Genomic DNA, 57,671 nt, shown 5'->3' on the forward strand with positions numbered 1-57,671 from the left:
CATCGTCGGCGCCGTAGTCGCGAATCGCCCCTTCCTGACCTGCGCGCAGGCCGTCCCAGAGCTCGCGCTCGGGGTTGCGCTCGCGGCAGAACAGCACGTACTCGCCGTGCTCGCGCCCGGGAATCAGGGCGATCACCGCCTCGGGCTCGGGGAAGCCGCTCAGGTACTGGAAATCGCTGTCCTGGCGATAGACGTGCTCGACGTCGCGGTTGCGAATCGCCACCGCTGCCGCCGGCAGGATGGCGATGCTGTTGGGGACCATCTGCGCCATCAGCGCCTTGCGCCGACGGGCGTACTCCGCCTTGGGTATGTGGCTCATGGGCAAACGACCCCCGGAACGATCAATGCAGCGATGGCTTGGGCGCTGGCGCGACGAGTGCGGCCAGCTCTGTGTACAGCAGCAGCGGGGCGACGCGCAGGTACTCCATGACTTCCATGTAGTCGTTCTCGCCGTCCTCGGATTCTTCCAGTGCTTCCTGGACCTGGGAAATGGCCACCAGGTCCTGCAGAACGTCCTTGGCATCGGTGGACAGGTCCTTGCCGCCGGCGTTCAGGCCGAAGCCGGCAATGAAGCCCTGGCACCACTGGCCCAGGGCAGTGGCCCGTTCGGTCAGCGAGGTTTCATCGCCCGGCAGCAGCAGGACGATGGCGACGTCTTCGCCGGTGAGTTCGGCCTTGACCATCTCCTGCAGGCCGATCAGGGCCGCGCGGACGTTGTCTTGCGGTTCGCTCTCCAGCGCAGCGGCGGCGTCGGCCAGCCAGGCCTCGGCATCGAAGCCGGCACCGGCGCAACTGCGGCCGATCAGCAGACCATGCAACTCGGCCGGAGAGACAGGATGACCGTTGCTCGACAGCAACGAGGCGAAGGCGGTGTAAGGCGATTGGGTATTGGGCATGGGCGGCTAGGCGCCAGACGGCGCATATGACTAGAATGAAGGCCTTGTATCCTAGCACCGGCAGGCGCGCCAAGACCATCTGCGCCGCCCGCCCCGGCTCGGGCAGACGCAAGATCGCCAGGCGATCGACGAAGGAGCGGATCGAGTGCAACCCACGCAAGACAATGACCTGCAGGCGCTGATGAGCCGTTTCGAGCTGCTGATTGCACGCGTCGAGCAACTAAAACGGCAAAATGCACTCCTAGTAGCGCAGGAACGGTCCTGGCGCGAAGAGCGCGCCCACCTCATCGAAAAGAACGAGATCGCCCGGCACAAGATCGAGTCGATGATCTTGCGTCTGAAGGCCCTGGAGCAAGACTCATGAGTTCAAGCAATAGCGTCACCGTGCACATCCTGGACAAGGAGTACTCGATCATCTGCCCGCCGGAAGAGCGCAGCAATCTGGTCGGCGCGGCGCGCTACCTGGACGGCAAGATGCGCGAGATCCGCAGCAGCGGCAAGGTGATCGGCGCCGATCGCATCGCGGTCATGGCCGCCCTGAACATCACCCACGAATTGCTGCACCGCCAGGAGCGTCCCGAGGGCGCCAGCGCGGGCACCACCCGCGAGCAGGTGCGTGACCTGCTCGAGCGGGTCGATCAGGCGCTGTCCGACGACCCGGTTAGCAAAAAGGATTGAGATAGGTATACTGGCGCCACTCCCTGGTGGATGCGCCAGTCGGTTATGTCCCTGAGCCGATACGCACAACCACGGGGCTTGCACGTGGGGCCGGTGTGCATGTCCGCTCGACGGAAAGCCTTAAAGCCTCCTGCAATCTCCACCTTGAACTTTCGGGTTCAAGGGCTACACCGATAGCGGTCTTATCGGGGAGCCTGAATATTCGATGCCCGCCCCTTTGGCGGGCATTTTCGCTTAGGCCGCCTGCCACGGCCCGCTTCCGGGATCGCCTGTGCCATGACCGACACCGCGCCGCTCACCCGTCCACAACTGCGTCGCGTGTTGCGCAACGCCCGCCGTGCACTCACCCCGGCTCAGCAGCGCCAGGCCGCCCTGGGCCTGTACCGCCAGTTGGCGCAGCATCCGCTGTTTCGACGTGCCCGGCACATCGCCCTGTATTTGCCCAACGACGGTGAGATCGACCCGCGCCTGTTGCTGCGTGAAGCGCAGCGCCGTGGCAAGCGCACTTACTTGCCGGTCCTGCACGCCTGGCCGCGCACGCGCATGGTGTTCCAGCGTTTCGAACGCGGCGAGCCGCTGCGGCGCAACCGTTTCCGAATTGCCGAGCCGGTGATCGAGCGCAAGCGTCAGCGGCCGGTGTGGGCGCTGGACCTGATTCTGCTGCCACTGGTGGGCTTCGACGAGGCCGGCGGACGCCTGGGGATGGGCGGAGGCTTCTACGATCGCAGCCTGGCCTATCAAGGCCGGCGCCAATACTGGAAGAAACCGCTGCTGTTGGGTCTGGCCCATGAATGCCAGAAGGTGGAGCGCCTGGCTCAGGCCAGTTGGGATGTACCGTTGCGCGGAACCGTCTCGGACCGCAACTGGTACCTGGCGCCGGCTTGAACGCCGCGCGCCGCAGCGATCAGCGTGACTGTTGAGGGGTGGACACGGCCGACGTCTGATATGACGCGTCGAGCTTGCGCTCCCACAAACCCTGCGCATAACCGGTGGTGACCACGCCTAGACCGAAGATGAAGGCCAGGATCCACAGTAGGTCCGGTTTGCGTTTGTTCATGATTGCCCCCTCGGCAAACTGTTCAGGCTCGACGACTTTCTCGGCATCGCCGGAGCCCCTAGCGTTAAAATCGGCGCATTTTCCGCCAACGTGACGCAACACGCAAACGTTGACGCCAACCGGCTGTCGGTTAGATGCAACATCTTATTTCAAAACTTGTCAGGAGCAGCGCCCATGGCCTATTGGCTGATGAAATCCGAACCCGACGAGCTGTCCAGTGCCGATTTGTCGCGCCTGGGCCAGGCGCGCTGGGACGGCGTGCGCAACTATCAGGCGCGCAATTTCCTGCGCGCCATGAGCGTCGGCGACGCGTTCTTCTTCTATCACTCCAGTTGCCCGCAGCCCGGCATCGCCGGCATCGCCCGGATCAGCGCAGGCGCCTACCCGGATCCCACCGCGCTGGACCCACAGAGCCCCTACTTCGACGCCAAGGCCAGCGCCGACAAGAACCCCTGGAGCGCAGTCGACGTCGAGCCGGTACGCACCTTCGATCAGGTACTGGAATTGACGCAGCTCAAGCAGCAGACGGCACTCGCCGAACTGCCGCTGGTTCAGAAGGGTAGCCGGCTGTCGGTGATGCCGGTGACGACGGAACAATGGCAGGCGATTTGCTCGCTGGTGCGGTGATTACACGACAGCTAGCCAGCGTCACTGCACGATCAGGTTATTGAAGAGCAAGTCTTCGACAATCGGCTTGCCTTCCTCGGCCTGCATCACCTGCTGCACCTGCTTGAGCGCCTCCTGACGCAACGCCTCCTTGGCCTCGACGCTACTCATGTTGTCCACACCCTGCTGGGTGAACAACGCCACCAACTGGTTGCGGATCAGCGGCTCATGGTGCTTGACCGCCGCCACGGCGGCATCGCCGGTGACGCGCAGGGCCACGTCGGCCTTGAATACCCGCAGCTTGGGCCCGCCATCGAGCGCATAGTTGCCGACGAAGGGCGGGCTCAGGCTGATGTAGGCCACCTTCGGCTCCCCTTCCTTGGCTTCTTCGGCCAGGGCCGCGACCGGCAGCAGCAGCGCCAGCACCATCAAGATCCACGCTTTCACGACTTCGCTCCTCGACACAATGGGCGCCAGCTTACCCAGCACCGCGTACAAACCCAAGCCCGGGCTTATGCCGGCCTATCAGAACAGGCCATGCTCGTTGACCCACCCCTTTGCCCTCCTACACTTATCGGCCAACACCCGCAAAGGAATAGCCCGATGAAAGCTGTGTTGTGCAAAACCCTGGGGCCGGCAGGCGACCTGGTGCTCGAAGAGGTCGCCAGCCCGGTGCCCAAGCCCAACGAGCTGCTGCTCGACGTGCACGCCGCCGGGGTCAACTTTCCCGACACGCTGATCATCCAGGGCAAGTATCAGTTTCAGCCACCACTGCCCTTCTCGCCCGGCGGCGAAGCGGCCGGTGTGGTGGCGGCGGTCGGCGAGAAGGCGGGCACGTTCAAGGTCGGCCAACGGGCCATGGCGCTGACCGGCTGGGGCGCCTTCGCCGAACAGGTTGCGGTGCCGCACTACAACGCCTTGCCGATTCCCGACGACATGGACTTCACTACCGCCGCCGCCTTCAGCATGACCTACGGCACCTCCATGCACGCCCTCAGCCAGCGCGGCCAGCTCAAGGCCGGAGAGACCCTGTTGGTGCTCGGCGCCTCGGGTGGTGTGGGCCTGGCGGCCGTGGAGATCGGCAAGGCCCTGGGCGCGCGAGTGATCGCCGCCGCCAGCAGTGCCGAGAAGCTGGCCGTCGCCCAGGCTGCCGGCGCCGACGAACTGATCGACTACAGCCAGGCCAGTCTGAAAGACGAAGTCAAACGCCTGACCGGCGGCCAGGGCGCAGACGTGATCTACGACCCGGTCGGCGGCGAGCTGTTCGACCAGGCGGTACGCAGCCTGGCCTGGAACGGCCGACTGTTGGTGGTGGGTTTCGCCAGCGGCAGCATCCCGCAACTGGCCGCCAACCTGGTACTGCTCAAGGGCGCGGCGGTGCTCGGCGTGTTCTGGGGCGCCTTCGCCCAGCGCCAGCCCCAGGACAACGCCGACAACTTCAGGCGTCTGTTCGTCTGGTACAGCGAAGGCAAGCTCAAGCCGCGCGTGTCACAGACCTATCCGCTGGCGCAGGCCGGGCATGCCATCGATTGCCTGGCCCAGCGCCAAGCGGTCGGCAAGTTGGTGGTGATCGCCCGGTGACGGGCCGGGCCTCGCAGCAGGTTCGATCAAAAAAGGAATGACCCTCGCACTTTTTTTCGCTTGTAGAGAAAGTGCATTCCTCGCTTTCATGTCAGGGTCTCTACCACCTTCAGGAACCCCGCGATGCCCGCCCACCATTTCGTCAGCCCCGACAGCATTCGCACGCAGTTCTCCGCAGCCATGTCGCGCCTGTACAAAGAAGAGGTGCCGCTGTACGGCACGCTGCTGGAGCTGGTGAGCGAGGTCAACCAGCAGATCCTGGCCGAACAGCCCGAAGTGGCCCAGGCCCTGCGCTGGACCGGCGAAATCGAGCGTCTGGACCAGGAGCGCCATGGCGCGATCCGGGTCGGCACGGCCGAGGAACTGGCGACCATCGCCCGACTGTTCGCGGTCATGGGCATGCGACCGGTCGGCTATTACGACCTGAGCCCGGCGGGCGTGCCGGTGCACTCCACCGCCTTCCGCGCGGTGCACGAGCAATCGCTGCACATCAGCCCGTTCCGGGTCTTCACCTCGCTGCTGCGCCTGGAGCTGATCGACGATCTCAGCCTGCGCGAGCTGGCCCGCGACATCCTGGCCAAACGCAGCATCTTCACCCCGCGCGCACTCGAACTGATCGCCCAGCACGAGCGCGACGGCGGCCTGAGCGCCGCCGATGCCGAGACCTTCGTCGAGCAAGCCCTGCACACGTTCCGCTGGCATCCGCAGGCGACGGTCAGCGCCGAGCAGTACCAGCAGTTGCACCAGCAGCACCGCCTGATCGCCGATGTGGTGGCCTTCAAAGGCCCGCACATCAACCACCTGACGCCGCGCACCCTGGACATCGACGCCATCCAGGTGGGCATGCCGGCCAAAGGCATCGCGCCCAAGGCCGTGGTCGAAGGCCCACCCACTCGACGCCATCCGATCCTGCTGCGCCAGACCAGCTTCAAAGCGCTGCAGGAAACGGTCGCCTTCAGCGATGCCCAAGGCAGTCACACCGCACGCTTCGGCGAGATCGAACAGCGCGGCGCGGCGCTCACGGCCAAGGGCCGCAGGCTCTACGACCGCCTGCTCGACGCCACCCGCGCGGCCCTGGGCGGCGTGCCCGCCGAGGCCAATGCCGAGCGCTATCGAACGCTGCTGGCCAGCCACTTCGCCGAGTTCCCCGATGACTTGGCGCAGATGCGCGAACAGGGCCTGGCCTATTTCCGCTACTTCGCCACCGAAAAAGGCTTGGCCGAACGTACCCGCCAGGATCGCCCTGACACGCTGCAAGGCCTGATCGATGCCGGGCACGTGCATTTCGAAGCGCTGGTCTACGAAGACTTCCTGCCGGTCAGCGCCGCCGGGATCTTCCAGTCGAACCTGGGCGACGACGCACAGGCCCACTACGGCAGCAACGCCAACCGCGAGGCCTTCGAGGCCGCGCTGGGCCTTGCGGTGCTGGACGAGTTGGCCCTGTATGCGCAGGCCGAACAGCGTTCGCTGCAGGCCTGCGCCCAGGCCCTGGGCGTGACCCTGGCCTAGCCGCCCTTACCCGGCGACGCGAAAGCGGTCCACTTCCTGGCGCAACTGCTCGGCCAGCCCTTCCAGCTCCCGGGCCGTCGCCGCCAGCTCGTTGGCCACGTCATGCTGCTCACTGTTCGCCTGGGCGATGCTCTGCAGGTTGCGGCTGAGCAGGTTGGCGGTGCTGCTCTGCTCCTGGGTTGCCGTGCTGATCACGGTGAACTGCTCGCCCGCCGCACGGCTCTGCTCGTCGATGCGGGCCAGCGCCTGGGCCACCTTGTCGTTGCGCTCCAGGCCATCCTGCATCAACCGATTGCCCTGCTCCAGGGTGCTGATCGCCTGACCCGTCTGCTGCTGGATGCTGGCGATCATGGTGGAAATTTCCTCGGTGGCCTGGCGGGTCCGCGCCGCCAAGCCACGTACCTCATCGGCCACCACGGCGAAGCCGCGGCCTTGCTCGCCAGCGCGCGCCGCTTCGATGGCGGCGTTGAGCGCCAGCAAGTTGGTCTGCTCGGCGATCGCGGTGATCACCCCGACGATGCCGCCGATTTCCTGCGAACGCGCACCCAGGCTGTCCATCACCGTCGCCGTGCCGCCCAGCGCTTCGGCGATCTGTCGCAGCGAGGCGGACGCCTGGTCCATGGCCGAACGCCCGATACGGGTCTGCTGGGCGTTGTCCTGGGCCATGCGCTCGGTGCCCGCCATGTTCTCGGCAATGTTCATCGACGTGGCGCTGAATTCCTCCACGGCACCCGCCATGCTGGTGATCTCGCCGGACTGCTGTTCCATGCCCTCGCACGCCCCGGACGACAACCCGGCCAACGACTGCGAGCGGGCACTGACCTGTTCGGAGGCGCTGCGAATGTGCGTGACCATGGTCGCCAGGGCGTCGGCCATCTGGTTGAAGCTGCGCGCCAACTGACCGATCTCGTCCTCGCTGGTCAGCGTCAGCCTCGCACTGAGGTCGCCTGCGCCCAACGCCTGGGCCTGGCGCACCAGGTCGTCCAGCGGACGCAGCTTGCGCCGCAGCAGCCACAAGGTGGCGAGCACCGCCAGCAGCATGGCCAGCAGACTGCCAATCGCCAGGCGCAAACCGACACTCCAGGTCACTTCGCGGATTTCCGCCTCGGGCATGCTCGCCACCACGGTCCACGGGCCTTCGGCGAACGGCTGCACCACGCTGAAGAAACGCTGGTCACCGCTGTTCCAGAACTGCGCGTGCGCCCCCAGGCCCTTGATGGCCGTCGCCGCAGCCTGGGTATCGGCCACCCCCGCCGGCGGCACCAGCCACTGACCTTGGTTGTCGAGCAGCGCCAGCGAACCGGTCTGGCCTATGCGGAAGCGCTTGAGGTTGGTGAACTGGGCGTTTTGCGCATCGGTGTAGTCGAAGCCGACGAACAGCACGGCGATCACCCGACCGCTGGTGTCGCTGACCGGCACGTAGCGGGTCATGTAGTTGCGCTCGAACAGCACGGCGCGGCCCACGTACATCTGCCCGGCCAGCAGCCGCGCATAGGCCGGGTGCGCGCGGTCGAGCTGGGTGCCGATGGCGCGGCTGCCGTCCTGCTTCTTGAGGTTGGTGGCGATGCGCACGAAGTCATCGCCACTGCGCACGAACAGCGTGGCGATACCGGCGGTCATCTGCTGGAATTCATCGACGATGCTCAGGTCGTTGTTGAGCAGGTGGTCGCCCAGGTACAGCGCTGGGGTGGCGACACCGGCGACCTGCACGCTCTGGCCGTCCTGAATCCTCAGGCCAGAGGCGAAGCGGCGTTCGAACAGCCCGCTCAGGCGCTGGGTGTTGTCCTTGAGCGAGCCGTGGAAGGTGTCGAGCTGATCGGCGAGCAGCCGCGCTTCGCTACCCAAGTGCTGCTGGCGGGTGGCGAGGTTGGCGTCGTCGAGCGAGCGCAGGGCGAACAGGGTACTGCCGGTGATCACCAATGCCAGCACGATGGCGAGGGCGATACCGAGTTGCGAGGCGATCCGGGCACGGGGTCGAGGCATGGCGAAGCTCCTGGCAAGGGGCCGGGATCGTCCTGATCACGCTGACCACCCGCTTTTATTATCGACGGGAACGGGCGTCCTCTTCCGGGACGCTGGTGCCAATGGATCGGCGTCGCCCATGAATACTTGAGTGTCGGACGCGGGAATACGCAAACGTTTTGCGTCGGGTTTTTTCGGCGAATTGCGGCGAATAGCGCACAGCGGTTCACCGGTCAAGCCGGCGCCTTCACGGCGCAGGCGCTGCTTTCCAGCCACCGCCCAACGCCAGGAACACGCTGACCTGCCCCATCGCTACCTGACTGTTGGCCGCGGCCAACTGGCCACGCACATCGGTGTACGCGCGGGTGGCCTGCAAATCGGCCAGGAACGACTCGCGCCCGGCTTGGTAACGGCGGTGAGTCTGGTCGGCGGCGTCCTTGGCCGAGCGTTCGGCATCGGCCAGCGCGTCGCGTCGTTCGAGCAAGGCGCTGTATTGCGCCAGCCGCGTCCGGGTTTCGCGCAGGGCGTCGAGCACCACACCGTCGAAGTGCGCCAGCGCGGCCTGGGTCGACGCCTCGGCCTCGCGGATGCGCGCACGCGTACCGTTGGTGGGCAGCGTCCAACTGATCTGCGGGCCGAAGCCCCAGCGATTGGTGGAAGGCTCGCCCAGGTTGTCGATGATGCCGAGGGTGCCGATCTGCGCGCCGAAGCTGATGTTCGGGTACAACGCGCCGGTCGCCACACCGATGTTCGCCGTGGCTGCTGCCAACTGCCGCTCGGCCTGGCGCACGTCGGGCCGACGCTTGAGCAGTGCGGCGCCGTCGCCCACCGGAATCAGTTGCGCCAGGTGAGGCAGTTCGGCGCACTCGGCGGTGCCTGCGGGCAACTGGCCGACCGGCACGGCCAGCAGTGCCGCCAGGGTATACAGGCCCGCTTCGCGCTCGGCCTGGAAGCGCGGCAACTCGGCGCGCAACGATTTGAATTGGGTCTGCGAACGGGTGACCAGGGTCTCGTCGCCGCGCCCGGCATCGCGCAGACGCTGGTTGAGTTGCACGCCCTGCTGTTGCAGGTCCAGCGATTGCCGGGCGATGTGGTATTCCTCATTGGCCGAGCACACCTGGGTGTAGGCCTTGACCACGTCGGCCACTACCGTGATGCGCGCGGTGTCGGCGGCGGCCTGGACGGCATCGGCATTGGCCTTGGCCGCCTCGGTGCCACGCTTGAGCGTGCCCCACAGGTCGAACTGGTACGAGGCGCTGATGATCGCTTCGCCGATATTGGCCACCGGCACTTTATTCGGCTGCAGAAAGGCTTCGCCAGACTCTTGCAGGCGCTGGGCACCGGCTTTGGCACCCGCGCCAAAACCGCCCTGCGACTCAGCCACTTCCACCTGGGCACGGGCCTTGGCGATGTTCGCCGCCGCCACGCGCAATTGACTGTTGGCCGCCAACGCCTGGCGCACCAGCGCGTTGAGCCGTGGATCCTGATACAACTGCCACCAATCGTCCGGCACCGGCGCCGACACCACGCTGCTGGCATCCTCGCGCAACGGACCGTTCAGGTCGCTGCGCTGCACGGCGGCGTCGGCGGGCACGTGGTAGTCGGGGCCGACCGTGGTGCAAGCACCCAGTGCCAGCGCCAGGGCCGTGAGCATCAGGCGTTTCATGGCCGCTGCCCTTCGACGATCGAGACCGTCGCGGTGCGCCCGGCGATCAGGCGAAAGTCTGCGGGCACCTCGTCGAAGGCGATGCGCACCGGAATCCGCTGGGCCAGGCGCACCCAACTGAACGCGGGATTGACGTTGGGCAGCAGGTTGGCGCCGCTGACCCGGTCACGGTCTTCGATGCCCGCCGACAGGCTTTGCACATGCCCGCGCAGGCGCGTGTCATCCCCCATGACACGGATGTCCACGGCGTCACCGACGTTGATGCCACCGAGCTTGGTTTCCTCGAAGTAGCCGTCGACGTGGTACGAGGTGCTGTCGACCACCGACAGCACGGCTCGGCCTGCGGTGACGAACTCGTGGGCGCGCGGGGCGCGGTCGTTGAGGTAACCGTCCACCGGGCTGCGCACCACCGAGCGCTCGAGGTTGAGCTTGGCGATGTCCACCGCCACCTGCGCCTCGCTCACCGCCGAGCGGGCACGGGCTTCACGCGACTGGCTCTCTTCGAGCTGCTCGGCGGCCACCAGGTTGCCCAGCTTGCGGTTGCGTCGGGTTTCGCGGGCGGCCTGGGCCAGGGTTTCCTGGCGCTCGGCCAGGCTCGCCTGGGCCTGGCGCAAGGCCAGCGAGAAACGGTCCTGGTCGATGGTGAACAACACGTCGCCGCGCTTGACCACCTGGTTGTCGCGCACGCTCACCTGCTGGATCAACCCGGACACGTCCGGGGCGATCTGGATCACGTCGGCACGGATGTGCCCATCGCGGGTCCAGGGCGCGAACATGTAGTACACGACCATCTGCCAGACCAGCACGGCCGCCAGGGTCACCACCAGCAAAGTCAGGACCACGCGGCCCAAGGTCAACAACGGTTTTTTCATGGCAGCATCAGGCTTCGACAAAAGTGATCCACCGCGCCCAGCAGCACGGCGTAGAGAGCAACGTTGAACAGCGCCCGGTGCCAGACCAGGCGGTAGAAATGCAAGCGCACCAGCACCGCGTGCAGGCCCAGGAACACCACATAGGTGCCCAGCATCATCACCAGCAGCGTAGGCAGGAAGACTCCGCTGATATCCACTTCGCCAATCACAGCGGTGCTCCATCGATGGCAGGGGGCAGTTGCGCTTGCGCGTCCGGTTCGAGCATCACCTCGACACCCGGCAGCAGCGACAGGCGCAAACCGGAGAGGGCATGCAGCAGATGGACCCGGGGCTCGCCGCGCTCGTTCAGTCGATCCTGGGCCAAGGCCAGACGCGCCCGCTCCATGTGCCGCAGCAGCGCCGCCGACGCGTGCAGGCGTTCGCCGCTGCGCAGGCACGCGGCGTAGTGGGCGCCGACTTCCTCGATCACCGTGCGCAGGCGCGCGCGGGCGTCGTCGCCGGCACGCGGCAAGTACGCCAGCAGGTCCAGCAGGTTCAACCCCACGCGCAGATCACGCAGCGCCGTGCCGGTGTCCTGGCCGGTCTGCAACAGGCGCGGCAGGTGCTGCATCAGGCGGTCGAGCATCTGCACACCGACCTTGCGCTGTTCGGCCAGGGTCGCCGGCTCGGTCATCTCGACGATGTCGCGCCAGGCGAAGCGGGTCATGCGCTTGGCGGCCAGTTCCACGCCGAACGGGCGCATCACCAAGGTCCAGATGAAGGCGAACAGCAGCCCCACGGGGCCGGCCAGGTTGGAATTGACGAAGGTGAAGAAGTCGGCGTCGTAGGCGCCCTGGATACTGATGAAGTTCGAGGTGTTGACGATGGTCAGCAAGGTGCCCAGGTAGAAGGCCGGCTGCACGGTCAGGGTGCCGATGACGATGAACGGCACGGCGAACGCCAGCACCAGCATGGCGAAATCATGCAGGTTGGGCAGCACCAGGAACAGGTACAGGCTGGAGAGAATCACCGAGATCAACGTCCAGAAGAAGAACCGGTAGATCTGCGGCGCCGGGTCGTCCATCGCGGCGAAAAAGCTGCATGCGACGGCGGCGAGGATTACCGCGCTGGCGCCGTCGGCCCAGCCCAGGCCGATCCACAGGCCACAGGCGACGACGATGGCGACCACGGTGGAGAGCACCGAGTAGAGCATCAGGCCGCGGTCGAAGAACGGCGTCAGACGGCCCAGGCGCCAGTGCCGGTACACCGCCCGCCAGGGCCGCGCGTCATCGTCGCGCAGGGCGTGCTGCAGGGTGCAGCAGTCCTGCCAGAGGTCGATCCATTCACTCAGCCGGTAGAGCGCGTTCGACAGCAGCAAGGCCTGGCGCTGATCGAGCGCCTCGGCGTCGGGCTGCAGGTGCTCGATCTGCACGTGCAGGGCGCTCCAGCGCCCGATCGAGGGATCGTCGGCGGTGCTTTCGAGCCAGGCGCGGGCGTCGGCCAGCAACGCTTCGAGCTGTGCGTACTGCACGGGGGCGCGGCCCTGCAAGGCCACCAGGGCATCGTCAAGGGCGTCGATCACCGGCAGCAGATGGATCATCCGCCCGCGCAGTTCGCGGGCGTTCTTCAGCGTGTGCGGTCCCGCGCCCTCGTGGCCGAGCTGACCGATCATCAGCTCCAGGCTGTTGAAGGTGGCCACCATCGAGCTGCGCAGGGCGCCAACCTGTTCGGCAGCGGCGTCGCGGCTCAGGTACAGGTCGCTGTAGCGGATGGCCTCGGCGAACCACTTGCCCGTGGCGCCGACCACCACCGGTGCCAGGCGCCGGGGCCAGAAAATCGCGCCCACCACGGCCGCACAGACGATGCCCAGGCAAATCTCCTGGGCGCGTGAGGCCGCCACGTCGAACACCGCCAGCGGGTTGTCGACCACCGCCAGGGCGATCATCGGCAAGGTGTAGCCGGCCAGCATGAACATGTAGTTGTTCGCTGTGCGCAGGTTCAGCGACAAGTACAGCAAGGTGCCAGTCCACAGGGCGATGGCGATGCTCAGCAGCAGCGGCGACTGCACCAGCGGCGGCACCAGCAGGACCGCGCCAGCGGCGCCGAGCAGGGTGCCGACGGCGCGGTACAGGGCTTTGGAGCTGGTCGGCCCGACGAACGGGCTGGAGACGATGTACACCGTGGCCATCGCCCAGTAGGGACGCGGCAGTTGCATCAGCAGGGCGATGTACAGGGCGATCATCGACGCGGCGAAGGTGCGCACGCCGTAGAACCAGTCGCGCGCCGGCGGCACCGAACTGAAGAAGTGCTTCATGACGCGCTGCCCGAGCCGGCGGTTTCGAATGCGCGGATCACCCGCAGGGTCGCCTCCAGATCGTCGGCCGGCAGGCCGTGCAGCACGTCGCGGCGCTGGCGGACCAGTTCGGCTTCGATGGATTCGGCCAACGTGCGACCTTCAGCGGTCAGGCTCAGGGCCTTGGCGCGTCGGTCCAGGGGATCTTCGCTGCGACAGACCAGCCCGGCCTTGCACAATTGATCGAGCAGGCGCACCAGCGACGGACTTTCCAGCCCAGCGGCCTGTGCCACCGCCACCTGATGCACGCCATCGCCCAGGCGCACGATCATCAGCAGCGGCACCGCGCAGGCCTCGGAAATGCCGTAGCCGGTCAGCGCGGCGTGGCAGATGCGCCGCCAGTGGCGGGCAGCAACCACCAGGCCGCTGCTGACTTTCAAGTGCAGTGCGTCGAGTGTCATCAGGGGAAACCGAGGGTAATCATAGTTTGCTAACTATCAATATACGCCCGCCCCTCCCCCCGTCGTCAACCGGAGGCGATGAACAGCGTGTTCAGGTCTGCACCTGATCCTCCAGCTTCATGGTCAAGGCCAGGGTGCTGCCCAGCCCGATCGCCTGGTCGCGCCAGGCCAGGTAGCGTGAGGCGTCGCGCCGGCTGAAGTGCACGGCCAACTCCTCGGCAGCCTGCATCACCCCGGCGCCGGCCGCCAGCTCCAGCCAGTACAGCCCGGCCTTGATGTCCGCCGGCACATGCAAACCATGCAACTGCCGGTAGCCCACCTCGAACCGGCAACGCGCCTCGCCACGCTGAGCACCGCGCAGGAACCAGCCGTAGGCTTGCACCGGGTCCACCTGCCACGGCTGGTCGGTCTCGCACACCTCTTCTTCATAAAGATCGCCCAGCGCTGCGGCCGCATGCGACAGGCCGCGCTCGAAGGCATGCCGGTAGTACTCGGCGGCATTGGCGTAACACACCGCCACGCCCTTGCCGAAGTAATGCTGCTGGCCGAGGTTGAACCAGGCCGCCGCATTGCCCTGCAACGCCGCCATGCGCAGCAGATGGCTGGCCAGTGCGGTGTCCGCGCGCCAGTAGCGGCCATTGAGCCAGATCCAGCCCAGGTCGTTGAGCACCGCCGCGTTGCCTTGCAGCGCCTGATGCCGCAGGTCGCTGTAGATCGCCTGCATATCCACCGCCTCGTCCAGACGACTGACCAAGGCCGAGCGCTCGCCCAGCAATGCCCATTGGGTGGGCAGCCCCACCCCGGTAAACGCACGCAGGTGCCGACGTGGGATGGCGGGCACCGGTACCACATGCTCGGGCAGAAGGCGGGCAAGCAGCGAATGGATATTGCTGGCAGCAGACATGTTCATCCTCATTGAACGGCCCACAGTTCCGACCTCGACTGTGATGAGGCGATTCTGCGCGACGATACGACAAAACCTGTCGCGAACGATCTGCGCGCACGCAACAAATAGCGGGTTTGTTGATCTCAGCGCAAAGTAGCGAATTGCCATCCCGCACCGCGCCCGCCATGCTATTTGTCGCAAGCCTAGACAAGGACGTTAACCTTTGCCGTTCGCCACAACCCGCGCCACCCTTAGTCGCCAGTGGGCCTTGCTGCGCCAGTTGCCCAGCCGCTCGCCCGGGGTCACCAGTGCCGAACTGGTGTGGCGCCTGCGCGACGTGGGCTTCACGGTCAGCAAGCGCACCGTGGAACGTGACCTCAATGAGTTGTCACTGATCTTCCCGCTCGAGCGCAACGACAAGAGCATCCCGTTCGGCTGGCACTGGTCAGCCAGCGCAGGCGAGCTGCGCGGCCATTTCGACCTGCTGGACTATCTGCGTGACGATCCGCTCAAGGCCGCGCCTGGCCAAGGCCTGGCGCTGCAAGCCTGGGTCAGCGACGCCTTGGCGCGACGGCTGCGCGAAACGCCGCTGGGTGCGGACATGCACTTGACCGCGCTGGAGCAGGGTCACCGCCTGCGCGCGACGGTCAGCGACGACGCGCCGCTGCGCTGGTGGCTGCTGGGCCAGGGTGACGATCTGATGGTGGAACTGCCCCAGGCGCTGCGCGAGGAAATCGGCCGTATCCTCGCCAGCGCGGCAGCACGCTACCGCGACTGAAACGCGCTGCCGTCAGCGCTGCATGCCCCAGCGGCGCACGGTCAGCCGCTCCAGCGTGTTGAACACCAGCCCCTCCACCAGCAGGCCGATCAGGATCACCACCGCCAGCCCGGCGAACACCTTGTCGGTGTACAGCTCGTTGCGGTTCTGGAAGATGTACCAGCCCAGGCCGCCCTTGCCGCTGCTGGCGCCGAACACCAGCTCGGCCGCGATCAGCGTACGCCAGGCGAAAGCCCAACCGATCTTCAGCCCCGACAGAATCGACGGCAGCGCCGCCGGCACCAGGATATGCAGCACCAGGCGCAGCCCGCGCAGGCCATAGTTGCGCCCCGCCATGCGCAGGGTCTCGGACACGCCCAGAAAGCCGGCATAGGTGTTCAGCGCCAGGGCCCACAGCACCGAGTGCACCAGCACGAAGATCAGGCTGTTGTCGCCCAGCCCGAACCACAGCAGCGCCAGCGGTAGCAGAGCAATGGCCGGCAATGGGTTGAACATCGAGGTCAGGGTGCCGAGCAGGTCGCGACCGAACTGGGTCGAGACCGCCAGGCTGGTCAACCCGAACGCCAGCACGATCCCCAGCACGTAGCCCTTGAGCAGCACCACCAGCGACACCGCGACCTTGGCCGGCAACTCGCCACTGGCCAGGCCATCCCACAAGGCCGCTGCGGTTTGCCCGAAGGTGGGCAGCAGCAGGTCATTGTCGGTGTAGCGCGCCACCGCTTCCCAGATCACCGCCAGCAACAGCAGAATCAGGCCCTTGCGTATCCAGGCTTGCTGCCACAGGCGCTGGGCCAGCGGTAGCTCACGGTGCAGCGATAGCCCTGGCAGCGGTTGCAGCGCCACTTCGTACTCCTGCCGTGCAGACGTCGTGCTCATATCCAGCTCCTGTCAGTAGGCGATGCGGATGTCGTTGAAGCCCAGCGGCGCAGCAGGCTCGGGCTCGCCGGCCTGGTCGAACAGCAGGCGGTGGATGCGCCGGGCGCTGGCCTGGAAGTCGCTGCCGCCCAGGCTGCCAAGATGGTACTGGTGGCTGTGCACCTCGGCCCGCACCCGCCCTGGATGCGGCGACAGCAGCGAGATGCGGTTGCCCACCACCAGCGCCTCTTCGATGGAGTGGGTGACGAACAGCAAGGTGAAGCGCACCTCCTCCCACAGCAGCAAGAGTTCCTCCTGCATCTTGCGGCGGGTCAGTGCATCCAGGGCGGCGAATGGCTCGTCCATCAGCAGGATCTGCGGCTGCGTGGCCAGCGCCCGGGCAATCGCCACGCGTGCCTTCATGCCGCCAGACAGCGTATGCGGGTAGGCATCGGCGAACGCCGCCAGACCGACTTTCTCCAGGTAATGCAACGCGCGATCATGGGCTTCGCCGCGCTTTAGCTGCCCAGAGACCAACAGGGGGAACATCACGTTCTGCTTCACCGTCTTCCAGGGCGGCAGTTGGTCGAACTCCTGAAACACGACGATGCGGTCTGGCCCAGGCCCTTTGACGGGCTGGCCGTTGAGCAGAATGTGGCCTTCGCGCGGCTCGATGAAGCCGGCCACAGCCTTGAGCAGGGTGGACTTGCCGCACCCGGAAGGGCCGAGCAGCACGAATCGATCAGTGCGATCGACCTCGAAACTGACTTGGTGGGTGGCCCGCACCACGCGCTGGGCGGTGCGGTACTCCAGACTCAGGTTATCCACCGCGAGCAACGTCGGGCTGTCGACAGGGCGCAGGTTGCTGGCCGCGTGGCCTGGCAAAGGGGCGGTCATGATCGGTCAGCTCCCTTGCAACGGCCGCTCATCCTGGAAGAAGTAGTCCTTCCACGACGCGGGCTTGTGCTTGAGGGCGCCGACCCGATAGAGAAACTCGGCCAGCGGGTAGGTGTTCTTCGGCGTGATGGTGAATTCGTAGCGCGGGTTGTCGATCAGCTTGATCAGCGCGTCGCGGTCGATCTTGGCTTTGGTCACGCGCAGGTAGGTGTCGGCAGCAGCCGCTTTGTCGCGCTGGGCGAAGTCGGCGGCCTCGGCCAGCGCATCGACGAAGGCTTTGTAGGTCTTGGGGTTGTCCTGGCGGAATTTCTCGGTGGCAAACAGCAGCGTCGGTGAGTTGGGGCCGAGCAGGTCGTAGCTATCGAGCACCACGTGCACGTTGGGATTGGCCAACTCCTGGTCCTGGAACGGCGGGTTGGAGAAATGTCCGTTGAGTTCGGTGCCGCCGGCCAACAGTGCAGCGGCGGCATCCGGGTGCGGCACCGCGAGGGTGTACTTGTCCAGGCGGTTGTATTCCTTGTCGCCCCATTGCTTGGCGGCGGCGTATTGCAGGAAGCGCGACTGCACCGAGACGCCCACCGCCGGCACGGCAATGCGATCCTTGGCGGAGAAGTCGGCGATGGTCTTCACCTCAGGGTTGCTGCTGACCAGGTAGTAAGGGAAGTTGCCCAGCGAGGCCACCGCCTTGACGTTCTGCCGCCCGTAGGTACGGTCCCAGACGGTCAGCAGCGGGCCGACGCCGGCACCGGCGATGTCCACCGAGCCGGACAGCAGCGCGTCGTTGATCGCCGCGCCACCAGACAACTGCGCCCAGTCGACCTGGATATCGATGCCTTGGGCCTTGCCGTGCTTCTCGATCAGTTGCTGGTCGCGGACCACATTGAGCAGCAGGTAGACGATGCCGAACTGCTCGGCGATGCGAATCTTGCCTTCGGCCTGGGCCAGGCTGGGAACCGCAAGACCGCCGATGACCAGGCTGACGCCCAGGCCGATAGTGGCCGCCAGGCGGCCGATGGAGGTGCGCATGATGAAGATCCTCGACAGTCAGAACGGGGCGTCGCCCTGGATGGTGGTGCGGTACAGCTTGCGCCGCAGGTGAGCAGGACAGCCGGTGGCCAGGTGAATCAGCGAGCGGTTGTCCCAGAACACCAGGTCATGGGGCTGCCAGCGATGGCGATACAGGTTGTGCTCCAGCACGCTGAGGGCGTAGAGCTGCTGCAGCACATCGCGACTTTCGTCCTCTGGCAACCCGACGATGCGGGTGGTGAAGCCTTCGCTGACGAACAACGCTTTGCGGCCATTTTCCGGGTGGGTCCGCACGATCGGATGAACCACCTCGTTGACCTGGGCCAACTGCTCGGCCGTCAGGGTTGGGCGCCAATTGCCTTCGAACTTGGTTTCCGCGTAACGCGCGGTGTAGGAGTGGGCAGCGCTGCGGCCCTGCACCACATCGCGCAGCGCCTGGGGAACGGCGTCCCAGGCCTTGTGCATGTCGGCGAACAGGGTGTCGCCGCCCTCGCTGGGCAGTTCCTGGGCGTGCAGCATCGAGCCCAAGCTCGGCAGTTCCTTGTAGGAGAGATCGGAATGCCAGAACTTGCCGGCATCGCCCAGGCCGATGTTGCGACCGTCCTCGACGATGTTGGAGACGATGAGAATCTCGGGATGGCCCTGCAGCAAAAACTGTTTGAGCACGTGGATCTGCAGCTCACCGAAACGGCGGCTGAACGCGATCTGCTGGTCGGGACTGATGCGCTGCTCGCGAAACACCAGCACGTGATGATCCAGGTGGGCGCGGTGAATACGCTGGAAGTCGTCGGCATTGACGGGGCGGGACAGATCCAGTCCAACGATTTCCGCACCGACGGCGCCGCTGAAAGGACGAATTTCGAAGGCTTGCGGCGGTGCGCTGTGGATGGTCGACACAGCGTTCAAGGCGGCTGACATTGTTCACTCCCACGCAGTGCGCGACGTCGAAGGGCGCGCATCGATTCATGACCGCACGGGTTTACCGTGTGGGTTCGAGTCGTGCGGCGCGCCGATTGGTCGGCAGGTACGCAGTGGGACGACTATAAAGTCATAAGAATGAAAATTTAAATATCTTTAAAGAATATGCATACAACCATGATTGCGTGCCATTGCCGGGACGGCTCTGCGGTCCAATCGCGACGCAAGGCCGCTCCCAGATTCCATGTAGCCCCCATGTTTCAAGGTTTATACGGCCGTGGTAGGAGCGGCCTTGTGTCGCGATTGGGCTGCATAGCAGCCCCATCCATTCTTGGCCGAAACCCAGATAGAGGGGGCTGCGGCGCAGTCTGGCCGCGATACCAAGCCCTCACCGCTCGCGCAGCGCCTCGGTACGCGCCTTGATGATCGGCTTGAGCAGGTAGCTCATGATGGTCTTCTTGCCGGTGAGGATATCCACCGTGGCGACCATGCCCGGGATGATCAGCAGCGGTTTCTCGTCCGTGCCCAAATGGCTTTTATCGGTACGCAGCCGGATCAGGTAGTAGGTGGTCTTCTTGTCTTCGTCGGTGATGGTGTCGGCACCGATCTGCTCCAGCTTGGCCTTCAGACCACCATAGATGGTGTAGTCATAGGCGCTGAACTTCACCGTGGCTTCCTGGCCCGGATGCAGGAAGGCAATGTCCTTGGGCAGGATCTTGGCTTCGATCACCAGCGTGTCGTCCAACGGCACGATCTCGATGATGTCGCTGCCCGGCTGGATCACGCCGCCGATGGTGTTGACCAGCAACTGCTTGACGATACCGCGTACCGGCGAAGTGACCATGGTGCGGTTGACCCGGTCGTCCAGCGCCTTGCTGGTGGCAGTGGCCTTGTTCAGCTCGGTGCGCGCCTCGTTCAACTGTGTCAGCGCCTCGCTGCGGAACTTGCCGCGGGTTTCTTCGATCTTGCTCTGCACTTCCTTGATCGCCGCTTCGGCGCGGGGAATGGCCAGCGCAGTGGAGTCCATCTGGCCGCGCGTTTCCACCTCGGAACGGCGCAGACGCAGCATCTCCACCTGAGAAATCGCGCCCCGGGCCACCAGCGGCTCGGACATGGAGATTTCCTGACGCAGCAACTGCAAGCTGTTGGCGTACTGGGCACGTTTGGAATTGAACTCGCGCAGCTCCTGCTGCTTCTGCACCAACTGCTGGTCCAGACCACCGATCTCATCCTGCAATTGCTGGCGACGGCTCTGATACAACGAAAGCTCGTCGGCCGCCTGGTTAGGTGCAGCCTTGCGCAGTTCTTCGTCGATCTGCAGCGGTGTGCCCTCCACCTCCGCGCTCAGGCGTTGCACGCGCAGCGCCATGGCCAGGCGCGAGGCCTCGGTTTCGCCGACGTTGGAGGCGAAGCGCGTTTCATCCAGGCGCAGCAGCGGCTGGCCGACCTCGACGATTTCGCCCTCCTTCGCATAGATCTGCGCGACGATGCCGCCCTCCAGGTTCTGCACTTTCTGCACCTTGGACGACGGAATGGCCTTGCCCTCCCCGCGCGTCACTTCATCGATGGGGGCGAAGCAGGCCCAGACGATCAGGAACAGGAAGAAGGCGATCACACCCCAGATAGTCAAACGCACCACGCGCGGGGCATCTTCGATCAACGCCTTGGGCACTTCAGGCAGAGGCTGGCCGGCCATCGACTCCGAGCCTTTGAAATAGCGCCGCATCTGATCCTTGAAACGTGCGAAATTCAGCTTATGCAACACTGATCTGCCCCTTCTTCAGCGCTTCCATGACAGCCACTTTCGGGCCATCGGCGACGATTTGTCCGCGGTCGATGACGATCAACCGATCCACCAGCGACAGCAGCGATGCACGGTGAGTCACCAGCAGCACGGTCTTGCCTTCGATGACAGCCGCCAGGCGCTGCTTGAGGCGCTCCTCGCCGGTGTTGTCCATGGCACTGGTGGGTTCGTCGAGCAGCAGGATTTGCGGGTTGAGCAGCAGCGCGCGGGCCAAGGCAACGTTCTGCCGCTGGCCGCCGGACAGGTTCTGCCCGCGCTCGCCGACCTGCAGTTCGTAGCCGTCCGGGTGCAAGCGGGCGAATTCGTGCACGCCGGCCAGTTCGGCCGCTTGCAGGATCAGTTCGTCCTCGATGTAACGTGCGCCGCTGACCAGGTTGTCGCGCAAGGTGCCCGCCAGCAGCTGGATGTCCTGGGGCACGTAGCCGATGTTGTGGCGCAGCTCGCTGACGTCGATCTGGCGGATATCGACGCCATCGACCAGCAGCGAACCGTTATCGGCCTCATAAAGCCCGACGATCAGCTTGGCCAGCGAACTCTTGCCCGAGCCGCTGCGACCGATGATGCCGATCTTCTCGCCGGGACGAATGACCAGGTTGATGCCCTTGAGCGCCTGGTTCTGCTGGTTCGGGTAAGTGAACTCCAGCCCGCGGAACTCTACCGCGCCTTGCAGCACCTGACGGCTCAGCGGACGCTCTTCGAAATTGCGTTCCTGGGGCAGGCCCATCATCTGGTCGGTGGCGACCATGGTCACCTTGGCCTGCTGGTAACGCGCCAGCAAACCGTTGAGCTGACCCAGTGGACCGAGTGCGCGACCGCTGAGCATGTAGCAGGCCACCAGCCCACCCATGCTCAGGTTGCCGTCGATGATCAGATAGACGCCGACGCAGATCATCGCCACACCGGCCAGTTGCTGGATCAGCAGGGTGATGTTCATCGCCAGGCCAGACAGCACCTTGACCCGCAGCTCCAGGCGGCTGAGGGTGCCGAGGGTTTGCTCCCACATGTACTGGCGTTCGCTTTCGGCGTTGTTGACCTTCACCGCGTCCAGGCCGGCGAGGGTCTCGATCAGGCTGGACTGGCGCTCGGAGGCCAGCGCCATGGTTCGCTCCATGGTCGACATCAACGGCTTCTGCAAGGCATAGCCGATGCCCAGCGCCAGCGGGAAAGCCAGCACCGGAATCCACACCAGGTGCCCGCCGATGATGGCGATCACCATGAGGATCAGCAGGGTGAACGGCAGGTCGATCAGGCTGGTGAGGGTCAGCGAGGCGAGGAAATCACGCAGGCCTTGGAACTCGTGGATGTTCTGGGCGAAGCTGCCGACCCGCGCGGGCCGGTACTTCATCGACATGCCGACGATGCGCTCGAACAAGGTGGCGGAGATGATCAAGTCGGTCTTCTTGCCGGCCAGGTCCAGGCACAAGCTGCGCAGCCCCTTGAGAATGAGGTCGAAGACGTAGGCACCGGCGATGCCCACTGCCAGCACCCACAGGGTCGAGGTGGCCTGGTTGGGCACCACGCGGTCGTACACGTTCATCACGAACAGCGGCGCCGCCAGGGCGATCAGGTTGATCACCAGGCTCGCGGCGATGGCGTCGATGTACAGCCACTTGCTGCGCAGCAGCGTGTCGCGGAACCAGGAACGGGTGCGTGGAATGAGGTTGCCGTGGTTGACGTCGAACTTGTGCTGCGGCTGGGCGAAGAACACCTTGCCGCTGTAGTCGCCGGTCAAAGCCTCGCGGGTGACCAGCACTTCGCCACCGTCGCTCTCGCTGAGCAGCAGGCGCGCGCTGTCTTCATTCTCCCAGCCCAGCAGCACGGCGCTGCGGCCATCCTTGAGCAGGAGCATGGCAGGCATGGCGATGGTGGGGATCTGCTCGAGCTTGCGTTGCAGCAGGCGCCCTTGCAGGCCCGCCCGCGCAGCCGCACGCGGAAGCAGTTCCGGGCTCAAGCGCTGTGCTGGCAACGGCAGGCCAGTGGTGAGCATCGCCCGGCTGGCAGGCTTTTGGTGCAACACGCACAGGGTCAGCAGGCTGTCCAGCAGCGGATCGTCGTGCTGACTGCGTGGATCGTGGTTGAGCTGTACTCGACTGACTTCAGATTCCACGCGGCGCTCTCTTCATCCTTGCAGTGGTTGGGGCGGGTGCGCCTGCCAGTCAGGTCTGGCCGTCTCACCCTGGGCTTGAGGTCGTGCTGCAGGCAGCGGGCATGGGGCTTTGACCCCCTGTCCTTCGGCAGCCGACCAATGGTCGCCTTGATTCGGTACTGAGTAAACAACTGCTTACATGTCACCTGCACCAGACGACAGTGCACAGTGAAGGTTTCATTACGCGGTGTCGCAGATTGAGCAAGGTCGCTACCAGCGGCGGCTGACTCGCGTGCAGTGCACGGTTCTTGCGAGGAATGCGCTCCAATGCGCTCCAGGGCATTTTCACAACTCACTCTGCAAAGCCTAACTGCTCATGACGCTGGCGCAAGGCCATATGGCAAAAAACCAACGCCCGAATCACGGCGCGTGTCGTGACGCCGGGAAGCTCCGGTTCCGCATAGGCAACAGACCGTCTATCGACTCTGGGCGTTTGACGCCAGCACCGCGCCCAATCCTCATGATTCCTGTCCAGAGACGGTTATTTGACTCAGCACGATGATGTCTTATAGCCACCCAATCCTATTCAAAATCGGACTGCGAAGCCCTCCTTGCAGTGCACGCCAGATCCCCGCTGTACACCGCGCGCAAAGGACTGCGAGCGTCTGCGCAGAAACTGATTTCGCGACTATTCTCCTGACGAACGGTAAGCGCCAAATTAATGATGGTCGGCAAGGTTTGTGCTTAATGACCAAAGCCTGCACCTCAAGTGACACATTGATGAAACTCACGACACGCAGTGTGGGTCATTTCCCAGTCGCAGACTTGCCCCAAGTCACTGCCAACAGGCGCGTAGCTCAGGAGAATAGCGGTCTCGACGGAACGTTTAGAAAAAACGCGAGCTGTTAGGTAATTAATACAAAAGGAAGATTGGTGTCGGACTAAATATCAATGTGACATTACTTTGCCGATTGTTTAGGATGACAAGACAAGGGTCAATACTTTGGCATAAACTTAATAGCCAAAAGTTATCGACAGAAAGTTGACGCATAAAAGCGTCAAATCTATTTCGTAACATTCCAGCGGAAGCAGGTTCGCACGCCGGCCGGAAGCCAACTGAGACACACCCCGGAGAGTTCCATGAGCACTGTCGTTGCCATCGTCAAAAGCATTGTTGGCCAAGTCATCGCAGTATCCCCGGAAGGCATCAAGCGCGTGCTGATCGAGGGCGACCGCCTGTTCGCAGGCGAAGAAGTCCTCACCGGCCCGGGCGGCGCCGTGACCCTGGAACTGGCCGACGGGCGAATGCTCGACCTGGGCCGCGACAGTCAATGGAGTGCGGATACACCCGCCAGCAGCGCTGACCTGGGACAGGTCACTGCCCAGGCCGCGCCATCGGTTGAAGAGCTGCAGCAGGCCATTGCCGCGGGTGCCGACCCGACCACCGATCTGGAAGCACCCGCCGCAGGCCCGACGGCCGCAGGTGGCGGCTCGGTAGGTGGCGGACACAGCTTCGTTCTGTTGGAAGAAACGGCAGGTGTGGTGGATCCGACCATCGGTTTCCCTACCGATCCGCTCAACTTCGCCGCCGCGCTGAACACGCAACAGGTCGGTGGCCTGAATGCCAATAACGCCACCACGACCAATACGGTGCCCGTGGCCACCGGCCTCACCCTGACCGCCACCCCCTCGATCAGCGAGGCGGGTGGCGTCATCGTCTACACCGCCAACGTCGGCCAGGCGCCCCAGAGCGACCTGACCGTGACCCTTTCCAATGGCGCGGTGGTCGTGATTCAGGCCGGTCAAACCAGCGGTTCGGTAAACGTCAACATTCCAGCCAACGACACGCCGTACATCGATGGCGGGCAGATCTCTACCACCATTACCAGCACCTCGGGCGGCACTGGGTTGATCGTCACGCCAAGTGACACGCCCGCAGTGACCCAGATCACTGACACCATCGACACCACCACTGCCACGCTGACCGCCACCCCAAGCGTGACCGAAGGCGGCGTCATCACCTACACCGTCAGCCTGACTAATCCGGCTCAGACGCCGGTCACCGTCACCCTGTCCAACGGCCAGACCATCACCGTTGAAGCAGGCAAGTCCAGCGGCTCGATCGATTTCCAGACGCCAGCCAACGACGTCTACAACAACGGCAGCACCGTCAACACCACGATCACCAGTGCGACCGGCGGCAACTTCGAGAATCTGGTACCGAATCCAACGCCAGCGCAGACCGTTATCAACGATTCGATCGACACCACCACTGCCACGCTGACCGCCACCCCAAGCGTCACCGAAGGCGGCGTTATCACTTACACCGTCAGCCTGACTAATCCGGCTCAGACCCCGGTCACCGTCACCCTGTCCAACGGCCAGACCATCACCGTTGAAGCAGGTAAATCCAGCGGCTCGATCGATTTCCAGACGCCGCCCAACGATGTTTATGTCAACGGCAGCACGGTCAACACCACGATCACCAGTGCGACCGGCGGCAACTTCGAAAATCTGGTACCGAATCCGACGCCGGCACAGACCGTTATCAACGATTCGGTCGACACCACCACTGCCACGCTGACCGCCACCCCAAGCGTCACCGAAGGCGGCGTCATCACCTACACCGTCAGCCTGACCAATCCAGCGCAGACGCCGGTCACCGTGACCTTGTCCAACGGCCAGACCATCACCGTTGAAGCAGGTAAGTCCAGCAGCTCGATCGATTTCCAGACGCCAGCCAACGACGTCTACAACAACGGCAGTACCGTCAACACCACGATCACCAGCGCTACCGGCGGCAACTTCGAGAATCTGGTACCGAACCCAACGCCGGCACAGACCGTTATCAACGATTCGATCGACACCACCACTGCCACGCTGACCGCCACCCCAAGCGTGACCGAAGGCGGCGTCATCACCTACACCGTCAGCCTGACTAATCCGGCTCAGACACCGGTCACCGTGACCCTGTCCAACGGCCAGACCATCACCGTTGAAGCAGGTAAATCCAGCGGCTCGATTGATTTCCAGACGCCTGCGAATGACGTCTACAACAACGGCAGCACCGTTAACACGACTATCACCAGCGCTACCGGCGGCAACTTCGAGAATCTGGTACCGAACCCAACGCCGGCACAGACCGTTATCAACGATTCGATCGACACTACCACTGCCACGCTGACCGCGACCCCAAGCGTCACCGAAGGCGGTGTGATTACCTACACCGTCAGCCTGACTAATCCGGCTCAGACGCCGGTGACTGTGACCTTGTCCAACGGCCAGACCATCACCGTTGAAGCAGGTAAGTCCAGCGGCTCGATCGATTTCCAGACGCCTGCGAATGACGTCTACAACAACGGCAGCACCGTCAACACCACGATCACCAGCGCTACCGGCGGCAACTTCGAGAATCTGGTACCGAACCCGACGCCGGCACAGACCGTTATCAATGACTCGATCGACACTACCACTGCCACGCTGACTGCGACCCCAAGCGTCACCGAAGGCGGTGTGATTACCTACACCGTCAGCCTGACTAATCCGGCTCAGACGCCGGTGACTGTGACCTTGTCCAACGGCCAGACCATCACCGTTGAAGCAGGTAAATCCAGCGGCTCGATTGATTTCCAGACGCCAGCCAACGACGTCTACAACAACGGCAGCACCGTCAACACGACGATCACCAGCGCTACCGGCGGCAACTTCGAAAATCTGGTACCGAATCCGACGCCGGCACAGACCGTTATCAACGATTCGATCGACACCACCACTGCCACGCTGACCGCCACCCCAAGCGTGACCGAAGGCGGCGTCATCACCTACACCGTCAGCCTGACCAATCCAGCGCAGACGCCGGTCACCGTGACCTTGTCCAACGGCCAGACCATCACCGTTGAAGCAGGCAAATCCAGCGGCTCGATCGATTTCCAGACGCCGCCCAACGATGTTTATGTCAACGGCAGCACGGTCAACACCACGATCACCAGTGCGACCGGCGGCAATTTCGAGAACCTGGTCACCAATCCGACCCCTGCACAAACTGTGGTCAGTGACAGCATCGATACCGTGACCGTCAACATCGCCAGCAACGGCAATGTGACCGAGGCCCAGCAACCGACCTTCACCGTATCCGTCAGTCAACAACTGGATCGCGATCTGACCGTCACCCTCAGCAACGGTGACAAAGTGGTAATCGCTGCTGGCCAGACCCAAGCGACCTACAGCCTGCCAGCCCAAGGCGATGACGTTTTCAAGGATCCAGGTTCCGTGACCGTGGGCGTCACCGATGCCAGCGTGCCAGGCAAGACCTTCGAGAATCTGCAGCTCGGCGGCGCGGCTACCGTGCAGATCACCGATACCGTGAGCGAAGTCGTTGCGACGCTCACTGCGGACAAGGCTACCGTCGCCGAAGGTGGGCAGGTTACTTACACCGTCACGCTGACCAATGCCCAAGGCTTGGATGTCACCGGTCATCAGGGCCTGACGTTCACGCTCACGGATGGCACCAAAGTGACCATTCCGGCAGGCAGCGCCTCTGCATCGGCCACTATTCAAGCTGCTGACGATGTTTACGTCGGTGGTCAGCCTTCAATCGTTAACAAACTGGAATCGGTCACCGGTGCAGATAACTTCGAGAAGTTGACCCTCGGCGACAACTCGATCACCACTACTGTTACCGATGAGCCAGGCACGGGTACTCCAGGTGCTGGCAACGAAGGTGACAAGGTTTCCGTCACCATTGTTAGCAATGGCGATGTGAATGAGGCTCAGCAGCCAAGCTTCACCGTGAAAGTCAGCCAAGTGCTGGATCGTCCGCTGACTGTCACCCTGAGCAATGGCGATAAAGTCACCATCGCTGCGGGCCAGACCGAAGTTGAATACAAGGCGCCGGCTCAGGGCGAGGACGTCTTCAAAGATGCCGGCTCGCTGACTGTTGGCATCACCGACGCCAGCGTTGCAGGCAAAACCTTCGAGAACTTGGAACTCGGCGGCAGCGCTACCGTACAAATCGCCGATACCATCAGCGAAGTCGTTGCCACACTGACCGCCGACAAATCGACCGTGGCCGAAGGCGGCACCGTTACCTACACCGTCACCCTAAGCAATGCTCAAGGTCTGTCGGTCACAGGTCACCAAGGCCTGGTCTTCACCCTCTCGGATGGCACCAAAGTCAACGTGGCCGCTGGCAGCGCCACCGGCACGGCGACCATCCAAGCTCCAGATGATGTGTACGTGGGTGGCCAGCCATCCATCGTTAACAAACTGGAATCGGTCACCGGTGCGGATAACTTTGAGAAGTTGACCCTCGGCGACAACTCGATCACCACTACTGTCACCGATGAACCTGGCACTGGTACTCCAGGTGCCGGCAACGAGGGTGACAAGGTTGCCGTCACCATCGTCAGCAATGGCGATGTGAACGAAGCTCAGCAGCCAAGCTTCACCGTGAAGGTCAGCCAAGTCCTTGATCGTCCGCTGACTGTCACCCTGAGCAATGGCGATAAAGTCACCATCGCTGCAGGCCAGACCGAAGTTGAATACAAGGCGCCGGCTCAGGGCGAGGACGTCTTCAAAGATGCCGGCTCGCTGACTGTTGGTATCACCGATGCCAGTGTTGCAGGCAAGACCTTCGAGAACCTGGAGCTCGGCGGCGGCGCTACTGTACAAATCGCCGATACGATCAGCGAAGTGGTCGCGACCCTCACCGCCGACAAGACCACCGTCGCTGAAGGCGGCCAAGTCACTTACACCGTCACTCTCAGCAACGCCCAAGGTCTGTCGGTTACCGGTCACCAAGGCCTCACCTTCACCCTGAGCGACGGCACTAAAGTCACCGTTCCGGCTGGCAGCGCAACCGGCACCTCAACCATCCAGGCTCCAGATGATGTGTACGTGGGTGGTCAACCATCCATCGTTAACAAGCTGGAATCGGTCACTGGTGCGGATAACTTCGAGAAGCTGACTCTGGGCGATAGCTCGGTTACCACTACCGTCACCGATGAACCTGGCACTGGTACTCCAGGTGCCGGCAACGAGGGCGATAAGGTTTCTGTCACCATCGTTAGCAATGGCGATGTGAACGAAGCTCAGCAGCCAAGCTTCACCGTTAAAGTGAATCAGCCACTGGATCGTCCGCTGACTGTCACCCTGAGCAACGGCGACAAAGTCACCATCGCTGCAGGTCAGACCGAGGTTGAGTACAAGGCTCCGGCTCAAGGCGAAGACGTCTTCAAAGACGCCGGCTCGCTGACTGTTGGTATCACCGATGCCAGTGTTGCAGGCAAGACCTTCGAGAACCTGGAGCTCGGCGGCAGCGCTACTGTACAAATCGCCGATACGATCAGCGAAGTGGTCGCGACCCTCACCGCCGACAAATCCACTGTGGCTGAGGGCGGCCAAGTCACTTACACCGTCACACTGAGCAACGCCCAAGGCCTGTCGGTCACAGCTCACCAAGGGCTGGTCTTCACCCTCTCGGATGGCACCAAAGTCAACGTGGCCGCTGGCAGCGCAACCGGCACTTCAACCATCCAGGCTCCAGATGATGTGTACGTGGGTGGTCAACCATCCATCGTTAACAAGCTGGAATCGGTCACTGGTGCGGATAACTTCGAGAAGCTGACTCTGGGCGATAACTCGGTTACCACTACCGTCACCGATGAACCTGGCACTGGTACTCCAGGTGCCGGCAACGAGGGTGACAAGGTTTCCGTCACCATCGTCAGCAATGGCGATGTGAACGAAGCTCAGCAGCCAAGCTTCACCGTAAAAGTCAGCCAAGTGCTGGATCGTCCGCTGACTGTCACCCTGAGCAACGGCGACAAAGTCACCATCGCTGCAGGCCAGACCGAAGTTGAATACAAGGCTCCGGCTCAAGGCGAAGACGTCTTCAAAGACGCCGGCTCGCTGACTGTTGGCATCACCGATGCCAGCGTCGCTGGCAAGACCTTTGAGAACCTCGAGCTGGGTGGTTCGGCCACTGTCCAGATCGCCGATACCATCAGCGAAGTGGTAGCAACGCTGACTGCCGACAAGTCCACTGTGGCTGAAGGCGGCACTGTCACCTACACCGTCACTCTCAGCAACGCCCAAGGTCTGTCGGTTACCGGTCACCAAGGCCTCACCTTCACCCTGAGCGACGGCACTAAAGTCACCGTTCCGGCTGGCAGCGCAACCGGCACTTCAACCATCCAGGCTCCAGATGATGTGTACGTGGGTGGTCAACCATCCATCGTTAACAAGCTGGAATCGGTCACTGGTGCGGATAACTTCGAGAAGCTGACTCTGGGCGATAACTCGGTTACCACTACCGTCACCGATGAACCTGGCACTGGTAGTCCAGGTGCTGGCAACGAGGGTGACAAGGTTGCCGTCACTATCGTTAGCAATGGCGATGTGAACGAGGCTCAGCAGCCGTCGTTCACCGTTAAAGTGAATCAGCCACTGGATCGTCCGCTGACTGTCACCCTGAGCAACGGCGACAAAGTCACCATCGCTGCAGGCCAGACCGAAGTTGAATACAAGGCTCCGGCTCAAGGCGAAGACGTCTTCAAAGACGCCGGCTCGCTGACTGTTGGCATCACCGATGCCAGCGTCGCTGGCAAGACCTTTGAGAACCTCGAGCTGGGTGGTTCGGCCACTGTCCAGATCGCCGATACCATCAGCGAAGTGGTAGCAACGCTGACTGCCGACAAGTCCACTGTGGCTGAAGGCGGCACCGTCACCTACACCGTCACCCTGAGCAACGCTCAAGGCCTTTCTGTGACGGGCCACCAAGGCCTCACCTTCACCCTGAGCGACGGTACTAAAGTTACTGTGCCTGCTGGCAGCGCCACTGGCACTGCGACCATCCAAGCTCCAGATGATGTGTACGTGGGTGGTCAACCATCCATCGTCAACAAACTGGAATCGGTCACCGGTGCGGATAACTTCGAGAAGTTGACCCTCGGCGACAACTCGATCACCACTACTGTTACCGATGAGCCAGGCACGGGTACTCCAGGTGCTGGCAACGAAGGTGACAAGGTTTCCGTCACCATTGTTAGCAATGGCGATGTGAATGAGGCTCAGCAGCCAAGCTTCACCGTGAAAGTCAGCCAAGTGCTGGATCGTCCGCTGACTGTCACCCTGAGCAATGGCGATAAAGTCACCATCGCTGCGGGCCAGACCGAAGTTGAATACAAGGCTCCGGCTCAAGGTGAAGACGTCTTCAAAGACGCCGGCTCGCTGACTGTCGGTATCACCGACGCCAGTGTTGCTGGCAAAACGTTCGAGAACCTGGAACTCGGCGGCAGCGCTACCGTACAAATCGCCGACACGATCAGCGAAGTAGTCGCGACTCTTACCGCTGACAAGACCACAGTCGCTGAGGGCGGCCAAGTCACTTACACCGTTACACTGAGCAACGCCCAAGGTCTGTCGGTTTCCGGCCATCAGGGCCTGACCTTCACCCTGAGCGACGGTACTAAAGTTACTGTGCCTGCTGGCAGCGCCACTGGCACCGCGACCATCACTGCCAACGACGACGTCTACGTGGGTGGCCAACCATCCATCGTTAACAAGCTGGAGTCGGTCACCGGTGCGGATAACTTCGAGAAGTTGACCCTCGGCGACAACTCGATCACCACTACTGTCACCGATGAACCAGGCACCGGTACTCCAGGTGCTGGCAACGAGGGCGACAAGGTTTCCGTCACCATCGTTAGCAATGGCGATGTGAACGAAGCTCAGCAGCCAAGCTTCACCGTAAAAGTCAGCCAAGTGCTGGATCGTCCGCTGACTGTCACCCTGAGCAACGGCGACAAAGTCACCATCGCTGCAGGCCAGACCGAAGTTGAATACAAGGCTCCGGCTCAGGGCGAGGACGTCTTCAAAGACGCAGGCTCGCTGACTGTTGGTATCACCGATGCGAGCGTTGCTGGCAAAACCTTCGAGAACTTGGAACTCGGCGGCAGCGCTACCGTACAAATCGCTGACACGATCAGCGAAGTGGTAGCAACGCTGACTGCCGACAAGTCCACTGTCGCTGAGGGCGGCCAAGTCACCTACACCGTTACCCTGAGCAATGCTCAAGGTCTGTCGGTGACTGGTCACCAGGGTCTGGTGTTCACCCTGAGCGACGGCACTAAAGTCAACGTCGCCGCTGGCAGCTCGACTGGCACCGCTGTTATCACTGCCAAAGACGACGTCTACGTTGGCGGCCAGGCTCCGATCGTCAACAAGATCGAATCCGTCACTGGTGGCGATAACTTCGAAAAACTGACGCTGGGTCAGGGCGAAGTTAGGACTGAAGTTACCGATGAGCCAGGTACCGGTACTCCAGGTGCTGGTAACGAAGGCGATAAGGTATCGGTCACCATCGTCAGCAATGGCGACGTGAACGAAGCTCAGCAGCCAAGCTTCACCGTGAAAGTCAGCCAAGTGCTTGATCGTCCGCTCACCGTCACCCTGAGCAATGGCGATAAAGTCACCATCGCTGCAGGCCAGACTGAAGTTGAATACAAGGCTCCAGCTCAGGGCGAGGACGTTTTCAAAGACGCGGGTTCGCTCACCGTCGGCATCACCGATGTCAGTGTTGCTGGCAAGACCTTCGAGAATCTTGAGCTGGGTGGTTCGGCAACTGTTCAGATTGCTGACACCATCAGCGAAGTGGTTGCGACCCTCACCGCAGACAAATCCACTGTCGCTGAAGGTGGCCAAGTCACCTACACCGTAACCCTGAGCAACGCTCAAGGCCTGTCGGTCGCTGGTCACCAGGGCCTCACCTTCACCCTGAGCGACGGTACTAAAGTTACTGTGCCTGCTGGCAGCGCCACCGGCACGGCGACCATCACTGCCAACGACGACGTCTATGTCGGCGGCCAAGCGCCGATCGTCAACAAGATCGAGTCCGTCACTGGCGGCGATAACTTCGAAAAACTGACGCTGGGTCAGGGCGAAGTTAGAACCGAAGTTACTGATGAGCCAGGTACCGGTACTCCAGGTGCTGGCAACGAAGGCGACAAGGTTTCCGTCACCATCGTTAGCAATGGCGACGTGAATGAGGCTCAACAGCCGTCGTTCACCGTTAAAGTGAATCAGCCACTGGATCGTCCGCTGACTGTCACCCTGAGCAATGGCGACAAAGTCACCATCGCTGCAGGCCAGACCGAAGTTGAGTACAAGGCTCCAGCTCAAGGCGAGGACGTCTTCAAAGATGCGGGTTCTCTGACTGTCGGCATTACCGATGCCAGCGTTGCTGGCAAGACCTTCGAGAACTTGGAACTCGGCGGCAGCGCTACCGTACAAATCGCTGACACGATCAGCGAAGTGGTCGCGACTCTTACGGCTGACAAATCCACCGTCGCTGAAGGCGGTCAAGTCACCTACACCGTAACCCTGAGCAACGCTCAAGGCCTGTCGGTTACCGGCCACCAAGGCCTCACCTTCACCCTGAGCGACGGCACCAAAGTAACCGTCCCGGCTGGCAGCGCCACGGGCACTTCCACCATCCAGGCTCCAGATGATGTGTACGTGGGTGGTCAGCCATCCATCGTCAACAAACTGGAATCGGTGACCGGTGCGGATAACTTCGAGAAGCTGACTCTCGGCGATAACTCGGTCACCACTACTGTCACCGATGAACCTGGCACCGGTACTCCAGGTGCTGGCAACGAAGGTGACAAGGTTTCCGTCACCATCGTCAGCAATGGCGATGTGAATGAAGCTCAGCAGCCGTCGTTCACCGTCAAAGTGAATCAGGCGCTGGATCGTCCACTGACTGTCACCCTGAGCAACGGCGACAAGGTGACCATCGCGGCCGGTCAAACCCAGGTCGAGTACAAAGCTCCGGCTCAAGGCGAGGACGTCTTTAAAGATGCCGGTTCGCTGACTGTTGGCATCACCGATGCCAGCGTTGCAGGCAAAACCTTCGAGAACCTTGAGCTGGGTGGTTCGGCAACTGTCCAGATCGCCGATACCATCAGCGAAGTGGTTGCAACCCTCACCGCAGACAAATCCACTGTCGCTGAAGGTGGCCAAGTCACTTACACCGTAACCCTGACCAATGCTCAAGGCCTGTCGGTCACCGGCCACCAAGGCCTGGTGTTCACCTTGAGCGACGGCACCAAAGTCAACGTCGCCGCTGGTAGCTCGACTGGCACCGCGGTCATCACCGCCAAAGACGACGTCTACGTCGGCGGCCAAGCTCCGATCGTCAACAAGATCGAATCCGTCACTGGCGGCGACAACTTCGAGAAGCTGACCCTCGGCAGCAACTCCGTGACCACCACCGTCACCGACGAGCCAGGTTCGGGTACTCCAGGTTCGGGTAACCAAGGCGACAAAGTCTCGGTCACTATCGTCAGCAATGGCGACGTGAACGAGGCTCAGCAGCCGTCGTTCACCGTCAAAGTGAATCAGGCGCTGGATCGTCCTCTGACTGTCACTCTGAGCAACGGCGACAAGGTCACCATCGCTGCCGGCCAAACCCAGGTCGAGTACAAAGCTCCCGCTCAAGGCGAAGACGTCTTCAAGGATGCCGGTTCACTCACCGTCGGTATCAACAGCGCCACCGTCGAAGGCAAGACCTTCGAAAATCTGGAGCTGGGTGCACCTGCCACCGTACAAATCAGCGACACCATCAGCGAAGTCGTTGCCACACTGACTGCCGACAAGACGACCGTGGCTGAAGGCGGCACCGTTACCTACACCGTAACCCTGAGCAATGCTCAAGGTCTGTCGGTGACTGGTCACCAGGGTCTGGTCTTCACGTTGAGCGACGGCACCAAAGTTAACGTGGCTGCGGGCAGCTCGACTGGCACCGCGGTCATCACCGCCAAAGATGACGTCTATGTCGGCGGCCAAGCTCCGATCGTCAATAAGATCGAGTCTGTCTCTGGCGGCGACAACTTCGAAAAACTGACCCTCGGCAGCAACTCCGTGACCACCACGGTCACCGACGAGCCAGGTTCGGGTACTCCAGGTTCGGGTAACCAAGGCGACAAAGTCTCGGTCACTATCGTCAGCAATGGCGACGTGAACGAGGCTCAGCAGCCGTCGTTCACCGTCAAAGTGAATCAGGCGCTGGATCGTCCTCTGACTGTCACTCTGAGCAACGGCGACAAGGTCACCATCGCTGCCGGTCAAACCCAGGTCGAGTACAAAGCTCCCGCTCAAGGCGATGACGTCTTCAAGGATGCCGGTTCACTAACTGTTGGCATCACCGATGCCAGCGTTGCTGGCAAGACCTTTGAGAACCTCGAGCTCGGTGGTTCGGCAACCGTCCAGATCGCCGACACCATCAGCGAAGTGGTCGCGACCCTCACCGCTGATAAGTCCACTGTGGCTGAAGGCGGCCAAGTCACCTACACCGTCACCTTGAGCAACGCCCAAGGCCTGTCGGTGACTGGTCACCAGGGTCTGGTCTTCACGTTGAGCGACGGCACCAAAGTCAACGTCGCCGCTGGTAGCTCGACTGGCACCGCGGTCATCACCGCCAAAGACGACGTCTACGTCGGCGGCCAAGCTCCGATCGTCAACAAGATCGAATCCGTCACTGGCGGCGACAACTTCGAGAAGCTGACCCTCGGCAGCAACTCCGTGACCACAACCGTCACCGACGAGCCAGGTTCGGGTACTCCAGGTTCGGGTAACCAAGGCGACAAAGTCTCGGTCACTATCGTCAGCAATGGCGACGTGAACGAAGCACAGCAGCCGTCGTTCACTGTGAAGGTCAGCCAAGTGCTCGACCGTCCTCTGACCGTCACTCTGAGCAACGGCGACAAGGTGACCATCGCGGCCGGTCAAACCCAGGTCGAGTACAAAGCTCCCGCTCAAGGCGAAGACGTCTTCAAGGATGCCGGTTCACTCACCGTCGGTATCAACAGCGCCACCGTCGAAGGCAAGACCTTCGAAAACCTGGAGCTGGGTGCACCTGCCACCGTACAAATCAGCGACACCATCAGCGAAGTCGTTGCCACACTGACTGCCGACAAGACGACCGTGGCCGAAGGCGGCACCGTTACCTACACCGTCACCCTGAGCAATGCGCAGGGCCTGTCGGTCACAGGTCACCAAGGCCTGGTGTTCACCCTGAGCGACGGCACCAAGGTCAACATCGCTGCAGGTAGCGCCACCGGCACCGCGACCATCACTGCGAAAGACGACGTCTACGTCGGTGGTCAGGCGCCAATCGTCAACAAAATCACCGCCGTCTCTGGCGGCGACAACTTCGAGAAGCTGACTCTGGGCAGCAACTCCGTGACCACCACCGTTACCGACGAGCCAGGTTCGGGCACTACAGGCTCCGGCAACCAAGGCGACAAAGTCTCGGTCACCATCGTCAGCAATGGCGACGTGAACGAAGCCCAGCAGCCGTCGTTCACGGTGAAAGTCAGCCAGGTTCTGGATCGCCCATTGACGGTAACCCTGAGCACCGGCGACAAGGTGGTCATCGCTGCAGGCCAGACCCAGGTCGAGTACAAGGCCCCTGCTCAAGGCGAAGACGTCTTCAAAGATGCCGGCTCGCTCACCGTCGGCATTACCGATGCTAGCGTTACCGGCAAGACCTTCGAAAACCTGGAACTGGGTGGCAGCGCCACCGTGCAGATCAGCGACACCATCAGCGAAGTGGTTGCCACGCTGACTGCCGACAAATCGACTGTTGCCGAAGGCGGCACCGTTACCTACACCGTCACCCTGAGCAATGCTCAGGGCCTGTCGGTCACAGGTCACCAAGGCCTGGTGTTCACCCTGAGCGACGGCACCAAGGTCAACATCGCTGCAGGTAGCTCCACCGGCACCGCGACCATCACCGCGAAAGACGACGTCTACGTCGGTGGTCAGGCGCCAATCGTCAACAAAATCACCGCCGTCACTGGCGGCGACAACTTCGAGAAGCTGACTCTGGGCAGCAACTCCGTGACCACCACCGTCACCGACGAGCCAGGCTCGGGCACTACAGGCTCCGGCAACCAAGGCGACAAGGTCTCGGTCACCATCGTCAGCAATGGCGACGTGAACGAAGCCCAGCAGCCAAGCTTCACGGTGAAAGTGAGCCAGGTTCTGGATCGCGACCTGTCCGTCACCCTCAGCAACGGTGCCAAAGTCACCATCGCTGCCGGTCAGACCCAGGTCGAGTACAAAGCGCCAGCTCAAGGCGAAGACGTCTTCAAAGATGCCGGCTCGCTCACCGTCGGCGTCAACAGCGCCACCGTCGAAGGCAAGACCTTCGAAAACCTGGAGCTGGGTGCACCGGCCACCGTGCAGATCAGCGACACCATCAGTGAAGTGGTTGCTACGCTCACTGCGGACAAGACCACGGTCTATGAAGGCGGCACGGTCACCTACACCGTCACCCTGAGCAACGCTCAAGGCCTGTCGGTCACCGGCCACCAAGGCCTGGTCTTCACCCTGAGCGACGGCACCAAGGTCAACATCGCTGCGGGCAGCGCCAGCGGCACAGCGACCATCACCGCCAAGGACGACGTGTACGTCGGCGGGCAAGCGCCGATCGTCAACAAGCTCGAGTCCGTTGCCGGCGGCGACAACTTCGAGAAACTGACCCTGGGCGGCAACACCCTCACCACCACCGTGACCGACGAACCGAGCGGCCAGGGCGACCTGACCACGGTGAGCATCAGCGGCGACACGTCGGTGACCGAGGGCGATACCGCGCACTACACGCTCACCCTGACCAGTCCTTCGAAGACCGATGTCACCGTCACCCTGAGCTACAGCGGCACCGCCACCAACGGCCAGGACTACACCGGTGTGGTCACCGTGAAGATTCCGGCCGGCGCCAGCACGGCCAACTTCGACGTGAAAACCATCGACGACCAACTCGTCGAGGGCTCGGAGAACTTCACCGTCAAGATCACCGGCACCAGCGGGGGTGGTTTCGAGAACCTGCAGGTCGACGCGAACAAGGGCAGCGTGACCACCACCATCATCGACAACGACCACATGCCCGAGTCGCCCGGCGGCGCCGTCACCGGCACCGAGGACACCGACTACGTGTTCAAGTGGGGCGACTTCAACGTCACCGATGCCGATGGCAACACCGGACTGGCCGTGGTCATCAGCAAACTGCCGGACCTGGGCAGCCTCAAGTTCTTCAACGGCAGCGCCTGGGTCAACGTGTCGCTGAACCAGACGGTCAGCCAGGCCGACATCACCGCCGGCAAGCTCAAGTTCGTGCCGCTGGCGAACCAGTCCGGCGTGGACGGCTACGGCGGTAACGGCGTGGGCAACCAGCAGGCCGACTACGCACAGATCAAGTACAAGCCGAACGACGGCACCAATACCGGCAGCGAAGTGACCATGAAGGTGGACATCACGCCGGTCGCCGACCGCCCTGACCTGTCGATCGGCAACAATAACGTCGCGTCGATCGGCCTGACCAAAGAAAGCTGGAACAGCCTCAATGGCCTGGGCACCAACGGCAACGGCATCACGGGCGACCAGTTGAAGAACGTGTTCGCCAACTCCGGCAGCGCCAACAAGAGCGAGCAGGTCACCACGGTCGATACGGTCGCCACGATCAGCCCAGGCACTGGCTCGAAAACGTCTGGCCTGATCTACATGGAAGCCGGCAAGACCTACTCCTTCAGCGGCACGGCGGACGACAGCCTGCAGATCGTCGTCGGCGGCAAAAACGTAGCCAGTGGCACCTGGGGCAACGCCAGCGGCGCCATCAGCGGCAGCTTCACGCCGACCACCAACGGCTACTACACCCTGGAGATCTACAGTGCCAACCAGGCGGGCCCGGGTAGCCTGGACGTCAACATCAAGGTCGGCAACGGCCCGGTGACGGACCTGAGCGCCTCGAACATCCCGCTGTACCCGAACCTCGGTTCGATGACCGGCGCAGGCCTGACCGTCTCCGACCTGCACGGCAGCAACGGCCAGGGTTACTACGACGGCTACAAGCTCAACGAAGGCCGTGAAAACGGCGCGCCGGTCAAACTGGTGGGCATCAGCACCAACCTGACCGACACCGACGGCTCGGAAACCCTCAGCGTCAAGCTCAGCGGCATTCCAGCAGGCTCGGTGGTCAGCGACAACGCTGGCCACAGCTTCACCGTGGGCAGCAGTGCCGTGGACGTCACCGGCTGGAACCTCAACAGCCTGGCGATCAAGCCACCGGCCTACTACAACGGCCAGTTCGACGTGAAGGTCAGTTCGATCTCCAGCGAGAGCGTAGGCGGCAGCACCGCGACCAATGAAGGCACCTTCAAGGTCACGGTGTACCCGCAGTCCTACAGCACCAGCAACCTGACCGCCAATGCCGATAACTTCACAGGCACCGACGGTAACGACATCATCGTTGCCGACGTCGGCGGCCTGCACGTGGTGCCGGGCAAGGACTACAACATCGCCTTCATCGTCGACACCTCTGGCAGCATGGGCGCCTCGGGCGTGGATGCGGCTAAGAAATCGCTGGAGTCGGTGTTCAAGACCCTCGCGGCCAGCGTCAAGGGTGCACAGTCCGGTAGCGTCAACATCCTGCTCGTGGACTTCGCCACCCAGGTCAAGTCGTCGGTTTCCGTCACCTTGAACGATGCCGGTCTGCAAAAGCTGCAAAGCCAGCTGAGCACCCTCAGCGCGGGCGGCGGTACCAACTACGAAGATGCCTTCAAGACCACGGCGAACTGGTTCCAGAGCCTGAAGAATGCCGGTAGCACCGGCAGCAACCAGACCTACTTCATCACCGACGGTCAGCCGACGTACTACCAGTCCAACGAGCAGACCAACCCGAACCTGGGCTACGCCGGCTCGACCCTGGACGGCTACCTGTCTTCGATCAACTACAAGATCGGCGACGTGATCTCCCGTGGCATGATCGACAGCAGCACGCGGGCCGACATCGACTCCAAGGGCTTCCTGTCCGTGCAGTACAAGTCCGGGTCGAGCTGGTACAACTACGGCTCGGGCTATATCCATGCCCAAGGCGATGGCACCTATGAGGTCTCGTCGCTTTCAGGCACCGGCTATAGCACCGACTCGGCGACCCTGGCCAACTCCAAGGACACCTTCAAGCTGCTGTCGAACCTGTCCAACGTCGAAGCCATCGGTCTGAACAACGACGTCAATGCCAGCGACCTGAAGCCGTACGATTCCGATGGCGTGCCGCAGACCAACATCGACCCGAGCAAGCTGGCCGAGGCCATCCTCGGTCACACCGAGGTGATGAACCCTGGCGCCGACACCGTCAACGGCGGCGACGGCAACGACATCATCTTCGGTGATCTGGTGACCTTCGATTCGGTGCCCGGCACCGGCGTCGAGGCGATCCAGGGCTATGTCGCCAACAAGTTGGGCGTTGAGGTGGGCGACGTGGATGCCCGGATGATGCATCAGTACGTCACCGAGCATTACACCGAGTTCGATATCTCGCGCAGCAACGACGGCAACGACACCCTGATCGGTGGCGACGGTGACGATATCCTCTTCGGCCAGGGCGGTGACGACTACCTCGACGGCGGGCGCGGCAACGACATCCTGCTCGGCGGCACCGGCAACGACACGCTGATCGGTGGTGAAGGCAACGACCTGCTGATCGGCGGTGCCGGCAACGACATCCTCATCGGCGGCAAGGGCGACGATATCCTCATCGGCGGGAGCGGCGCAGATACCTTCGTGTGGAAGGCCGGCGATTTCGGCAACGATGTGATCAAGGACTTCAACCAGCAGGAAGGCGACCGCCTCGATCTGCGCGATCTGCTGCAGGGCGAGAAGGCCAGCACCATCGACAACTTCCTGAAGATCACCACCGTCAATGGCGAGTCGACCCTGCAGGTCAGTTCCGAAGGCAAGCTCAATGCCAGCGGCGGCGTGGCCAACGCCGACGTCAGCATCAAGCTGCAAGGCGTGGACTGGTCACACTCGTCGATCAACTCGTTGATCGCCGGTGCGGACCCGATCATCAAGATCGACAACGCCAACAGCTGATGCGTGAACTCCAGGCGGCTTCAACCGCCGCCTGGGGGCCGCGCTTTCCTGTCATCGCCGCGCGGGGCATACTCGCAGGTCGGCCGCTGCAAGGCCGCTGAACTTTGCCTATGCTCCTGACAACCAAAAGGAATCATCGTGACGAGGGTCGATGCCATGTTCTACGTGCAACGCGACGCCGACGGCCAGCTGCTGCGGGTAGAAGCTACCCCGTTTGACGAGTACACCGAGTCGCTGCCGGCCGACCATGCCGATATCCAGGAGTGGTTCGCCGACGATGTCGTGGAAACCAGTCTCAAGCAGCTCAAGCAGAGCGACCTGGACATGATTCGTGTGCTCGAGGACTTGATCGAGGTGCTGACCGCCAAGGGCGTGTTCAGCATCACCGACCTGCCGCCGGGCGCCCAGGCCAAGTTGCTCAGCCGGGCCTCCGCGCGCAAGGCGCTGGGCAGCCTCAACAACCTGATCGAGGAAGAGGAAGAAGGCGGGCTGATCTGAACCAGGCCGCACCTTGAGCGGATGCGGCCCGGGCCTGTATCACTTCCAGGGCGCAGGCTCACCCACCCATTGTCCCTGGATCCCCTGCACACCCATCTCGCGCAGTACCTGCAACTCGCCCTCGGTCTCGACCCGTTCGGCGATCAGCGGCAGGTCGATGCTGTGCGCCGCACCTTGGATCGCTTCGATGAACAGCCGCTTGTGCCGCTCTTGATCGATGCTGCGGATGTAACCGCCATCGATCTTGAGATAGGCCAGACCCAAGTGCGCCAGGTTGCCGATCATGCTGAAGCGCCCGCCGAAACGCTGGAGCGCCAGGCCGTAGCCCAGTTCGTGCAGGCGGCGGTTGAGCTTCTCCAACTGCGCCTGCTCCGGCAACTGTTCCTCGCCGATCTCGAAGGTCAGCCGACGTCCTAGCGCCGCATGCTGTGCCAGCAGTTCATACACTCGCTGCAGCGCCTTGGGATCGGCCAGCGTCGCGGCGGACAGGTTCAGCGCCAGCGACTCACCATGGCTCTGCAAGTGCCGAAGCACCTTCTCCAGCACCAGCAGGTCAAGCCGCGGCATCCAGCCGAAGCGTTCGAGCCAGGGCAGGAAGCGTCCGGCCGCCAATGCCTCGCCCTGCTCGTCGTGCAGACGGGAAATCACCTTGTAGTGCAGAATCCGCTCCGGCGTTTGGCAGTCCACGACCGGCTGGAAGAACAGCTCGAACTGGCCGTTGGTCAGGGCCTGATCCAGACGCGTGTGCCAGGCGTGATGGCTGTCGGCAGCTTGCGCGGCAGCGCCTTGCTCCAGGCAGACCCAGCCCGGCTCTGGCTGGCTCTCGGCACGCGCCAGCGCCTCGTCGGCGAGCTTGAGCAGCGCCTGCGGCGCATCCCCTGGACTGTAGGGCGCAAGGCCGATGCAGGCCACCGGATCGACATCACTGGCGCCGGTCACATGCAGGCTCTGCAGGGTCGCCTCCAGAGCCTGGGCCAGTTGAATGGCCTCCTCGTGCACCATGCCTGGCGCCAGCACGGCGAATTCACCGCCACGGCTGCGGGTGATCAGGTCCTTGGTTTCCGGGAAGCTGGCACAGGTGCGCCGCAACTGCTCACCGACGGCTTGCAACAGCTGGTCGGTGCGTTGGCCACCCAGACGCGCGTTGAGGCCGGCCAAGTCCTGCACCCGCAGCAACAGCAGGTAACCCGCGCGCGCCTCTTCCAGATTGCTGACCCGAGCATTGAGCTGCATTTCGAAATAGCGGCGGTTGGCAAGGCCGGTGAGGCTGTCCTGGTACGACTCGACCCGCAGCTTTTCGCTGCGCTCGGCCTGTTCGGTGAACAGCGTCTGCAGCTTCTCGACCATCTGGTTCATGGCCTGCACCACCCGACGAAACTCAGGCGTGCGTGGCAATTCCGGCAAGCTGAGGAACTCGCGCCGGGCAATGGCGTGGGACTGCGCCACCAGGTAATCCAACGGGCGCAGTTGACGACGCAGCAACAGCGCGCCGAGGATTGCACTCACCACGCCACACAGCAGCAGCAGGCCTAAGCTGCCCAAAGCGCTTTGCCACAATTTGGCCAGGGCGAACATCGGGTGGCTGATCACCTCGACCCGTGCCGCCTGCTGCCAGCCACGGCTGACGATGGCATCGCCCCCGGCAGGCTCCAGGCCGATCAGGCCGATGAACCAGGCCGGCACACCGTTGCTGTCGGGCTCGGCATGGCGCTCGACCAGCACCGCGTTGGAATCCAGGTCGACGACCTTGATGCTCGAGTAATAGCCGCTGTCGAAGATCGAGCTGACCATCAGCTCGACCATGGCCGGATCGTCGATATTGGGGGTCAATGACAGGGCCAGCGCGGTCGCGGCATCCTGAGCGTGGGAGCGCAACTGGTTGACGTACTGGGTGCGCGAACTTTCCAGGCTGACCATGAAGCTGCCGCTGAAGGCGATCGTCAGGAGCAGGCATATGGCAAGCAGCAATTGTTTGAACAGTGACATCTGTGCTCCTCAATAGACCGGTTCGGCCGGGAACCCTTCGGCCTGCATTTTCTTCAGCACGTCCTGCCAGCGAGACAGGCGCTTGGTGTCGCCGACTTTCTTGTTGCCGGCGGCGCCGGTTATCCACAGGCCCTCGCCGTTGAAGGCATACACCGGCAGCAGGTCGGTGCGCTGGCTGGCCGGCTTGATCGAGTCCATCAAGCTGTCCAGCACCAGCGGCTGAGCCTGGGGACTGGCGTAGTAGGTCAGAACCATGTGCGCGCGGTTCAGCCGCAGCGCCTTGACGTAGGTGATTCGCAGCTTGTCGGCCGGGATGCCCATGCGCCGCAGACTGAAGTATTTGGCGATGGCGTAGTCTTCGCAATCGCCCGCGCCCTTGATCAGCGACTGCACCGGGGTGGCCCAGTAGTCGACCTCATGCCACAGGTCGATGTCCTCCACGTAGCGCATCTGTTTGTTGAAGAACAGGTTCACCACCTGCAGCTTGTCCAGCTCGCTGCCCTGATTCTGGGTCGCCATCAAACGCTGCCAGGCATCGATGCGCCCCTGTCCGGCGCCGAGCGGCCCGTACAACTGCTCCGCGCGGCGGCTGATCTGGGCGAAATCCCAATCGGCGTGCAGGCCGCCCAGCAGCAGGCAGCCTACCAGCACGGCGAGGCCGAGGCGATGCACGAGCTGCTTGAGCACTTCAGGTATCGCCACTGCGAACACCTTTCCAGAACAGACGAAAGCCGCGATGGTGCGGCTTACCCGTGTAAAAGACAATGGCACCTTACAATCACGGCGCTGGACGCCGATGCCCCGGCATTTGCCAACTGCCGATCAGGAACGGGCCGACTTCCCTTGCCTGACGACTTCATTCACGATAGCTGCACTCCAGCACCGCAGCAGCCCATCGCCTCGGTTTGACAAGTGACCACTCTGATCACTAGGGTTATTGGATCCAATCATCGCTATTCATCAAGGCAGACTCCGCGTGGCCGAGAAAATCCGACTCCTAAGCTCCGTGCTGGGTAATGAGCAAGTACCCGCTCATCTTGCCCGCAGCGTTATCGAAGAGCGCCTGCGCAGTGCCATCCTCGATGGTCGCCTGCCGCCGGGCACCGCATTGCGTCAGGAAGAATTGGCAGGTCTGTTCGGGGTCAGCCGCATGCCGGTGCGCGAAGCGCTGCGCCAGTTGGAGGCGCAATCGCTGCTGAAGGTGGTGATGCACAAGGGCGCGGTGGTCGCTCCGCTGATCGGTGAAGACGCCGTCGATACCTACAACTTGCGCGTGCTTCTGGAGACCGAGGCGCTTCGGCAGTCCATTCCCAACCTGGACGCTGCCGATATCGCGCTTGCCCGCGGCTACATCGCTCAGTTGGAAGAAGAAACCCGGCACGCTGAAATCGGCCGCCTCAACCGCCTGTTCCACATGACGCTGTACAGCAAGGCCTCCAATCAAAAGCTGCTGCGCCTCATCGAGATCGAACTCAACGAGGAAGAGCGCTTCCTGCGTTTTCATCTCTCGGCCATGGGCCTGGGCAAGCTCACTCAGGATGACCACATCGCCCTGGTGGATGCGGCCAATGACAAGCTGGTGGAACAGGCCATCGAAGTGCTGGAAAAACACCTGAACACCGCAGCGCAGACCATCAAACGCTACTTGAGCTCGCAAGCCGCCAAGTGAATTCTCAGCCGCGACGGCCGCAAGCCCTAACGGTCATCACGCCCGGCACACCTCGGGATGAAGGACAGACAGTGCACGTCCAGAACCTACCAGCCCCCGAAGCCAGCGGGTCATCCGCGCAAATCCGCCTCATCTGCCTGGCCTGCAGCCCGCAGCACCTGGAACGCTATCGAGCCTGGGCCTATGCCCTGAGCGACACCGTCGAGCTGATCGCGGTCGATGTCCAGCGCCACGCCGACTGCGCGCCAAGCGACCTCCAGCAGGGCCCTTCGCCCCTCGCCTGTACCCTGGCCGACCACCTGCACCCTTACCTCAACCAACCACATGCCATCTTTGGTCAGCGTCTGGGCGCGCACCTGGCCTTCGAGCTCACTCAACTGGCAGAGCGTGAGCACCCTGGGCAGACTCGTCATTTGTTTGTTTCGAGCTGTGACAGCCCGAGGGCTACCGAACCTCGGGCCAGCATCAGCGCCATCCAGGTGCCGATGACGGTTCTCTATCCCGCCGGCTCACTCTCTCAAATGCTCGGCTGGCACGCCTTCGTCCGGCGGGAACTGGAGCTCATCGAGTTACCAGACGCTTCGGCAGACCCTTCCCATGTGGATCAAAGGCTCGTGCGAATCTTCGACACGCACCTCGGTTTATTGAGCTTCTGAGCCCTGACACACGGCGTAATCGCCTCGCGTTGGCAGGATTTCCCCCAGTGTGCTGCCAAAGGCCGTGGCAGCGCGCGCCGTTTACCCCCACTCTAGTTGCGCCGTGACTGCTGATCGCCCTGTTCGGGGCCCGGTCGCAGGCCTTCCATACACCCGCAGAAGGAGTCTGATATCGGGGCAAGGGCCGCATGGCGATCAGCCGCCCCCGTAAAGCGAAACACTCCCGCAACGCCCTTTACCAGTGCTCCGAGTGAGGCATTCACTCAACTTTAATTTTCTGATCTTAGTTATCGGAAGGGGCACTGCTTAATTAAATAAAACTCTCAAAAAGTTTTATACGAGCTCCCATTCTTCAATATTCCCACTCCAAAAAATTATTTTAAAAAACATTTGCCGACAACTTTGAAGTTGTTCTAACTTTTCATCGCCGACCCCTGGAACTTGCCTGGCCTGCTGCAGGCCGCATGCTTCATGGTCCGCCGGCTATACCGAGACTGCTCAGCCATCGAACTTAGATCGAGGCACTCGTTCGCCCAGACTTTGTAATGGCTGTAACGGCACGGTAACTAAGCGCCTAATTTCCACGAGGAATAATTGTGATGAGCCCATTGAACAGCACCCTGTCCAACCATAAGAGCGCCCTCGCCCGGCACCCATTGTTTTCCGAGATCGATTCGCTCGAAACATTGCGACGGTTTATGGAAACCCATGTTTTCGCCGTGTGGGATTTCATGTCGCTGACCAAACGTCTGCAACAGGAACTGACCTGTGTCCGCCTGCCCTGGCTGCCGCCGTCGGATCCCGCCGCGGCACGGCTGATCAATGAGATCGTGCTCGGTGAAGAGTCCGATGACCGCCTGCAACATGGCCACTACAGTCATTTCGAGCTGTACCTCGACGCCATGCGCGAGGTCGGGGCCAGTACGCAGGCCATCGAACACTTCGTCAGCTTGCAGCAGCAAGGCGTGGACTACCTCACCGCGCTGCAACGTTCAGGCGCCAGCGAGGCGGCCAGGCGCTTCGTCAGCGATACCCTCGACGTGGCCTTGCACGCTCCAGCGCACCGCGTGGCCGCCGCGTTCCTGCATGGCCGCGAGAGCGTCATTCCCGCGATGTTCCAGCAGATCCTCGATGAATGGGGTATTGGTCAGGCCCAAGCGCCGACGTTCCGCTACTACCTGCAACGGCATATCGAGGTGGACTCCGAAGACCATGGTCCCGCGGCTGAGCAACTGCTGGCACGCCTGGTCGATGGCGACCCGCAGCGTCAGGAAGAGGTCTACGAGGCTGCCATCACTGCCGTGCAGAGTCGTACCGCGCTGTGGGACCGTCTGCGCGCTTCGTTGCAGGTGCCGGCCGGTGAGGTGCTGCCATGAATGCGCTGGACTACCGTTCTTTCGCCGAGGCCTGGGAAGAGCGCGCCACCATCCGCACGCGGCCGCGTCGCCGGGTCGAGGACGACCAGCGGTTGATCTATCCCCTCAGTCGCCAACCGCTGGTGCTCAGTGCCACCTTCCAGCAAGGCTGCCCGCAATTGCGCGACTTCGTGCTGGTGCAGAGCCTCTACAAGTTCATCAACGATGTAGTGATCTTCGAGACCGAGATCGTCGACCGCACCGCCCGGCGCATCGCCAAGGACCACTTCGCCGTGCGCTTCCCGTTCGCCTGCCGCTATGACGCGATGACCGTGGTGGTCGATGAGGACTATCACGCGCTGGTGGCCATGGACTTTCTGCAGCAGACCATCGCCCTTACCGGCATCGAGCCCATCGTCCTGCCTGGCGAGATCGAACTCAGCCGCGCCATACCCGCAGCGCTGGCCCAGGTACCGGCGTCCTTGCGCGATGCCTTGGAGCTGATCTGCGTCGGCATCGCCGAGAACACCCTCACCGATGACGTCGCAGCGTTTGCCCGCGACGACACGGTCAAGCCCTCGGTGAAAGGGTTGATGGCCGATCACCTGCTCGACGAAGGGCGTCATTCCAGCTTCTGGGCACGCCTGACCCGCATCTACTGGCAGGCCGCGCCTGAACACGAGCGCGAAGCCATCGCCCGCGTGCTGCCGGTGTTCCTCGGCCAGTACCTGACCAACGAGATCCAGCAGACGTTCGACTTCAGCCTGATCCAGGCCTTGCCCATCAGCGAAGACCTGCGTCAGGCGCTGCGCGAGGAAGTGCTCGGCCTGGCCTATCCGATCAATCACCAGCATCCGCTGCTGGGCAACATCCTGCGCTTTTTCCGCGGCAGCTCGATGCTCGAGTCGCCGTGTGTGCAGGACGCCCTGCGTGATTACCTGCCCTGAGGAGCTGCGCATGCGACGTCTCAACATCATTCTGGTCGGCATCAGCCCGGCGCTGCACGCACTGGCGCAGATGCTCGACGATCACGGCCATGCCTGCGTGCTGGCCGAAAGCCCGGCGGCGCTACGTCAGGCGCTGAGCGCAACGCACTCGCTGGCATTGGACGATGGCAGCCTGGCGCTGTCCTCCAGCGACTGGCAGTGCCTTGTCGATGCGCCTCTGCTGAGGCTGCGACTGGGCACCCATCACGCGGCTACGCTGCCCGCACTCGAGCTTCTGTGCTGGTATGGTAGCGCCACGGCGCAGCGTCTGATCGCACGGGTGGCGCTGGCGGCACCCGTTTCAGGCAATGGCCAGCAAGTGCGCGAAGAGGCTCTGCAGGTCATTACCGAGCAGGTCACCCTGCTGAGCACCCGACTGGCCCGCGATGCCTGTGCGCTTCGCGAGATGCCCACAGCGCTGGCTGGGCTGCATGAGCGCGAGCATGGACTGCAGTGGCTGGAGTCGCTGGCTTTCCATCACCCCTTCAACCGCACACAGCGCGCAGACCTGCTGGAGCAAGCTGAAGGCGACTTGATGCAGTACCTGGAGCAAGGCCTGCGCCAAGCGCCGCAGAGACCCGCTCTCAATAGCAGTGGCGAACGTATTGGCTATCGCGAACTGCACGGGCTAGCCGTCGCGGTGCAGCAGCCGCTGTTGCCGCTACTACCCGAACACGCTGACCAGCCTGCGGTAGTCGGTGTGTGCATGGCCAAGTCACCCGCCCTCTATGCAAGCCTGCTGGCCGTGCTGGGTTGCGGCGCTATCTATCTGCCACTGGACCCTGCAACCCCCGCTGATCGTCGCAGACGCATTCTCGAGGACGCCGGCGCGCAGGTGCTGCTGCACGATGGCACGGTGCAGACAGCCCTACCTTCGCTGGATGTAAGCCGATTGTCGTCGGCCCAGGGGGCGGACGTGCCTTCGCTGCAGCAACGTCCTGGTGAGCCAGACCGCGCGTGCGTGGCGATCTACACCTCCGGCACCACCGGGCAGCCCAAGGGGGTGTTGCTCAGCCAGCGCAACCTCATGCACTTCATCGCCTGGTATAGCGAGCATGTCGAACTGGATGCCGACAGTCGTGTGTTGCAGTTCTCCACCATCGGCTTCGACGCCTCGCTGCTGGATATCCTGCCCACATTCGCCTGCGGCGCGGAGTTGGTGATTCCGGACGAGGAGCACCGCCGTGATCCACAGCGGCTGGTCACACTTATCCACAGCCAAGCGGTCAGCCATGCGTTTCTGCCACCCGCGTTGTTGAGCATCCTGCCCAGTGACGCGCCTCTGGGTCTGCGGCACCTGGTGACGGGAGGCGATGTCTGCGAGCCGGAGGTGATCGCGCGCTACAGCCAGCAGTGCCAGATGCACAACATCTACGGACCGACCGAAACTACTGTGCTGGCGACCACCCGGGTGTTCGCTGTCGGTACGAGCAACCGAAACCTCGGCAAGCCGATCGCCAACACTCAGGTGCTGATCCTCGACCCGCATCTGCAACCGGTCGTCGAGCAGACGCCGGGCGAACTCTACCTTTGCGGGCCCGGAGTCGGCCTGGGTTATCTGAATAATCCGACACTCACCCAAGAACGGTTCGTCACCCTCGACCTGCCAGACGGCCGCGCTTTGCGCGCCTATCGCACAGGGGATATCGGCAAATGGACAGACCACGGTATCGAGCTGTGTGGGCGACTCGATAACCAAGTGAAGATCCGCGGCTTTCGCGTCGAGCCGGAAGAAATCGAACACTGTCTGCGTGCAAGCGGACTGTACAAGCAACTGGTGGTAGTGATCGACGAGCAGCGGCGGGTGCTGGCGTTCATGGCGCAGCCCGCTGCCCAGAATGCCCTGACAGCGCTGCGCCAACACGCCGAAGCGCATCTGCCGGATTATATGCGCCCAGTGTTCTATCAGGTGTTGGAGCGGATGCCGTTCACGGCCAACGGCAAGGTCGACCGCCAGGCCCTACGGGCGCGACCGCTGGCGTTGCCTCTCAGCGCACGGGTCGCCCCCAGTACCGCCACCGAGCAGCGCCTGCTGGTGCTGTGGAGCGAACTGCTGGAGCTGGCAGAGGCGGACATTTCCGTGGACGACAGCTTCTTCAACCTCGGCGGCCATTCCATTCTGCTCTCCCGGCTATTGCTGGAGGTGCGTCAGCTGTTTGGCTGCGGGGTTGCCATTAACCGCTTCATCGAGCAGCCGACGCTGCAACGGCTGGCGGCGCTGCTCGACGGTGAAGAGGGGGGAATCGACGCGGGCTTGGACCGTCTGGAACAGGACGCCAATCGGCCGCTGGATCTGCACGTGCTGCCCTTGGAGGCCATGGGCGATGTGCACAAGGTCATCGTCACCGGCGCCAACAGTTTCCTCGGCGTCCACTTGGTCGAGGCGCTGCTCGACTGGGGAGCTACCGAAGTGGCGTGCCTGGTGCGCAGCAGCGCTGAGCAGACGGCCAACGAACGCTTTGCCCAAGCCATGCGCGATAACCAGCTGGACTTCGACCTGACACGGGTGCGGGTGCTTGCCGCGGATCTGCGCCACCCGCGATTGGGGCTTGGCGAGGCGGATTACGATGACCTTGATCTGAACTTCGGTGCCTTGCTGCACAACGCAGCGCAGGTCAATCACGTGCTGGATTACCAATCACTGGCTGTGGATAACATCGAGCCGCTGTTCGAATGCCTGCGGCTGTGCGAAGGACGGCGCAAGAAGATCTTCAACTTCGTCTCGACACTGTCAGCCTGCAGCGCGGTGAGCGGTGATGGGCGTGTACTGGAACAAGACCCGGCCGTCACGCCGCCCATCTACCTGCGCAATGGTTACAACCTGAGCAAATGGGTGGGCGAGCGCATTCTGCATCGTGCTCGTGAGGCGGGCGTACGGGTGAATCTGTTCCGGCCTGGCAACATCACCTTCGACAGTCGTAATGGCGTCTGTCAGCCACACCGTAATCGCTTGATGCTGATGCTCAAGGGTTCACTGCAATTGGGTCAGGCCCCCCACCTGGAGATCGATTTCGACCTCATGCCGGTGGACTTCCTCAGCCGCTTCATCGCCTTTCACAGCAGCCGGTACCAGCCTGGGCACTGTGTCTTCAATCTGCACAACCCCGAGCCCCTGCGTTGGCAGGACTACCTGGCTGCGTTTCGGGAACAGGGCCACGCCTTCGATGTGGTCGATGTCGCGCAATGGCAGCGTCAGTTGGGACGGGTCGATCGCGACAACGCGCTGTTCGACGTGCTGGGCTTCTACCTCGAAGGTTTCGAGGAGGACATCGGCGATATCGCCGGTATCGAGCATGGCAATGCCCGAGAGGGCGTGCGACGCATGGGCGCGTGCTATCCGGTCAAGGACATAGCGCTGTTGCAACGCGGTTGCCGCTACCTCAGCGACATCGGTTTTCTCTGACTCTTCGCTTTATCACAACAGGAGCAATACGACATGCAAGCACTCAAGCCCGATACCCTGATTCGCAATCCACAAGGTTGCCTGGTGGTCTCCAGCGTGGACATTGCCGCACCGGCCTCCGCTGTGTGGAGCATGGTGGGCAACTTCGCTGGCTTTCCAGTGTTCATCCCGGCCCTCTCGCATATCGAGATGACCGGCAGCGGGGTGCGCTCGGTACGCAAGAAGCTGTTCAAGGACGGTAATGTAGTGATCGAGCAGTTGAACTCGCGGGATGACGAAGCGATGCACATGACGTGGAGCCTGATCTATACCAGCCTGAATATCGGCAATTTGTGGGCAGCCATGCAGGTCGAGCACATCGACGCCCAATCCAGCCGAGCGACTTGGACTATCCAGGCAGAACCTTGGGAAGGAGGACCGCAGGCGCTACCGGAATTCCAGGCTTTCTTGCAGGGCTTTGCCGATCAGGCGATGGGCAACGTACGTAATCTGCTGACCTGACCTGACAGATCCTCCAGAAAGACAAAACCCCTACCTGCTTGCGCAGATAGGGGTTTTGCGAAATGAATCTTGACGATGACCTACTCTCACATGGGGAAACCCCACACTACCATCGGCGATGCATCGTTTCACTGCTGAGTTCGGGATGGGATCAGGTGGTTCCAATGCTCTATGGTCGTCAAGAAATCCTGTGTGCAGGCCCGTCCCAAGGACGTGTCTGCGAATTTCTGTAGTCTCTACTTAAAGACAAAACCCCTACCTGCTCGCGCAGATAGGGGTTTTGCGAAATGAATCTTGACGATGACCTACTCTCACATGGGGAAACCCCACACTACCATCGGCGATGCATCGTTTCACTGCTGAGTTCGGGATGGGATCAGGTGGTTCCAATGCTCTATGGTCGTCAAGAAATTCGGTTGCCAGTGCGCCCTTACGGACACCCCAGCCTATTCGGATATGTGATTCTGTGGTTCGTCGCGAACTTTCGGTTCTCTCGTCTTCACCACCACAATTCGGCGCTCACGCTCAAATTGCTTGGGTGTTATATGGTCAAGCCTCACGGGCAATTAGTATGGGTTAGCTCAACGCCTCACAGCGCTTACACACCCCACCTATCAACGTCGTAGTCTTCGACGGCCCTTCAGGGGATTCTAGATCCCAGTGAGATCTCATCTTGAGGCAAGTTTCCCGCTTAGATGCTTTCAGCGGTTATCTCTTCCGAACATAGCTACCCGGCAATGCCACTGGCGTGACAACCGGAACACCAGAGGTTCGTCCACTCCGGTCCTCTCGTACTAGGAGCAGCCCCTCTCAAATCTCAAACGTCCACGGCAGATAGGGACCGAACTGTCTCACGACGTTCTAAACCCAGCTCGCGTACCACTTTAAATGGCGAACAGCCATACCCTTGGGACCGGCTTCAGCCCCAGGATGTGATGAGCCGACATCGAGGTGCCAAACACCGCCGTCGATATGAACTCTTGGGCGGTATCAGCCTGTTATCCCCGGAGTACCTTTTATCCGTTGAGCGATGGCCCTTCCATACAGAACCACCGGATCACTAAGACCTACTTTCGTACCTGCTCGACGTGTCTGTCTCGCAGTCAAGCGCGCTTTTGCCTTTATACTCTACGACCGATTTCCGACCGGTCTGAGCGCACCTTCGTACTCCTCCGTTACTCTTTGGGAGGAGACCGCCCCAGTCAAACTACCCACCATACACTGTCCTCGATCCGGATCACGGACCTGAGTTAGAACCTCAAGGTTGCCAGGGTGGTATTTCAAGGATGGCTCCATGAGAACTGGCGTCCCCACTTCAAAGCCTCCCACCTATCCTACACAAGCAAGCTCAAAGTCCAGTGCAAAGCTATAGTAAAGGTTCACGGGGTCTTTCCGTCTAGCCGCGGATACACTGCATCTTCACAGCGATTTCAATTTCACTGAGTCTCGGGTGGAGACAGCGCCGCCATCGTTACGCCATTCGTGCAGGTCGGAACTTACCCGACAAGGAATTTCGCTACCTTAGGACCGTTATAGTTACGGCCGCCGTTTACCGGGGCTTCGATCAAGAGCTTCGCTTGCGCTAACCCCATCAATTAACCTTCCGGCACCGGGCAGGCGTCACACCCTATACGTCCACTTTCGTGTTTGCAGAGTGCTGTGTTTTTAATAAACAGTCGCAGCGGCCTGGTATCTTCGACCGGCATGGGCTTACGGAGCAAGTCCTTCACCCTCGCCGGCGCACCTTCTCCCGAAGTTACGGTGCCATTTTGCCTAGTTCCTTCACCCGAGTTCTCTCAAGCGCCTTGGTATTCTCTACCTAACCACCTGTGTCGGTTTGGGGTACGGTTCCCAGTTATCTGAAGCTTAGGAGCTTTTCTTGGAAGCATGGCATCAACCACTTCGTCGCCTAAAGGCAACTCGTCATCAGCTCTCGGCCTTGAAATCCCGGATTTGCCTAAGATTTCAGCCTACCACCTTAAACCTGGACAACCAACGCCAGGCTGGCCTAGCCTTCTCCGTCCCTCCATCGCAATAACTGCAAGTACAGGAATATTAACCTGTTTTCCATCGACTACGCTTTTCAGCCTCGCCTTAGGGACCGACTAACCCTGCGTCGATTAACGTTGCGCAGGAAACCTTGGTCTTTCGGCGTGCGAGTTTTTCACTCGCATTGTCGTTACTCATGTCAGCATTCGCACTTCTGATACCTCCAGCAAGCTTCTCAACTCACCTTCACAGGCTTACAGAACGCTCCTCTACCGCATCACCAAAGGTGATACCCGTAGCTTCGGTGCATGGTTTGAGCCCCGTTACATCTTCCGCGCAGGCCGACTCGACTAGTGAGCTATTACGCTTTCTTTAAAGGATGGCTGCTTCTAAGCCAACCTCCTAGCTGTCTAAGCCTTCCCACATCGTTTCCCACTTAACCATGACTTTGGGACCTTAGCTGACGGTCTGGGTTGTTTCCCTTTTCACGACGGACGTTAGCACCCGCCGTGTGTCTCCCATGCTCGGCACTTGCTGGTATTCGGAGTTTGCATCGGTTTGGTAAGTCGGGATGACCCCCTAGCCGAAACAGTGCTCTACCCCCAGCAGTGATACATGAGGCGCTACCTAAATAGCTTTCGAGGAGAACCAGCTATCTCCGAGCTTGATTAGCCTTTCACTCCGATCCACAGGTCATCCGCTAACTTTTCAACGGTAGTCGGTTCGGTCCTCCAGTCAGTGTTACCTAACCTTCAACCTGCCCATGGATAGATCGCCCGGTTTCGGGTCTATACCCAGCGACTAAGCGCCCTATTAAGACTCGCTTTCGCTACGCCTCCCCTATTCGGTTAAGCTCGCCACTGAATATAAGTCGCTGACCCATTATACAAAAGGTACGCAGTCACCTAACAAAGTAGGCTCCCACTGCTTGTACGCATACGGTTTCAGGTTCTATTTCACTCCCCTCTCCGGGGTTCTTTTCGCCTTTCCCTCACGGTACTGGTTCACTATCGGTCAGTCAGTAGTATTTAGCCTTGGAGGATGGTCCCCCCATGTTCAGACAAAGTTTCTCGTGCTCCGTCCTACTCGATTTCATTGAAAAGAGATTTTCGTGTACGGGGCTATCACCCACTATGGCCGCACTTTCCAGAGCGTTCCACTAATCTCAAATCAACTTAAGGGCTGGTCCCCGTTCGCTCGCCACTACTAAGGGAATCTCGGTTGATTTCTATTCCTCAGGGTACTTAGATGTTTCAGTTCCCCTGGTTCGCCTCTTGCACCTATGGATTCAGTACAAGATACCTAGGTTATCCTAGGTGGGTTCCCCCATTCAGAGATCTCTGGATCACAGTCTGTTTGCCGACTCCCCAAAGCTTATCGCAGGCTACCACGTCTTTCATCGCCTCTGACTGCCAAGGCATCCACCGTATGCGCTTCTTCACTTGACCATATAACCCCAAGCAATCTGGTTATACTGTGAAGACGACATTCGCCGAAAATTCGCACGTCGCTCTTTCGAGCAGAACTCACAAATTTTACCTCAGCCTGATTTCCAGCAGTGAAACTGGTCATCAGTCTGTATCTATCACATATCCGAATTTTTAAAGAACGATCTGGCAAAAGCCAGAAATCAACATTCCAACGCGGCGTCAACGCGACGCGCGAATGCTCATTTCTGAGTTCTAACAGTGCTGTACAAAGGTGGTGGAGCCAAGCGGGATCGAACCGCTGACCTCCTGCGTGCAAGGCAGGCGCTCTCCCAGCTGAGCTATGGCCCCGTGTATCTGCTACATCTCGTAGGCCGCACCAAGTAATTGGTAGGTCTGGGCAGATTTGAACTGCCGACCTCACCCTTATCAGGGGTGCGCTCTAACCAACTGAGCTACAGACCTATAACAGGGTCGCGTTACAGCATCGTCTTTTCACAATGAATCAAGCAATTCGTGTGGGAGCTCATCAGCAGGCTGATGTCTTCGATTAAGGAGGTGATCCAGCCGCAGGTTCCCCTACGGCTACCTTGTTACGACTTCACCCCAGTCATGAATCACACCGTGGTAACCGTCCCCCCGAAGGTTAGACTAGCTACTTCTGGTGCAACCCACTCCCATGGTGTGACGGGCGGTGTGTACAAGGCCCGGGAACGTATTCACCGCGACATTCTGATTCGCGATTACTAGCGATTCCGACTTCACGCAGTCGAGTTGCAGACTGCGATCCGGACTACGATCGGTTTTGTGAGATTAGCTCCACCTCGCGGCTTGGCAACCCTCTGTACCGACCATTGTAGCACGTGTGTAGCCCAGGCCGTAAGGGCCATGATGACTTGACGTCATCCCCACCTTCCTCCGGTTTGTCACCGGCAGTCTCCTTAGAGTGCCCACCATGACGTGCTGGTAACTAAGGACAAGGGTTGCGCTCGTTACGGGACTTAACCCAACATCTCACGACACGAGCTGACGACAGCCATGCAGCACCTGTGTCAGAGTTCCCGAAGGCACCAATCCATCTCTGGAAAGTTCTCTGCATGTCAAGGCCTGGTAAGGTTCTTCGCGTTGCTTCGAATTAAACCACATGCTCCACCGCTTGTGCGGGCCCCCGTCAATTCATTTGAGTTTTAACCTTGCGGCCGTACTCCCCAGGCGGTCAACTTAATGCGTTAGCTGCGCCACTAAAATCTCAAGGATTCCAACGGCTAGTTGACATCGTTTACGGCGTGGACTACCAGGGTATCTAATCCTGTTTGCTCCCCACGCTTTCGCACCTCAGTGTCAGTATCAGTCCAGGTGGTCGCCTTCGCCACTGGTGTTCCTTCCTATATCTACGCATTTCACCGCTACACAGGAAATTCCACCACCCTCTACCGTACTCTAGCTTGCCAGTTTTGGATGCAGTTCCCAGGTTGAGCCCGGGGCTTTCACATCCAACTTAACAAACCACCTACGCGCGCTTTACGCCCAGTAATTCCGATTAACGCTTGCACCCTCTGTATTACCGCGGCTGCTGGCACAGAGTTAGCCGGTGCTTATTCTGTCGGTAACGTCAAAATTGCAGAGTATTAATCTACAACCCTTCCTCCCAACTTAAAGTGCTTTACAATCCGAAGACCTTCTTCACACACGCGGCATGGCTGGATCAGGCTTTCGCCCATTGTCCAATATTCCCCACTGCTGCCTCCCGTAGGAGTCTGGACCGTGTCTCAGTTCCAGTGTGACTGATCATCCTCTCAGACCAGTTACGGATCGTCGCCTTGGTGAGCCATTACCTCACCAACTAGCTAATCCGACCTAGGCTCATCTGATAGCGCAAGGCCCGAAGGTCCCCTGCTTTCTCCCGTAGGACGTATGCGGTATTAGCGTTCCTTTCGAAACGTTGTCCCCCACTACCAGGCAGATTCCTAGGCATTACTCACCCGTCCGCCGCTGAATCGAGAAGCAAGCTCCTCTCATCCGCTCGACTTGCATGTGTTAGGCCTGCCGCCAGCGTTCAATCTGAGCCATGATCAAACTCTTCAGTTCAATACTGCTTGGGTTTTTAAGAAACCCTAAACTTGGCTCAGCAATCTCAAATGACTATGTGATTTCTCGCATGGCCACTTGTGATGCTGATAATCTATGCGACGATCAGTCCGTACTCACAAGCACCCACACGAATTGCTTGATTCGATTTGTTAAAGAGCGTTTGGCTAAGAGCGTTTCGTCTCAACCGAGGCCGCGCATTCTACAGCAGCCTTACTTCGTGTCAAGCGTTTATTGTGAAGTTTTTTCCGAGAAACTCGTTTAGCTTCAAACACTTGACTCGCTGCGATCTCTCGTAGCGGGAGGCGAATCATACAGCACCAAACGATGCTGTCAACTGCCTTTTTCACCGCTTTCAACCCGAGGATC

Annotated in this window: 34 protein-coding genes, 2 tRNA genes, 4 rRNA genes, 1 other RNA gene and 1 pseudogene (1 of these 42 cut by a window edge); 16 read left to right on the forward strand and 26 right to left on the reverse strand. The window is 61.6% G+C overall.

Annotated elements, in window-relative coordinates; translation table 11 throughout:
- Both pepP and ACK2SD_RS23540 read right to left on the reverse strand, forming a co-directional pair.
- On the reverse strand, positions 1–319 hold the 5' portion of the coding sequence (gene pepP, locus ACK2SD_RS23535; protein ID WP_412460980.1) for a Xaa-Pro aminopeptidase. Its footprint begins 1,016 nt before the window's first position; the window shows 319 of its 1,335 coding nt (coding positions 1–319); its start codon is at positions 317–319; the stop codon falls past the left edge of the window.
- A gap of 22 nt (positions 320–341) precedes the next feature.
- Positions 342–896 carry a YecA family protein gene (locus ACK2SD_RS23540; RefSeq protein WP_412460981.1) on the reverse strand — a complete coding sequence of 185 codons (555 nt, stop codon included), beginning with the start codon at positions 894–896 and terminating at the stop codon, positions 342–344.
- Between the two features lie 181 nt (positions 897–1,077).
- On the opposite strand from ACK2SD_RS23540, the gene ACK2SD_RS23545 reads away from it, so the two are divergent.
- The 4 genes from ACK2SD_RS23545 (at position 1,078) to ACK2SD_RS23560 (ending at position 2,459) form a co-directional block, all read left to right on the forward strand.
- Entirely contained in the window at positions 1,078–1,260 is a 183-nt protein-coding gene (locus tag ACK2SD_RS23545; RefSeq protein ID WP_037028563.1) for a TIGR02449 family protein, read from the forward strand.
- A complete protein-coding gene (locus ACK2SD_RS23550) occupies positions 1,257–1,574 on the forward strand; it encodes a cell division protein ZapA (RefSeq protein WP_029614654.1) in 318 nt (105 codons plus the stop codon). Before ACK2SD_RS23545 ends, ACK2SD_RS23550 begins: the two co-directional genes overlap by 4 nt.
- Positions 1,575–1,591: 17 nt before the next feature.
- A non-coding RNA gene (ssrS, locus tag ACK2SD_RS23555) (6S RNA) lies at positions 1,592–1,770 on the forward strand.
- Between the two features lie 80 nt (positions 1,771–1,850).
- Positions 1,851–2,459: a 5-formyltetrahydrofolate cyclo-ligase gene (locus ACK2SD_RS23560; protein ID WP_295486130.1), complete on the forward strand. Its 609-nt coding sequence runs from the start codon at positions 1,851–1,853 to the stop codon at positions 2,457–2,459.
- Between the two features lie 19 nt (positions 2,460–2,478).
- Here the strand turns inward: ACK2SD_RS23560 and ACK2SD_RS23565 are convergent, their stop codons facing one another.
- Positions 2,479–2,631 carry a hypothetical protein gene (locus ACK2SD_RS23565; protein WP_162889483.1) on the reverse strand — a complete coding sequence of 51 codons (153 nt, stop codon included), beginning with the start codon at positions 2,629–2,631 and terminating at the stop codon, positions 2,479–2,481.
- A 174-nt stretch (positions 2,632–2,805) separates the two neighbouring features.
- Here ACK2SD_RS23565 and ACK2SD_RS23570 point away from each other — a divergent pair, with 174 nt between their 5' ends.
- Positions 2,806–3,258, forward strand: coding sequence for an EVE domain-containing protein (locus ACK2SD_RS23570; protein WP_412460982.1), 453 nt, complete (start codon positions 2,806–2,808; stop codon positions 3,256–3,258).
- Between the two features lie 21 nt (positions 3,259–3,279).
- Here the strand turns inward: ACK2SD_RS23570 and ACK2SD_RS23575 are convergent, their stop codons facing one another.
- Entirely contained in the window at positions 3,280–3,684 is a 405-nt protein-coding gene (locus tag ACK2SD_RS23575) for a flagellar basal body-associated protein FliL (protein WP_029614651.1), read from the reverse strand.
- Positions 3,685–3,840: 156 nt separating this feature from the next.
- Here ACK2SD_RS23575 and ACK2SD_RS23580 point away from each other — a divergent pair, with 156 nt between their 5' ends.
- Both ACK2SD_RS23580 and ACK2SD_RS23585 read left to right on the forward strand, forming a co-directional pair.
- The gene (locus ACK2SD_RS23580; protein ID WP_412460983.1) at positions 3,841–4,818 is read left to right on the forward strand and encodes an NADPH:quinone oxidoreductase family protein; all 978 of its coding nucleotides are present in this window, start codon (positions 3,841–3,843) and stop codon (positions 4,816–4,818) included.
- Between the two features lie 123 nt (positions 4,819–4,941).
- Positions 4,942–6,327, forward strand: coding sequence for a VOC family protein (locus ACK2SD_RS23585; protein WP_412460984.1), 1,386 nt, complete (start codon positions 4,942–4,944; stop codon positions 6,325–6,327).
- Positions 6,328–6,333: 6 nt separating this feature from the next.
- Here ACK2SD_RS23585 and ACK2SD_RS23590 read toward each other — a convergent pair whose 3' ends face one another.
- The 8 genes and pseudogenes from ACK2SD_RS23590 to ACK2SD_RS23625 form a co-directional block, all read right to left on the reverse strand.
- Complete coding sequence (locus ACK2SD_RS23590; protein ID WP_369811540.1) at positions 6,334–7,203, reverse strand: methyl-accepting chemotaxis protein; 870 nt, start codon at positions 7,201–7,203, stop codon at positions 6,334–6,336.
- A gap of 45 nt (positions 7,204–7,248) precedes the next feature.
- Positions 7,249–8,310, reverse strand: a pseudogene (locus tag ACK2SD_RS23595) (Cache 3/Cache 2 fusion domain-containing protein); the annotation flags it as partial.
- 226 nt (positions 8,311–8,536) lie between these two features.
- Entirely contained in the window at positions 8,537–9,955 is a 1,419-nt protein-coding gene (locus ACK2SD_RS23600; protein ID WP_412460985.1) for an efflux transporter outer membrane subunit, read from the reverse strand.
- Positions 9,952–10,827 (reverse strand): HlyD family secretion protein, encoded by an 876-nt coding sequence (locus ACK2SD_RS23605; RefSeq protein ID WP_039582496.1) that lies wholly within the window; start codon positions 10,825–10,827, stop codon positions 9,952–9,954. Before ACK2SD_RS23605 ends, ACK2SD_RS23600 begins: the two co-directional genes overlap by 4 nt.
- Positions 10,824–11,036 carry a DUF1656 domain-containing protein gene (locus tag ACK2SD_RS23610; protein WP_029615220.1) on the reverse strand — a complete coding sequence of 71 codons (213 nt, stop codon included), beginning with the start codon at positions 11,034–11,036 and terminating at the stop codon, positions 10,824–10,826. The genes ACK2SD_RS23605 and ACK2SD_RS23610 overlap by 4 nt, the downstream gene beginning before the upstream one ends.
- Positions 11,033–13,120, reverse strand: coding sequence for an FUSC family protein (locus ACK2SD_RS23615; RefSeq protein ID WP_039582495.1), 2,088 nt, complete (start codon positions 13,118–13,120; stop codon positions 11,033–11,035). The genes ACK2SD_RS23610 and ACK2SD_RS23615 overlap by 4 nt, the downstream gene beginning before the upstream one ends.
- Positions 13,117–13,560 carry a MarR family winged helix-turn-helix transcriptional regulator gene (locus ACK2SD_RS23620; protein WP_039582492.1) on the reverse strand — a complete coding sequence of 148 codons (444 nt, stop codon included), beginning with the start codon at positions 13,558–13,560 and terminating at the stop codon, positions 13,117–13,119. The genes ACK2SD_RS23615 and ACK2SD_RS23620 overlap by 4 nt, the downstream gene beginning before the upstream one ends.
- Before the next feature lie 91 nt (positions 13,561–13,651).
- Positions 13,652–14,464, reverse strand: coding sequence for a tetratricopeptide repeat protein (locus ACK2SD_RS23625; RefSeq protein WP_412460986.1), 813 nt, complete (start codon positions 14,462–14,464; stop codon positions 13,652–13,654).
- A 205-nt stretch (positions 14,465–14,669) separates the two neighbouring features.
- Between ACK2SD_RS23625 and ACK2SD_RS23630 the strand changes: the two genes are divergently transcribed.
- A complete protein-coding gene (locus ACK2SD_RS23630) occupies positions 14,670–15,224 on the forward strand; it encodes a WYL domain-containing protein (protein WP_039582490.1) in 555 nt (184 codons plus the stop codon).
- A gap of 12 nt (positions 15,225–15,236) precedes the next feature.
- Here the strand turns inward: ACK2SD_RS23630 and ACK2SD_RS23635 are convergent, their stop codons facing one another.
- The 6 genes from ACK2SD_RS23635 to ACK2SD_RS23660 all read right to left on the reverse strand — a co-directional run bounded on the left by ACK2SD_RS23635 (position 15,237) and on the right by ACK2SD_RS23660 (position 22,831).
- Positions 15,237–16,100, reverse strand: a complete 864-nt coding sequence (locus ACK2SD_RS23635) for an ABC transporter permease (protein ID WP_039582489.1) — start codon at positions 16,098–16,100, stop codon at positions 15,237–15,239.
- 12 nt (positions 16,101–16,112) lie between these two features.
- Positions 16,113–16,976 (reverse strand): ABC transporter ATP-binding protein, encoded by an 864-nt coding sequence (locus ACK2SD_RS23640; protein ID WP_412460987.1) that lies wholly within the window; start codon positions 16,974–16,976, stop codon positions 16,113–16,115.
- A gap of 6 nt (positions 16,977–16,982) precedes the next feature.
- Complete coding sequence (locus ACK2SD_RS23645) at positions 16,983–18,002, reverse strand: ABC transporter substrate-binding protein (protein ID WP_295486104.1); 1,020 nt, start codon at positions 18,000–18,002, stop codon at positions 16,983–16,985.
- Between the two features lie 18 nt (positions 18,003–18,020).
- Positions 18,021–18,899, reverse strand: a complete 879-nt coding sequence (locus ACK2SD_RS23650) for a TauD/TfdA dioxygenase family protein (protein ID WP_369811541.1) — start codon at positions 18,897–18,899, stop codon at positions 18,021–18,023.
- Between the two features lie 409 nt (positions 18,900–19,308).
- On the reverse strand, positions 19,309–20,646 hold the full coding sequence (locus ACK2SD_RS23655; RefSeq protein WP_205419314.1) for an HlyD family type I secretion periplasmic adaptor subunit: 1,338 nt from the start codon (positions 20,644–20,646) through the stop codon (positions 19,309–19,311).
- A 28-nt stretch (positions 20,647–20,674) separates the two neighbouring features.
- A complete protein-coding gene (locus ACK2SD_RS23660) occupies positions 20,675–22,831 on the reverse strand; it encodes a type I secretion system permease/ATPase (protein WP_039582481.1) in 2,157 nt (718 codons plus the stop codon).
- Positions 22,832–23,950: 1,119 nt separating this feature from the next.
- On the opposite strand from ACK2SD_RS23660, the gene ACK2SD_RS23665 reads away from it, so the two are divergent.
- Positions 23,951–40,744: an immunoglobulin-like domain-containing protein gene (locus ACK2SD_RS23665; RefSeq protein ID WP_412460988.1), complete on the forward strand. Its 16,794-nt coding sequence runs from the start codon at positions 23,951–23,953 to the stop codon at positions 40,742–40,744.
- A gap of 156 nt (positions 40,745–40,900) precedes the next feature.
- Positions 40,901–41,242 (forward strand): hypothetical protein, encoded by a 342-nt coding sequence (locus ACK2SD_RS23670; RefSeq protein ID WP_029614627.1) that lies wholly within the window; start codon positions 40,901–40,903, stop codon positions 41,240–41,242.
- A 39-nt stretch (positions 41,243–41,281) separates the two neighbouring features.
- On the opposite strand, the gene lapD is transcribed toward ACK2SD_RS23670, so the two are convergent.
- Both lapD and lapG read right to left on the reverse strand, forming a co-directional pair.
- Complete coding sequence (lapD, locus tag ACK2SD_RS23675; RefSeq protein WP_304485453.1) at positions 41,282–43,228, reverse strand: cyclic di-GMP receptor LapD; 1,947 nt, start codon at positions 43,226–43,228, stop codon at positions 41,282–41,284.
- 9 nt (positions 43,229–43,237) lie between these two features.
- Positions 43,238–43,999: a cysteine protease LapG gene (lapG, locus tag ACK2SD_RS23680; RefSeq protein WP_080754783.1), complete on the reverse strand. Its 762-nt coding sequence runs from the start codon at positions 43,997–43,999 to the stop codon at positions 43,238–43,240.
- Between the two features lie 205 nt (positions 44,000–44,204).
- On the opposite strand from lapG, the gene ACK2SD_RS23685 reads away from it, so the two are divergent.
- The 6 genes from ACK2SD_RS23685 to ACK2SD_RS23710 all read left to right on the forward strand — a co-directional run bounded on the left by ACK2SD_RS23685 (position 44,205) and on the right by ACK2SD_RS23710 (position 51,798).
- Positions 44,205–44,897, forward strand: coding sequence for a GntR family transcriptional regulator (locus ACK2SD_RS23685; protein ID WP_342650025.1), 693 nt, complete (start codon positions 44,205–44,207; stop codon positions 44,895–44,897).
- Positions 44,898–44,968: 71 nt separating this feature from the next.
- Complete coding sequence (locus tag ACK2SD_RS23690) at positions 44,969–45,553, forward strand: thioesterase II family protein (protein ID WP_412460989.1); 585 nt, start codon at positions 44,969–44,971, stop codon at positions 45,551–45,553.
- Between the two features lie 599 nt (positions 45,554–46,152).
- On the forward strand, positions 46,153–46,929 hold the full coding sequence (locus tag ACK2SD_RS23695) for a DUF3050 domain-containing protein (RefSeq protein ID WP_029614631.1): 777 nt from the start codon (positions 46,153–46,155) through the stop codon (positions 46,927–46,929).
- Positions 46,926–47,855, forward strand: coding sequence for a diiron oxygenase (locus ACK2SD_RS23700; RefSeq protein WP_342650027.1), 930 nt, complete (start codon positions 46,926–46,928; stop codon positions 47,853–47,855). Before ACK2SD_RS23695 ends, ACK2SD_RS23700 begins: the two co-directional genes overlap by 4 nt.
- Positions 47,856–47,865: 10 nt before the next feature.
- Positions 47,866–51,297, forward strand: coding sequence for an amino acid adenylation domain-containing protein (locus ACK2SD_RS23705; RefSeq protein ID WP_412460990.1), 3,432 nt, complete (start codon positions 47,866–47,868; stop codon positions 51,295–51,297).
- Between the two features lie 33 nt (positions 51,298–51,330).
- The gene (locus ACK2SD_RS23710; protein ID WP_412460991.1) at positions 51,331–51,798 is read left to right on the forward strand and encodes an SRPBCC family protein; all 468 of its coding nucleotides are present in this window, start codon (positions 51,331–51,333) and stop codon (positions 51,796–51,798) included.
- Between the two features lie 67 nt (positions 51,799–51,865).
- Here the strand turns inward: ACK2SD_RS23710 and rrf (ACK2SD_RS23715) are convergent.
- The 6 genes from rrf (ACK2SD_RS23715) to ACK2SD_RS23740 all read right to left on the reverse strand — a co-directional run bounded on the left by rrf (ACK2SD_RS23715) (position 51,866) and on the right by ACK2SD_RS23740 (position 57,302).
- Positions 51,866–51,981, reverse strand: a 5S ribosomal RNA gene (gene rrf / locus ACK2SD_RS23715).
- A 109-nt stretch (positions 51,982–52,090) separates the two neighbouring features.
- Positions 52,091–52,206: ribosomal RNA gene (gene rrf / locus ACK2SD_RS23720) — 5S ribosomal RNA — on the reverse strand.
- Between the two features lie 137 nt (positions 52,207–52,343).
- Positions 52,344–55,235, reverse strand: a 23S ribosomal RNA gene (locus tag ACK2SD_RS23725).
- 254 nt (positions 55,236–55,489) lie between these two features.
- Positions 55,490–55,565: transfer RNA gene (locus tag ACK2SD_RS23730), tRNA-Ala, on the reverse strand.
- Between the two features lie 37 nt (positions 55,566–55,602).
- A tRNA-Ile gene (locus ACK2SD_RS23735) sits at positions 55,603–55,679 on the reverse strand.
- An 86-nt stretch (positions 55,680–55,765) separates the two neighbouring features.
- Positions 55,766–57,302: ribosomal RNA gene (locus ACK2SD_RS23740) — 16S ribosomal RNA — on the reverse strand.
- Together the 16S, 23S and 5S rRNA genes with 2 tRNA genes alongside form the textbook arrangement of a ribosomal RNA operon.
- Positions 57,303–57,671 lie beyond the last annotated feature (369 nt).

Origin of the sequence: Pseudomonas sp. SC11, from assembly GCF_047039205.1 — a bacterium.
GTDB classification, from domain to species: Bacteria; Pseudomonadota; Gammaproteobacteria; order Pseudomonadales; family Pseudomonadaceae; genus Aquipseudomonas; species Aquipseudomonas boreofloridensis.

Coding starts and splice junctions, on each gene's coding strand:
- ACK2SD_RS23550 (WP_029614654.1), top strand. CDS start 1,257: ATGAGTTCAAGCAATAGCGTCACCGTGCACATCCTGGACAAGGAGTAC.
- ACK2SD_RS23655 (WP_205419314.1), bottom strand. CDS start 20,646: ATGCGGCGCTATTTCAAAGGCTCGGAGTCGATGGCCGGCCAGCCTCTG.
- ACK2SD_RS23565 (WP_162889483.1), bottom strand. CDS start 2,631: ATGAACAAACGCAAACCGGACCTACTGTGGATCCTGGCCTTCATCTTC.
- ACK2SD_RS23615 (WP_039582495.1), bottom strand. CDS start 13,120: ATGAAGCACTTCTTCAGTTCGGTGCCGCCGGCGCGCGACTGGTTCTAC.
- ACK2SD_RS23570 (WP_412460982.1), top strand. CDS start 2,806: ATGGCCTATTGGCTGATGAAATCCGAACCCGACGAGCTGTCCAGTGCC.
- ACK2SD_RS23560 (WP_295486130.1), top strand. CDS start 1,851: ATGACCGACACCGCGCCGCTCACCCGTCCACAACTGCGTCGCGTGTTG.
- ACK2SD_RS23665 (WP_412460988.1), top strand. CDS start 23,951: ATGAGCACTGTCGTTGCCATCGTCAAAAGCATTGTTGGCCAAGTCATC.
- lapD (WP_304485453.1), bottom strand. CDS start 43,228: ATGTCACTGTTCAAACAATTGCTGCTTGCCATATGCCTGCTCCTGACG.
- ACK2SD_RS23625 (WP_412460986.1), bottom strand. CDS start 14,464: ATGTCTGCTGCCAGCAATATCCATTCGCTGCTTGCCCGCCTTCTGCCC.
- ACK2SD_RS23635 (WP_039582489.1), bottom strand. CDS start 16,100: ATGAGCACGACGTCTGCACGGCAGGAGTACGAAGTGGCGCTGCAACCG.
- ACK2SD_RS23645 (WP_295486104.1), bottom strand. CDS start 18,002: ATGCGCACCTCCATCGGCCGCCTGGCGGCCACTATCGGCCTGGGCGTC.
- ACK2SD_RS23700 (WP_342650027.1), top strand. CDS start 46,926: ATGAATGCGCTGGACTACCGTTCTTTCGCCGAGGCCTGGGAAGAGCGC.
- ACK2SD_RS23540 (WP_412460981.1), bottom strand. CDS start 896: ATGCCCAATACCCAATCGCCTTACACCGCCTTCGCCTCGTTGCTGTCG.
- ACK2SD_RS23670 (WP_029614627.1), top strand. CDS start 40,901: ATGTTCTACGTGCAACGCGACGCCGACGGCCAGCTGCTGCGGGTAGAA.
- ACK2SD_RS23605 (WP_039582496.1), bottom strand. CDS start 10,827: ATGAAAAAACCGTTGTTGACCTTGGGCCGCGTGGTCCTGACTTTGCTG.
- ACK2SD_RS23580 (WP_412460983.1), top strand. CDS start 3,841: ATGAAAGCTGTGTTGTGCAAAACCCTGGGGCCGGCAGGCGACCTGGTG.
- ACK2SD_RS23600 (WP_412460985.1), bottom strand. CDS start 9,955: ATGAAACGCCTGATGCTCACGGCCCTGGCGCTGGCACTGGGTGCTTGC.
- ACK2SD_RS23705 (WP_412460990.1), top strand. CDS start 47,866: ATGCGACGTCTCAACATCATTCTGGTCGGCATCAGCCCGGCGCTGCAC.
- ACK2SD_RS23640 (WP_412460987.1), bottom strand. CDS start 16,976: ATGACCGCCCCTTTGCCAGGCCACGCGGCCAGCAACCTGCGCCCTGTC.
- ACK2SD_RS23695 (WP_029614631.1), top strand. CDS start 46,153: ATGAGCCCATTGAACAGCACCCTGTCCAACCATAAGAGCGCCCTCGCC.
- ACK2SD_RS23620 (WP_039582492.1), bottom strand. CDS start 13,560: ATGACACTCGACGCACTGCACTTGAAAGTCAGCAGCGGCCTGGTGGTT.
- ACK2SD_RS23710 (WP_412460991.1), top strand. CDS start 51,331: ATGCAAGCACTCAAGCCCGATACCCTGATTCGCAATCCACAAGGTTGC.
- ACK2SD_RS23590 (WP_369811540.1), bottom strand. CDS start 7,203: ATGGCCGACGCCCTGGCGACCATGGTCACGCACATTCGCAGCGCCTCC.
- ACK2SD_RS23585 (WP_412460984.1), top strand. CDS start 4,942: ATGCCCGCCCACCATTTCGTCAGCCCCGACAGCATTCGCACGCAGTTC.
- ACK2SD_RS23545 (WP_037028563.1), top strand. CDS start 1,078: ATGAGCCGTTTCGAGCTGCTGATTGCACGCGTCGAGCAACTAAAACGG.